Raw genomic sequence first — 57,671 nt, forward strand, 5'->3', positions numbered from 1 at the left:
AGATAATTGGTTTCTTAGAAGAAATTATCTTCTAAGAAAGAGAATGTTTATACAGCGCCTTTTGGAGCTGTAAATGCTGTTATTTTAGGCGGTAATCCCTTATATTTTTCTATATTTACTAAGCCTGTATGAGAAATGTTTCCGTTTGCTAATTCAGAAGTTGGCATATCAATAGTTAAGACATTTACATTTCCGTATTTGCACATTCCTTCATCATTTGGATCATACCAGCCACCTTCGCATAATTTTACAACATTTGGCATAATATCTTTAGTTACCACAGCACCTGCGAGAACTTGACCTCTTTTATTGAAAACTCTTACAATATCACCATTTTTGATTCCAAGTTTTTTAGCATCAATAGGATTGATTAAGATAGGTTCTCTATCATTTACTGCATATTTTTCACGCAATGAGGTATGGCACATTTGAGAGTGAAGCCTATCTGTTGGATGATTAGTTAGTAGATGAAAAGGTGTTTCCTTAGTAGCATTTCCTAGCCATTCTATCGGCTCCATCCACATTGGATGTGCTTTGCAGTCTTTATAGTTATACTTTTCGATAGTTTTTGAGTAAATTTCTATCAAGCCTGATTCAGTGCCTAGAGCATTTAAGATAGGATCTTCAATAAATTCAGAAAATCTCACCCATTCCATGCTTTCTATGGTTGGAGAAAAAGTTATAGGCTCATTTTTGGCCCAAAATTCTTCAAAACTTGGCATTTTTGGCTCAAATACATCCCCATAAGCTTGAGTTTGTTTTAAAGCGCTATTGTAGTATTCTTTAATAAAATCTTTTGCTTTATTACCATTTTCGGTATAAGCATTAAATACATCATCTCCATACACTTTACAAATATCAGCAAAAATTTCATAGTCATCTTTGCTCTCGCCTATTGGTAATACTGCTTGCTTCATTGGAGCTATATTCATATTAGAATAATCTCCACTCATGGTAATATCATCTCGTTCATAAGAACTTGTGGTAGGCATTACAATATCTGCCATTTTGGCAGTTGGAGTCCAATAAATTTCATTTACAACTATAGTTCTTGGTTTTTGCCATGCTTTGATGTTAGTGTTTGTATTTTGATGATGTACTATAGGATTTCCACCTGCCCAATAAATAAAGTCAATATCAGGATAGGTTATTTTAGAACCATTATTGTCTATAACTTTCCCAGGATTTAATAAAGCATCAGCTATTCTAGCTACAGGAAAAGAATAACTAGCAGTATTTTGTAGCCATTCAGCACCACCTTGAGATTCTCCATTTTTTGGCATACCTTTAAATTTACCATTTTCCCAAATTCCCACAGCTCCTGCTGTAATACCTCCTATAACACCACCTTTGCATGATGGAACACCGCCATTACTATAGTGATAACTTAAGCCAAAGCCACCTCCTTTAGTACCAATTTGTCCGATCATTGAAGCTAGGGTTATTAACATCCAATGAGGTTGCTCGCCATGATGAGCTCTTTGCATACCCCAACCACTCATGATCATAGTAGGGTTATCATAAAAGCTTTCAGCTAGTGTTTTGATGATTTTTTCATCAATTCCACAAATTTTACTTGCCCATTTTGTATCTTTTTTAATGCCATCATTCTTGCCATCTAAATAAGCTTTGAACTTATCAAATCCACTTGTATAATTTTCTAAAAATTCATAATTGACTTTATTTTTTTCGATCAAATGACTAGCCATGCCTATCATCATAGCAACATCTGTATTTGGTTTTGGAGAGATCCATTGTGCATTTAAAAATTTAGCAGTTTCGGTTTTTATAGGATCTATACAGATAACCTTGATTTTACTATTTTTTAATTTTTCAAAGTAAGCAAGACCTCTTTGATCGTTTGAAGTCCAAGCTATTCTTAAAGTAGCGATAGGATTAGCACCCCAAATAACTACTATTTTAGAATGTTCTAAAATGTTTTCCCATGAAGTTTGCTGTTCATATACTTCAATAGAGCCTACAACATAAGGCATTATTATTTGAGAAGCTCCGGTTGAGTAATCTCCGGTAGTCCCTACAAAACCACCTGTGACATTTAAAAATCTATGGAGCAATATTCTACAATTTTGCATATTTCCACTAGATTTCCATCCGTAGCTTCCACCAAATATAGCTTGAGTTCCTTTTTGCTCTCTTGTTTTTTTAAGTTCTTTTGCTATAAGTTTTATAGCCTCATCATAACTTACACGCACAAATTCATCTTTTCCTCTAAGTTCAGGTTTTGGACTGTCGGGATTTTCAAGATAGCTTTTTCTAACATAAGGATATTTCACGCGTGATTTGTAGATCATATCTGCTGTATAGTGTTGTAAAGGATTGTCAATTTGTGTTACTTTTTCCCATGGCTCACTTTTAATTACCACACCATCTTTAATGGTAAGTTTTAAAATTCCCCAATGTGCTGCTGTTATCACACTTCCATTTTTTACTAAACCAGAATTTATTTGAGAAACTTCTATATTTTTACTCATGGCTAAACTAGGAGCTAAAGGCAACACGCTTAACCCTGCTCCGATTTTTAAAAATTTTCTTCTATCAAGTCCCATTTTATTTTACCTCCTTAAAATCTTTTGCATTTTTTTGCAAATACTGTATCACTAGCCAATGATCTTTCTTATCAATTCCTGTTCTATTTACCATTGATCTAAAAGTAGCAGGCCAGCCATTAGCACTAAATTCACTTTCTTTATGAACGCTATGACAAATTCCGCAATTATTCATATAAAGTTCTTTAGCTTTTATAAACATTTCTTTGTTGCTTTTTGCAAAATCTTTCTTGTCAGTCCAAACTTCTATGGTAGCTTTATCCCATTTTCCATTTTTGCTTTTAGTATAAGTTTTAAAATCAAGTTTTGTATTTTTAGAAAATGCAGCAACTATAATTCTTTGACTATTGTTGTAATAAAGCACAGAAGGCGAAGCAGGATTAACATAGCCTGTGATCTTGACTAAAACTTTATTTCCATCAGCTTTTAATACTTCAAAAGGATTTGTGGGTAGCAATCTACCAACAGCTTTTGTGTCATTTTTGCTTAAGTAAAGTGAGCTTACTTCACTTGTAAAAAATTCATTTTTAGCGCAAACAAAAGAAACAAGCGCTAAACAGAAAACTAAAATTTTTCCCATTTTGCCTCCTTGATATTTTTAATATAAACTTATTGTATAACTTTAGTATTAAAATTTTCTTAGTATAAAAATATAAAAAATGCAATAATAAATATTATCTAATAATTTTTTATTAATTTTTAATTTATTTGTTTTTATGTTTTCATAAAGTCTTTTCAATCCTTTAAAGTAAATTTTAGTAAAATATAAAATATTCTTTATAAAGGTTAAAAATGCACTTTACTTTGCTAAATGAAAAAGATTTTTTCAACCCCTACTACCGCAAAAAGCAAATTACACAAAATGAATTTGACACTTTTAGCAAGGCTTTAATACAGTATTTAGAAAGGCTTGAAAGCTCACAAAGTGAAAATGAAGATTATCTTGTAGCTAACACACTTAGTCCATTTTTAACCACTCTAAATTTCAAAACCCACATCAAAACCAAGCAAAAAGGCAAAAGCGAGATTGATTTAGCCATTGCTAAAGATGAGCTTAGCAAAGACTTAGAAGTTCTCATCGAAGCTAAAAAGCCCAACTCAAAAGAATTCATCACCCACGCAAAGCCAAATTCCAAAGCCTTGCATGAAGCCATTTTGTATTATTTTAGAAACAGAGAGCATAGCTTTAGTTTGAAATTTATCATCATCACAGACTTTTATAAATTCTACATTTTCAAAGCTAGTGAATTTGAAGAGCTTTTTTATAAAAACACAAGCTTTAAAAAGCTTTTTGAAGAATTTCAAAGCCCAAATTCACTTTTTAAAGGCAACACTGATGAATTTTACAAAGAAGCAAGCAAACTTATAGAAAATTCCAAAGAAAGCTTAAAAGGCTTTTTCATCGATTTAGCCTTTTTAAAAGACAAGCAAAAGTCAAATTTCAAAAATCTAGCAAGCATTTTTAAAACCTTTCATAGAGACTTTTTGCTAAATGAATTTAGCCCAAATGACGCAAACTCACTAAACAACGCATTCTATAAAGAGCTTTTATACATCCTAGGTTTAAGCGAGAGCAAACAGCTTTCTAAATTCATCATCACACAAAGTGAGCAAAGCAAACAAGCCCAAGGCACACTTTATCATCTCATAGCGAGCAAGCTTCCAAAGCATGACTTTGAAGAGGTGCTAAAATTCATCATACTTTGGCTAAACCGCATTTTATTTTTAAAGCTTATTGAGTCTAATTTAGTTAGATTTAACGATGATAAAACCCTTAAATTTCTAAACTATGAAAAAATTCCAAATTTTACTACCCTTTCACACCTTTTCTTTGATATCTTAGCTAAAGAAAAGCACACAAGGACGCAGAGTAAATTTAGCTATTTGCCTTATTTAAATTCATCACTTTTTGAAAAACAAGCCATCGAAAAAACCACACTAGAAATCGCCACTTTGGAAAATGATGCTTCGCTAGAGTATCACCCACACACGCAGTTAAAAGATGACAAGGGAAAAAGTAAAAAAGGCAAAGTAGGTTTGCTAGAGTATTTGTTTGAGTTTTTAGACAGCTTTGATTTTGGAGCAGATGAGCAAAGCGAAGAACTCATCAAACAAAAAGAACTCATCAACTCAAGCGTTTTAGGAAATGTCTTTGAAAAACTAAATGGCTATAAAGAAGGTAGTTTTTATACCCCAAGTTTTATCACTTCATATATGTGTAAAGCAAGCATAGAAAAAGTCGTGCTAGATAAGTTTAACCATACTTTTAAGCTAAATGCCACCAAGCTAAACGAGCTAAGAACCCAGCTACGCCAAGAAAAAATTTCTCAAGAGCAAAAACTAGTCTTGCTAAAGTCCATACGCATTTGCGATCCTGCGGTGGGAAGTGGGCATTTTTTAGTTTCAGCTTTAAATGCCATGCTTATGGTGCATTATGAGCTTGGTTTGTTTGAAGAGGACTTTTACCTAAGCGTGCAAAATGATGAAATTTTAGTGCAAAATCACAAAGGCCAGTTTTTAGAGTATAAACGCCCTGATTTTGACAAAGACAAAACCCACCTTTGTCAAAAAGAACTTTTCGAGCGTAAAAAAGACATCATAGAAAACAACCTTTTTGGAGTAGATATCAACCCAAACTCATGTGAGATCACTAAACTAAGGCTTTGGATAGAGCTTTTAAAACACAGCTTTTATGAAAGCTTTGATGATACAAACTATCATGATCTTAAAACCCTACCAAATATCGATATCAACATAAAATGTGGGAATTCGCTTATAAGTTATTTTGAAATTCACAAAAGCCTTTCTCACTACCCAAACATCAAAGAACGCATGGATAAATACAAACGCATAGTCAAAGACTACAAAGAAGGCTTTTACACCGATAAAACTCTCATTGCTAAAGAGATCAAAAACCTCAAAGAATCTTTTAAAAATTTCTGTTTAAAAGACAAATTTGCCAAAGAGATCAAGCAACTTACCAACGGTGCTAATGAATACTCTAAAAAATACGGCGATTTTTTAGCACAAGATGAAAAAGATGAGAATTTTAGAGCATTTTTCTCTAAAAATATGTTTGAATTTGACTTTGATGAAAGTGCTGCCAAGAAAGAATTTAAAAAGCTTAAAAAGCTTTATGAGAGTATATTTGACTTAGAAAGTGCAAATCCTTTTGAATGGCGTTTTGAATTTAGTGAAGTGCTTGATGAGGGCGGGAGCTTTCAAGGGTTTGATCTCATCATTGGTAACCCACCTTACATCAGACAAGAAGACATCAAAGAGTTAAAGCCAAATTTAGCCAAAAATTATAAAGTCTATAAAGGCACAAGCGACATTTATACTTACTTTTATGAGCTTGGGTTTAATGTGCTAAAGCAAAATGGTGTTTTGTCTTTCATCACTTCAAACAAATACACAAGAGCAGGTTATGGAGAAGCTTTAAGAGGGTTTTTACTCAAAAATACCACACTTTTAGAATACATCGACCTAAATGGTATAAAAGTCTTTGATAGTGCTACGGTAGATACTTCTATACTAAGCTTTGAAAAAGCAAAAACTAAAGATAATAGCTTTAAGTACCTAGCCCCAAACACCGAGCTTTTAAAAGAAAATGACTTTAATATAGAAAGCATTTTAAATTTTAACAAAATCGCACAAAATTCTTTAAGCAAAGAAAGCTTTACTTTTAACGATGAGGGCACAAACGCGCTAAAAGCAAAGATAGAAAAGCACGGCACTCCACTTAAAGACTGGCATGGGCTTAATATAAACTATGGTATAAAAACGGGCTATAATGAAGCCTTTATCATCACTACTGAAAAAAGAGATGAAATTCTAGCTAAATGCAAAGATGAAGCCGAAAAAGAACGCACCGCCAAACTCATACGCAAAATGCTACGCGGTAGAGATATAAAAAGATATAGTTATGAGTGGGCAGGGCTTTGGGTGATCAACACTCACAATGGCTATAAAAGCAAAAGTGGAGAAAAGATAGAAGCGATAAACATAGATGAGTACCCTAGCTTAAAACAGCATTTAAAGCCGTATTATAAAACTTTAGAAAAAAGAACTGACAAAGGAAAAACACCTTATAACCTTAGAAATTGTGCTTATTTGGAAGAATTTGAAAAAGAAAAGATAGTGTATAGTGAAATAGTAAGAAAACCACAATTTTATTTAGATACAAAGTCAAATTTTTACGCAGAAGCAACAAGTTTTATTTTAACAGGGGAAAATCTAAAATATCTCATTGCTTTTTTAAACAACGATTTTGTGGCTTTTATGTTTAAAATGTTTTATGCCGGTGGAAACTTAGGTGAAAATGGATTTAGATACAAAAAAGCATTTTTAGAAAGACTTCCTATACCAAAAATAAATTCTAAAAATGAAAAACTAGCAAACGAGCTTATAAGCTTAGTCGATGAGATTTTAGTTTTAAAAGAACAAGACAAAAAAGCAGACACCAAAACTCAAGAAGATAAAATAAACTCTATCGTTTATAAACTTTACAACCTAAACGAAGAAGAAATAAAAATCATTGAAGGAAAATAATGGAAAAAATAAATATTAAATTATTAAAAAATGAGATTGCATATGGAAAAAGATGAAAAACGTCGTAAAGAAATAGAAGATATTCTAGAAAAAGATGATGAAGAATTGGCTAAATTGTATATGAAAAAATATTACAAGACAATAAGAGAAAAGAGAGAAGAAATAGCTAATGCTTTAAAAATAAAAGTGGATGATGTTGTTTATGATAAGTCTGAAAAATTTATATCAGGAAATAGAAATAAATTTGAAATTTATCATAAAACAATAAAACATTTTGATATTTATTCTTTAAATGAGTATGAAATAGATTTTTATCATTGTAATATTGAGTTTATCCTTTCAAAAGGACCTTCAGTATATGCAGAAAATATCAATTTCAAAAAATTGTATTTTATAAATTGTAAAATAAGTATTAATATCGTTGATGATTTTTGTTGTGAAAATATACATTTTTTAAATTGTGATATTTATTCTTTAAGTTTCAATAAAGTTATTGTAAAAGGAAATATTAAATTTTCAAATTCTAAATTTGTAAACAAATCCGTTTTTAATAGTTGTATTTTTCAAGATAGTATTTATTTTAATAACTCTCATTTTAAAGATTATGTTGATTTGCACGCGTGTAAATTTGAAAATTCAGTTTGTTTTTATGGAGTAACATTTGAAAAAACTCCAAATTTTAGTGCTTGTTATTTTAAAGAGCAAAAAGCTGTAAATTTAACAAATGTCAATATAGATAATTTAGATTTTGAATCAGTTGAAAAATACATAGAAGATAATTATCAAGATGAGACTTATAAAAACGAAATTGAAAATATACACAGTGAAGAAAAAGAAAAAATAAATCTGATTAATAATAAACATCAATTAAGATGTACTAAAAATTTAAAAGATTCTTTCAGAGTTATAAAAGATGTTTTGATAAGCCAAAATAATATTTTAGAGGCTCAAGAATGGCATAAGCTAGAACTTTATGCAAAAGAAAAAGAGCTGGAGATAAATTTAGAAAAATACGAAAAAATAATGTTTAGCCCTAGAAAAATAAAATATAAATATTTAAATAAAAAGAATATTACTTGTGTTAATTTTATTAATGGAATGGAGTGGTGTGTTAAGAATTTTTTTGATAGTCTCTTTACTCCAATTGAATATTTTATAAATATTTTTGGTGCCATATTATATTATTTTATCATGGGGGGTAATCCATTTTTTTCCATTAATTTTAAAGCTTGTCAAAATATTATTTTTGATTATATGTTTTTATGGAAAATTTGAAAACAAATATAATTTTAGAATATTTTCAAATAAACAAGTCAGTAATATTATAGTTAAAGATATAAAACGAAAGTTATATGATTATACAATATGGACAAATTGTGTCTTATTGATTGTTTATAGAGCAACAAGTGATCATCATACAAATTTTTTAAAAATCTTTAATTTTACCATTGGTATGATAACTTTATATTGTAGTTTTGTTTTTGTGGCAAATAAACTTCCTTTGGTTTTTTCTTTAGTAGAGAAATATAATAACTATTTTATTATTGTGCCTCTTGTAATAATGTTTTTTTTATTAATAGTAAATTTTTATATCAAAAAAATAAAACAACGACGTTTTATAGGGCTTTTTTTTATGTTTGTTGGTATTTCTATAATGTTTGTATTGTTTTTTCCGGGATATTTTTTTAATGCCATAGAGTTGGTTTTGTATGTAGTATTATTGTGGATTTTTACTATATTGTTTAATTCTAGTAGAGAAATTATCATATTTTCTCTTCGCTTGTATATATATTTAGGATTAATATATTGTCTAGTTATGGCTTCACAATTTATTAACCCTTTTATAGGTGTTTTTTCATCAGAAAAACTTCATGAAAGTAAAATTGAAAAAGCCATTCAAGATTTAAATTCTAGTTCTATTTTAAATCTTGCAAAAATTTCTCATAAAGATTTTAACCTATCTTGGCATTATCAAGACATTTCTTTTGTAGAACTAGATGCGGCTAAGAAGTTGATCATGGAAAATAAAGAAAATATCTTAGATTTAAAAGAACAAAATTTAACCATAGCAACAGAATTTTTAGGTAAAAAATATACCGAAATTTCTAAAGCTATAAAGCAAGATAAAATCACGTCAAATGTCATAAAATCCACTAGTGTTTTATATAGTATTATACTTTTACTCTGTATATTCTCACTCCAAAAAACCGCACGCAAAAACTCCATAGTACCAAGCTAAAAGCAAAATCATGCTTTTAGCTTTAAAGTGTGATGAAAAATTTGATTTAAAAATACTTTTGATATAAATATTTTTATTATATTTATATTTTGTTTCAAATATAAACAATACTTTATATTTTATTTGTAAAGTGTAAATTTTTGTTTTTATTAAAAGAGAATTTTTATACGAAATGTTACTCTTATACTCATATAGTTAATTTTTTCTAACAAAAATACACAAAAATAAAAATATTTGTTAAGCTAGATATTGGAAATTTTTATCAAAAGGAAAAATATGTGGCAACAAATATATAATCCATTTGACAACATACTTTTAAGTGCTTTGGTGGCTTTTTTGCCTATTTTGTGCTTTTTGCTTTCTCTTGTAGTTTTCAAACTCAAAGGCTATCAAGCAGGCTTTTTAACTCTTATTTTATCAAGTGTTGTGGCATTGTTTGCTTATGATATGCCGTTTTCTTTATTAGGTGCTAGCTTTATACAAGGTTTTGCAAATGGTATTTGGCCTATAGCTTGGATCATCATCGCGGCCATATTTTTATATAAACTTTCTATCAAATCAGGCTCGTTTGAAGTGATAAAACAAAGTGTTATGAGTATCACTCCAGATCATAGAATTCAAGTGATTTTGATTGGATTTTGTTTTGGTTCTTTTTTGGAAGGTGCTATAGGTTTTGGAGGGCCAGTGGCTATTACCGCTGCATTACTTGTAGGACTTGGGCTTAGACCATTATACGCCGCAGGACTTTGCCTCATAGCCAATACCGCTCCGGTAGCTTTTGGAGCAGTTGGAATTCCTATTATAGCGATGAGTAATCTAGCAGGTATAGAACAGCACAGTGTTTCAGCTATGGTGGGTAGGATGCTTGTGCCTCTTAGCTTGACTATACCATTTTTTATAGTATTTTTAATGGATGGTTTAAAAGGGGTTAAAGAAACCTTTCCTGCTATTTTTGTCGCAGCCGTTTCTTTTACTGCTACACAATTTTGGAGTTCAAATCATTTAGGTGCAGAACTTCCAGATATTATTTCAGCGGTTGTTTCTTTGTCTGTTACTACGATATTTTTAAAATTTTGGAAGCCAAAAAATATTTTTAGATTAGATGATGTAAAAGACTTTGAAAACTCACAAAAGCTAGAATTTAAAAAAGTATTTTTAGCTTGGATTCCTTTTATACTTTTGATTATTTGTATTATTATATGGACGCAACCTTGGTTTAAGGCTTTATTTGCTAAAGATGGAATATTAAATTTTATGCAATTTACTTTGAAATTTAATGAAGCCTTAGGAGCTATCATAAGTCCTGATATAGTTAATCCACAAATCACAAAAACAATGATTCCATCACATACTATAGATTTAGTAGCACAAGCAGGAACTGCTATTTTAGTGGCTGCTTTAATGAGCATTGTTGTGTTGAAAATAAAAATCAACGAAGCTACCGAGTGTTTTTGGGAAACTTTAAAAGAAATGGCCACTCCATGCTTAACTATAGGCTTAGTAGTTGCTTTTGCCTTTATAGCTAAAAATAGCGGTATGAGTACTACTTTAGGACTTGCTTTTTCAAATACAGGCGATGCTTATGCATTTTTTTCTCCCATCATAGGATGGATAGGTGTGTTTTTAACAGGTTCTGATACTAGTTCAAATTTGCTTTTTGGGACATTACAGCAAGTTAGTGCTCAAAAATTAGGAATTTCAGAAACTTTATTTTTAGCAGCAAATTCTGTTGGTGGAGTTGTGGGTAAAATGATATCTCCTCAAAGTATAGCGGTAGCTTGCGCAGCAGTTGGACTTGTAGGAAAAGAATCTGAATTGTTTAGATTTACTTTAAAATACTCAATAGGTTTTATAATTCTAATAGGAATTTGGACTTTTATTATAGCATTTTTCTTTCACGGGATCATCCCTGAAGCAGTGCTTTTAAAATAAGGATTGATGATGAAAAAAGTGTATTTATTTGCTACTTGTTTGGGTAGTGCGATAATGCAAGAAAGTGTTTTAAACGCGGTTAGACTTTTAAGAAGAGAGGGAGTTGAGGTTATATTTAAAAAGCAGCAAACTTGTTGCTCTCAACCCTCATTTAATTCAGGGTATTTTAAAGAAAGTAAAAATATAGCTTTGCATAATATAAAACTTTTTACTCAAAATTATCCTATAGTAGTGCCAAGCGGTTCTTGTGCGGGGATGATGAGTCATGATTATTTAGAGCTTTTCAAAGATGATGAGCATTTTAACTTGGTAAAGGAATTTAGCTCTAGAGTGATTGATCTTAGTCAGTATTTAGATGAGGTTTTAAAGGTTGATTATGAAGACAAAGGCGAACCTATAAAAGTGACTTGGCACTCTAATTGCCATGCATTAAGAATTCAAAAAAGCATACAAGCGAGCAAAAATCTGCTAAAAAAACTCAAAAATGTGGAATTAATTCCTCTAGAATTTGAAGAAGAATGCTGTGGTTTTGGAGGAACTTTTTCTGTGAAAGAGCCTCAAATTTCAAACTCTATGGCACAAGAAAAAATCAAAGATATCCAAAATACAGGCGTAAAATATGTATTAAGTTCTGATGGTGGGTGTTTGATGAATATTGCAGGCACGATGAGTAAAATGGGGCTTGATATAAAAGGAATTCATTTGTATGATTTTTTAAACAAGCGTCTTGAAGGAGTTGCGATATGAAAATGACACATGAACAAATTGTGGATGTGAAAATTCATGATAAGCAAATGCGAGAGAATTTAAGATCTGCCATGCATACTTTGCAAAAAAATCGTTTAAAAGTTATAGATGAGAAATTTAATGATTGGCAAGGACTAAGATCTAAAGCTAAGCAAGCTAAAAACAATGCTTTATCAACTTTACACGATAGGCTTTTAGAATTTGAACAAAATGCCACTAAAAATGGCATAAATGTCCATTGGGCGAGTTCTGATGAGGATGCCTGTGAGATTATATATGAATTAATGGTAGAAAAAAACATCGGTAAAATTCTAAAAGGTAAATCTATGGCTAGTGAGGAAATAGGTTTAAACCACTACCTAGAATCCAAAGGCTTAAAAGCCATAGAAACAGATTTAGGCGAACTTATATTGCAGTTAAATGATGAAACTCCCGTGCATATTGTAGTTCCAGCGGTGCATAAGAACCGCTATGAAATCGGTAAAATTTTTCAAGAAAAATTAGGCTCTAATTTAGAAAGTGAGCCAGAAAAGCTAAATTCTATTGCAAGAAAGCATTTAAGAGATGAATTTGAAGGGCTTAAAATGGGACTTAGCGGAGTAAATTTTGCTATGTCTAAAGAAGGCGCTTTTTGGCTTATAGAAAATGAGGGAAATGGTAGGATGTGCACCACAGCAAGTGATATACATGTAGCACTTTGTGGTATAGAAAAAGTTATGGAAAGCTTTGAAGATGCTGCCACTATGGTGTCTTTACTTACTCCATCAGCTACGGGTCAATTTATACCAACTTATAACAATATCATTACAGGACCTAGAAAAAATGGAGATTTAGATGGCCCAAAAGAAGTGCATATTATTCTTTTTGATCATAATAGAAGCAAAATGCTAAATGATGAAGATTATTATGAAGCTTTGCGTTGTATAAGATGTGGGGCTTGTATGAATTTTTGTCCTGTGTATGATAAAATAGGCGGCCATACTTATCAAAGTGTATATCCAGGGCCGATCGGAGAAGTCATAAGTCCTAATCTTTTTGGTATGCAAGAAAATGGTGATATTCTTACTTTTTGCTCGCTTTGTGGAAGATGTTCTGAAGTTTGTCCGGTAAGAATTCCTCTTGCGGATTTAATACGCAAATTAAGAGCAGCAAAAGTAGGTCAAGGAAGTTTTGATAATATCGCTCCAAATACTGCTGAAGCTATGGCATTTAAGATTTTTGAAAAAGTAGCTACAAGTCCTATTATTTGGAAAAATACTTTAGCAAATTTACATAATTTTAATTGGCTTTTGCAAAAAGGAAAAAATTCTTTACCAGTAGTTAAAAAATGGAGTGCTTATAAGGAATTTCCACAAATAAAACTTGATCTTTATAAAGAACTTGAAAATATGCAAGGAGTAAAGTGTGAGTAGAATAAATGAAATTTCTTCACAAAGCAAAAAAGCTATTTTGGATAAGATTAAAAATACACATTTATCTTTTGAAAAAATTCCGACTATAGATCCTATAGAGCATATCAAAACAAGTGATGATATGTATAGTGAGTTAAAAGAAAAAATGAGTGCAAATAAATACATAGTAGAAGAAAGCTCGTTAGAAAAATTAGAAGAAAAAATCAATCAAATTGTTAAAAGTTATGGCTATAAAAGTCTTATTTATCCTGATAATTTAAATTTAGATATAAATAAAATTGAAGCCGAAAAAAAGACTTGTTTTAATCAAGAGATTGAAAAAATACGAAAAGAAGTTTTTCATAGTGATTTTTCTATCATCCAAGCAAGAGTTGGAGTAAGCTCACATGGAGTTGCTTTAGTTTTGTCTGATAAAACTCAACCAAGAATGCTTTCTTTGGCTCCTATGCTTTGTATTGTCTTATTAAAAAAAGAAAATATTGTAAAAAGCATTAGCCAAGCATTGAATTTAGTAAAAGAAGAAAATGAAATTTTACCTAGCAATATTTTGTTTATAGCAGGGCCATCAAGAACTGCAGATATTGAACTTATCACTGTTTTTGGAGTTCATGGATCTCAAAAGGTTCATATTATACTTTATTGATTTATTTAGAATTTGCACTTAGTGTAAATTCTAAAATCACCTTCAAATCAAAAATTAACTTCTTGGTTTTTAAAACATTAATTAAATTATATTTTTATCAACCTTTGCTATTTTATTGATTTTAGTTATATTTAAGATATTTTTTGACATAGTAAAAAAGGTATTAACTTAAATTTTAAAACTATAAAAAGGAAAATCATGTTAAAAACAAGTTTTAAAAAGGCAGTATTTTTACCAAGTATTAGTATTATAGTTGTTTTAAGCCTTAGTTGTATTTTCTTGCCTAAACTTACAAATGATTTTATCAATCATATAAAAAGTGGAATTTTTGCAAATTTTTCATGGTTTTATATATTAAGTGTGAGCTTTTTTGTGTGTTTTATGCTCGCACTTGCACTTTCAAAATTTGGCGATATTAAACTCGGCGATGATGATGAAAAACCTCATTTTAAATTTACTTCTTGGCTTGCTATGCTTTTTGCTACGGGTATGGGCGTGGGGCTTATGTATTTTGGTGTGGCTGAACCTCTCATACATAAAAAAGCCTTGCAAACAAGCGATGAAGAAGCTATGCTACATACTATCTTTCACTGGGGAATTCACCCATGGGCTATTTATGGGGTGTGTGCTTTGGCTATGGCGTATTTTGGTTTTAGATATAAAATGCCTCTTAGTTTGCGTAGTGCTTTTTACCCTTTGCTTAAAGATAAAATTTATGGTTTTTGGGGAAATTTGGTTGATATGCTTGCTTTAATTGTCACGGTTTTTGGCATTAGCACTACACTTGGTTATAGTGCATCTCAACTAAATGCGGGCTTTTCAAATTTGGGTATTTTAAACGGACAAAGCTTTTTAGAACAAAGCGTGATTATAATCATCATTATTTCTTTAGCCACACTCTCATCGATTAGTGGCTTAACAAAGGGTTTAAAAATTTTAAGTGAAGCAAATTTAGTTTTTGCAGTGTGTTTAATGCTTTTTGTGCTTTTTTCAACAAATACCATCCAAATTCTTTCGCAATTTAGCTCTAATATTGGAAATTATTTGCAAAATTTAATTTCTTTGAGCTTTAAGACTTATTATTATGAAAAAGAACATATAGAATGGTTTAATAATTGGACTATTTATTATTGGGCTTGGTGGCTTAGTTGGGCACCTTTTGTGGGCTTTTTCATTGCTAAGATTTCTCGTGGTAGAACGATAAGGGAATTTATTTTTGGCGTGCTTGTAGTGCCTACTAGTTTTAATATACTTTGGTTTAGCATTTTTGGCAATAGTGCTTTAAATTTCAATGATATTTTAAGTCCTTTTACTTCAGCACCTGAAAGTTTGCTTTTTTATTTTTTACAAAATTTTTCTTTTTCTTATTTTAGTTCTTTGCTTGCGCTTTTGGTTTTAGCTTTGTTTTTCATCACTTCAGCAGATAGTGGGATATTTGTGTTAAATTCTTTAAGTAGTGGTGGCGCTCATGAGCCATACAAATGGCAAAATATCCTTTGGGGTTCTTTGCTTGCGCTTTTAGCTACTTCTTTGCTGTATTCAGGTGGCTTGGGGGCGATTTTAAGTATCACTATGATAGTGGCTTTACCTTTTGCATTTTTGCTTTGTTTGATGTGTTTTTCATTGCTTAAAGGCTTAATTGTAGATGTGAATTATTCTTTAACTAAGCTTAGTCAAAGTAGTGTGTATTTTACAGGAGAATTTTGGCAAGAAAGACTTGCTAGAATTTTAAAACAAAGCAAAGAACAAGACATACAAAATTTCTTAAATACCAAAGTTAAAAATGCTATGGAATCACTCAGCCAAAGTCTAAAAAACTACGGCTTGAAAACACAGATCGTTCAAGAAAAATCAAGTATAAGTTTGATTATAAAAAAAGAATTTGCAAAAGATTTTATCTATGGAGTGCAAGTAGTAAAAAAACAAGCAAGCCAAAGCATAATCGATGATAAATTTATGCCAACTTATTCTAAAGAATTTATCTTTGAGCCACAAACTTTCTTTGCTGATTCGCGTAATGGTTATAATATAGAGTATTTAAACGAGCAAGAAATCATCGTAGATATACTAAAGCAGTATGAGAGGTATTTGCAACTTTTATTTGATGATAAAAATGAAATTTTTACCAAAGCTTATGATTAAAAAGCGTTATAATTACACTTTATTCTTATAAGAAAGGCCTTTTATGTTGAGATTTTTTTTAATGTTTTTTTGTGCTTTAAATCTTTTTGCTATTACGCCAAAAGATACGATCGTTATAGCAGTGGAAAATGAGCCAGAGCGTATAAATCCGCTTTTTAGTGAAGATCATGATGTGGCAATTGCTCTTGTGTTTTCAGGACTTACACGCTTTGATGAAAATATGAATCTAGCGCCTGATCTTGCTAGATCTTGGAAAGTTAGTAAAGATGGGCTTGTTTATGAATTTACTTTAAGAGATGATATATTGTGGCATGATGGGACTAAATTTAGTGCCAAAGATGTGGAATTTAGTATAAATGCTTTAAAAGATGAGAAGTTAAATTCACCCTCAAAGGTAAATTTTGACGCAGTTAAAGAAGTAAAAATTATTGATGATTATCATTTGATTATCACACTTTCAAAGCCTTTTCCTGCATTTTTAGATGCTTTGAGTGTGGGAATTTTACCAAAACATTTACTTCAAAAAGAAAATTTAAATACTACTAAATTTAATCAAATGCCTATAGGAACAGGACCATATAAGCTAAAACAATGGAAAAAAGGTCAATACATGATCTTAGAAGCAAATGAAAATTATCATTTAGCTAAGGTAAAAACACCAAAACTCATACTAAAACATATTAAAGATCCAAGTATTAGTACTATTGAGCTTAAAAATGGTTCTATTGATGTAGCTTTAGTTGATTTTGCTCTAGCTTCAAATTTTGCAAATGATAAAAACTTTAAAATGCTTATAGAACCTTCAGCTGATTATCGTGCTTTGATGTTTAATTTTAATCATGAGTTTTTAAAAGATCAAAATGTGCGTTTAGCACTAAATTATGCTATCGATAAGAAAGCTATTGTGGATTCTCTTTTGCATTCTTTTGGAAAAGTAGCAAATCATCCTTTGGAAAAATCATGGGCAAATCCTAAAGAATTTGCAACTTATACTTATGATGTAAAAAAAGCAAATGAGCTTTTAGCAAAAGCAGGCTTTGTGAAAAACAAAAATGGAATTTTAGAAAAAAATGGCAAAGAATTTAGCTTTGAAATGTATGCTATGAGTGAAGATCCACTAAGAATAGCTTTGGTAAATATCTTACAAAGTGAGTTTTTAAAGCTTGGTATTAAGGCAAAGGCAGTTGCTAAGCCGAGTGGAAGTTTTGACTATACTAAGATTGACAGCTTTTTGGTAGGTTGGGGTAGTCCTTATGATCCTGATTTTCATATTTTTAGAGTTTTTGAAAGCTCTCAAGATAGTGCTTTAAACTCTAGTGGATGGAATTTTGGTCATTATCAAAATGCTAAAGTTGATGAAGCTTTGATAAAAGCTAGAAATTCACTTGATGTAAATGAAAGAAAAAAATACTATAAAGAATTTATTGACGCTTTATATAAAGATCCTGCATTTTTATTTATAGCTTATATTGATTATCCTTTAGTTTTTGCTAAAAATATCCAAGGTATAAAACCTCATATTTTAGGTCATCATGGGGTAGGTTTTACTTGGAATGCTTATGAGTGGAGCAAAAATTAGTGCTAAAACTCATTTTTAAACGCCTTTTATGGGCGTTTTTTTTGATGATTTTTGCAAGTTTTTTATGTTTTGTGATGATTTATCATGCTAAAGGAAGTGTGGTTTTTGCTAGTGTGCCTCAAGGAACTAGCCTTAAAATAAAAGAAGAAATCGAGCATAATTTAAATTTAGACAAGCCTTTATTAGAGCAGTATGAAAATTGGCTTTTTAATGCCATGAAAGGCGACTTTTCCTACTCTTTAATCAGCGGAGAAAAGGTTAGTGAAATTTTAAAAGAAAAACTTCCCTATACCATCATACTAGGAAGTTTGGCTTTTTTTATACTTTTTGTGTTATCTTTGGTTTTAGCACTTTTTTGCGTTCTTTATAAAGATAGTTTTTTGGATAAAATTATTACCTTTTCAACGATGAGTTTTTTTGCATTGCCTACTTTTTCTTTATCGCTAATGCTTATTTTAGTTTTTGCTGTATTTTTTAAGCTTTTTCCAAGTTCGGCTATTGCTGATATTGGCTTTGAAGATGATGTATTTAATCGTTTGTGGCATTTGTTTTTACCAGTATGTGCTTTAGTGCTTTCACATTTAGCTGTTTGTGTGCGTTTTATAAGGACAAGTTTGATTGATAGTTTAAATCAGGGCTTTATAGAAAGTGCTTTTGCAAGAGGGCTTAGTAAAAAAAGAATTTATTTGCATTTTGTATTAAAAGATGCTTTTGCTTCTATACTCGCGTATTTTGGTGCTTCCTTTGTGAGTTTTTTAATGGGAACTTATATAGTAGAAAGTGTGTTTTCTTATGAGGGTGTTGGAAATTTAGTGATTAAAAGTATATTGTTTAAAGACTATCCTGTGGTGCTAGCTGTGGTAATTTTTAGCATTTTAGTGGTAGTGCTTGTAAATTTGATCGTAGAGATAATTTGCAAGATGATTAATCCAAGGTTTGCCAATGCGTAAGTTTTATGTGATGATGATTTTACTAAGTTTCATTTTAGCACTTTTTGTACCTTTAATAAGTTCTTATGATCCTAATTTAGTGGATTTAAGCAAGGCTAAAATAGCCCCAAATTTAAGTCATATTTTTGGCACAGATTTACTTGGTAGAGATGTTTTTACGCGTATTTTATATGCCTTGCGTATTTCTTTATTTGTAGGGGTAATGGCGGCATTTTTTAGCGTGCTTTTTGCTTGTGTTTATGTGTTTTTAACAAGATTTTTTGCTTATGCCTTTTTTGCTAGAGTGCTTGATATGCTTTTGGCTTTACCTTCTTTACTTGTGATTATGTTTTTTCAAAGTTTTTTGGCGGGATCTTTGTGGAGTATGATTTTTATCATCGCTTTGGGGCATTTTGCTTTTGTGGCAAAAGTACTTGATACTCAGCTTAATAAATTTCAAAAACTTGAGTTTTATCAAAATGCTATTATTCTAGGCTCTAGTAAGATGAAAGCTTTATTTAGTGAGCTTTTACCTGCTTGTTGGAATTTGCTTTTTGTGCTTTTTGTTTTAAATATTGCTCATGCTATTACAAGTGAAGCTACTTTAAGCTTTTTTGGCTTGGGCGTAGAGCTTTGGACTCCAAGTTTAGGAAATATGTTAAATGAAGCAAGTAAGGCTGTGTTTTTGGGATTTTGGTGGATGATAGTTTTTCCAGTAGCCTTTATACTTATGCTTATCCTACCTTTGCTTGCTTTGGGTAATGACTTACAAGAAGAGATTAAAGCATGATAGAAATTGCAAATTTAAATCTTAGCTTTAAAGATAAGATCTTATTAAAAGATATAAATCTTAATTTAGAAGATGGTAAAGCTTTGGCTATCATGGGTAAAAGTGGAGCGGGAAAAAGCTTGCTTTTAAAAAGCATGATTAAGCTTTTTGATAAACACTATAAGCTTAATGCACAAAAATTTAGGATAGATCAAAAAGATATTTTAATTTTAAAAGAAAAAGAGCTAAATATTTTAAGAACTAAGGTAAATTTACTTTTTCAAGATGTTTATGGGAGTTTTTATCCTCTTGTTGATATAGGGAGTTATTTTAATATAGCTTTAAAAACTCATACTAATTTAAGCACAAAAGAGATTAAAGAAAAGGCCTTTTATTATTTTGAGTGTTTAGGGCTTAAAAATCATGATCTTTTATGGCATTCTTTTATATATCAGCTAAGTGGTGGTATGGCAAGACGCATTCAAATAGCTCTAGCTTTACTAAGCGAGGCTAAGTATTTATTGTGTGATGAGATTACAAGCTCACTTGATAGAGCTAATGAAGAAAAAATCATCGCTATTTTAAAAGAGTTAAAAACACAATTTAAAAATCTCATTTTCATTACTCATGATATAAATTTAGCTAAAGAGCTTTGTGATGAGGTGGCTATCATAGAAGATAAAACTTTGATTTATCAAATGCCCGTGAAAGAGTTTTTAAGCAATCCAAAAGGTGTTTTTGCTAAAGAACTGTTAAATTATTTTGAGAATGAGAATGTTTTTAGAAGTTAAAAATTTAAGCAAATCTTATAAATTTAAAAAACATTGGTATTTAAAGGAAGAGGAAATTTTTGTTTTTAAAGATGTGAGTTTTTCTCTAAATCAAAATGAAAATTTATTGCTTTGTGGGGAAAGTGGTAGTGGTAAAAGCACTTTAGCTAAAATTCTTTGTATGCTTGAATGTGCAAATACTGGAGAAGTTTTGTTTGAAAATGAAAATATATTAAATTTAGATTTTAACGCTCAAAGAAAATTACGCCAAAAAATTCAATATATTTTCCAAGATCAAAAGCTAGCTTTAAATCCTTACAAAAATACCAAAAGACTTTTGATTGATGTGTATGAAAATTTTAAACTTAAGCCCGATTTTGGAGAGCTTTTTAAACTTTTTGATGCTTTTGAGCTTGAAAAAGATATTTTAAATTTAAAACCTTCTAAATTAAGTGGCGGTCAAAGCCAAAGATTAGGTTTGATTAGAGCTTTGCTTTTAAAACCAAAATTGCTTATTTTAGATGAAATCACAGCAGCACTTGATATACCAACTACTTGTAAAATTCTAAATTATTTATATGCTTTTCAAAAAAAATACGATATTACTTATATTTTTATTTCTCATCAGGAAAAAATCTTACAAGATATTTGTCATAAAAAAATGTATTTATAAAAAGATAAAAACTGTTTCATTTTGAAATACATAAAAATTTATTTTTTTGATAATAAGTTTTTATATAGCTAAATTGAAGTAAAATAAATTTAATTATGCTTAAATAAAAGGTTTATTATGACGCACGCAACTATAGAGCATCAATACTTTGGCATCTTTGCAATGCTTGTTATTGCAAGTGTTATATTTTTTACTTTGGTGTATATTTCTTCTAAAATAGGCTCTAAGCTAGCCTCTCATAATAGAAAAAAACTTGGACTAGGAATTTATGAGTGTGGGCCTATGGCTTCTAAACAAGCAAATAAAATCAATTCTCAATTTTTTGTTTTTGCATTGATTTTTATTTTGCTTGATATTGAAGTGGTGTTTTTATTTCCTTGGGCGGTGATTTTTAAAGATTTAACCGCAGAACTTTCAAAATATGGCTTATCTTTATTTGCCTTAGTGGAAGTGTTTGTTTTTATTTTATTACTTGCAGTAGGCTTTTTATATGCTTATAAAAAAGGAGCATTTGCATGGCAGAGTATCAAAAAATGAGTAATGCGCCAGTTGTTTTAACTACGGTTGATAAGTTAGTGCAATGGGGTAGAAGTAATTCTTTATGGGCACTATCTTATGGACTTGCCTGTTGTGCTATTGAAATGATGGCAGCAGGTGGTGCAAGATATGATTTTGATAGATTTGGAACAATTTTTAGAGCAAGTCCAAGACAATCTGAAGTAATGATTATAGCGGGTACTTTAAGTAAAAAACATGCTGAATTTACAAGAAGACTTTATGATCAAATGCCTGATCCTAAATGGGTTATTTCTATGGGTTCTTGTGCAAATACCGGCGGTATGTTTAATACCTATTCTACTGTCCAAGGAGTGGATAGGATTATTCCTGTTGATATTTATGTGCCAGGTTGTGCTCCGCGTCCTGAAACTTTTCAATTTGCTTTGATGATTTTGCAAAAAAGAATTCGTAAAGAAAAAGCAAGCAGAAAAATAGCTCCAAAAAGGCTTATATGATGAGAAAATATAGCGATAAGAAAAATGCTCAGCTAAAAAATTATTATGAGGATAGATTTTACCATGCACCTGCAACTAAAAAACTAAGCACAGAGGGTAGTGTTTTTGAGAGTGATCATCAAATTTTAAGCCAAGAATTTGAGTTAAAAAATTCTTTTATAGAGCTTGATTTTTGGGTGATTGAGATAAACAAAGATGATAATGTTGCTATTATTGATAAGCTTAAGAATTTAGGTTATAGCTGTTTTACTGATGCAAGTGCGATTGATTTTGTCGCTCAAAAACAGGGTTTTGAAGTATATTATCAGCTTTTAAATATGGAGAAAAATTTAAGAGTGAGAATAAAAACTTTCGTTGGTTTAAAAGAAAGGCTTCAAAGTGTTATGAGTGTTTTTAAGGGTGCTAATTGGTGTGAGAGAGAAATATATGATATGTTTGGAATTTTCATCATCAATCATCCAAATTTAAAAAGACTTTTAATGCCTGATGATTGGTATGGACATCCTTTTTTAAAAAGCTATCCTTTGCATGGTGATGAATTTGCTAAGTGGTATGAGATAGATAAAATTTTTGGAAAAGAATACCGCGAGGTTGTAGGTGAGGAAAATAGAGATCCAGGTTTTGTAGATGAAAAAGACACGCTAAACTTTAGTAGAATTTATCATGAGGTTGGTAAAGGCGAAGCTCCAAGAGAGGATAAATACCTACAAGAATATCAAGAAGAAGGTGGCGTGCCTTTTGTGAAAAAAGCCAAAAGAACGCAAGTAAAAATTTTAGATAAGAGAAGATAAAATGCAAATTTCTACTAAATTAAAACCTTATTATGAAAATATAAGCTTTGAGCGTGAAGATGGCACCATGATAGTAAATCTTGGCCCTCAACATCCAAGTGCTCATGGAAATTTACGCCTTATTTTAGAGCTTGATGGAGAAGAAATCACCAAGGCTGCTCCTTGTATAGGTTATATGCATCGTGGTATGGAAAAAATGGCTGAAAATATGATCTATCAAGAGTTTATCCCAACTACTGATAGAATGGATTATATCGCAGCTAGTGCAAATAATTATGCCTATGTAGCTGCTGTGGAAAAACTTTGTGGTTTGGAAATTCCACGCAGAGCAAGTGTGATAAGGATGATTTTACTTGAGTTAAACCGTATTGCTTCGCATTTGTTATGGCTTGCTACACATGCGCTTGATATTGGTGCGATGACAGTATTTTTATACTGCTTTAGAGAGCGTGAGTATGTGCTTGATCTAATAGAAAAATATTGCGGGGCAAGACTTACGCATTCATCTATGAGAATAGGCGGGGTAATGCTTGATTTACCTGAAGGTTTTTTAGATGAACTTTTGGTATTTTGTAATAAATTTCCAAATGATATAAAAGATTATGAAGCTTTGCTTGATGATAATAGAATTTGGCGCGCAAGAACTGAAAATGTAGGAGTTGTAAGCAAAGAACAAGCGCTAAGTTGGGGTTGTAGTGGGGTTATGCTAAGAGGAAGTGGTATTGCTTATGATGTTAGAAAAGAAGAGCCTTATTTGCTTTATGATGAGGTAGATTTTGGCGTGCCTGTGGCCAAAATGGGTGATTCTTATGCAAGATATAAGGTTTATATGCAAGAATTTAGAGAAAGTTTAAAAATTTTAGTTCAATGTGCTAAGCTTTATCAAGATACTCCGCCTGAAATTTTATGCAATCATCCTGAGTATGTAAGTGCTTCAAAAGAGCAAATCATGACGCAAAATTATTCTCTTATGCAACATTTTGTCCTAGTAACCCAAGGTTTAAAACCACCAAAAGGAGAGGCGTATGTGCCAACTGAAAGTCCAAAAGGCGAACTTGGATTTTTTATCCACTCAGATGGTAGCGGTAAGCCATATAGATTAAGAGCTAGAACCCCAAGCTTTTTTCATTGTGCATTTTTAGAAGAAATGCTTGTTGGATCATATTTGGCTGATGCAGTGGCAATTTTAGGAAGTATTAATATAGTTTTAGGCGAGATAGACCGATGAGACGCGTGGATTTAAGAAAAAGTCAAGATTTGTTTAAAGACTTAGAACAAATTATTAAAAATGCTTATATGGGTGAAGTTTTAGTAGTTTTATTTGAAATAGGAGATTTTTCTAATGTAGAAAAAAGTTTTGCCTTCATAAAAGAGCAAAATTGTGAACTTTTAAATTCTTTAAAATTTAATCAAGTAGATTGGACTATAGTTTTTAAAAAGGTAGGACAATGAAATTAGCAAAATATCAAGAAGGCTTAAATGCTTTGTGTTTTGTGGATTTGCTTTCTTTAAAAAATCCTTCACTTTGCGCTAAGCTTAACAAAAGTAAAAATTATAATATTTCTTGTTTAGAGGATAAAAATTTAAAAGCAAACTTTTATAAATGTGAGATTGCAAGTGTGCCTTTCGTGCTTGCTTTGCTTTGTAAGATGAGCTTGGAGACTGAATTTGACGAATTTGATGAGGGGTATTTAAGTGCTGAATCTTGCTTTGGTGAAGAAGAAGCTTTAGAGATTTTAGAGTTTTTAAAAGAAGCAAAATGTATTATTTTTGATGAAAATTTATATCAACATAAAGATTTTGAAAATATTAAGTATTTTTTAGAAAAACTTTGTCATAAATTTAATCTTTTGCTAATTTGCTCTAATGAAAATGAAGAAAATTTATCAATACAAAATTCTTTTAGTGAGCTTTTAGAACTTGATAATTTTGATGGAACTATTATCATGCAAGCACCTTTGGGAGACAAAAATTTGCATTGCTCTTCTTCCTTTGCTTTAATTGCTAAGGTTAAGGATGAGGATAAAATTAATTTAAAAATAAACACTCAAGAATTTACAACTATAGTAAAAATCAATCATGACTTGAAAGGCACGGTGGCTTTGTTTGATTATGAAAGCGCTGATTTTGCTTTTTCAAAAGCTCAAGTTAAGGTTATAAAATGAAAGTTATCATTAATGGTATAGAATGTGAGGCAAATGAGGGTGAGTATATCTTAAATGTCGCAAGAAAAAATGATATTTTCATTCCTGCAATTTGTTATTTAAATGGTTGTTCTCCAACACTTGCTTGTCGTATGTGTATGGTAGAAGCTGATGGTAAAAAGGTTTATTCTTGCAATACTAAAGTTAAAGAAGGTATGGTAGTAGAAAGTGATTTATCAAATTTATGGGATGAGCGTAATGCTATCATGCAAGCATATTGCATCAACCACCCTTTACAATGTGGGGTATGTGATAAATCCGGTGAGTGTGAGCTTCAAAACTTTACACACAAAGCAAGAGTAAATGTGCAAAATTATTGGATTAAAGATACCCATAAAGAGCATAAAAAATGGGGCGAGATTAATTATGATCCAGCTTTATGTATAGTGTGTGAAAGATGTATTACAGTTTGTAAAGATAAAATAGGAGAAAGCGCTTTAAAAACTACTCCAAGAGGAGCAAATACACCCGATGCAAGCTTTAAAGAAAGTATGAGTAAAGATGCGCTAGCTATTTGGACTAAATTTCAAAAGAGTTTAATTGCGCCAAGTGGTGGCGATATGCTTGATTGTTCTTTTTGCGGAGAATGTACAAGTGTATGTCCAACGGGAGCTTTGGTGGGTTCGGCTTTTCAATATACATCTAATGCTTGGGAGTTAAAGAAAATTCCAGCTAGTAATCCACATTCAAGTGATTGTGAGTTGATGTATTATGATATTAAACAAACTAGTATTAATAATCAAAAAGAAAAAATTTATAGAGTGAGCAATGATTTTGCTTTTGCTACGCTAAATAAAGCCGCAAGATATGGTTTTAATACCCAAAATGAAGTTCAAGGTAAAGATGAAAAAGCCTTTGAAAAATTAGTAAATATGATAAAAAATAATGAAATAAAAAATATTTTATTTAATAGTTTTATTACTAATGAAGAAGCTTTAATCTTGCAAAATTTAAGTAAAAAATTTAATCTTAATCTTATAAATCATGAAGCTAAAAAATTCCAAGATTTCCTAGCTTGTTTTTATCAAAATGCAAATGCAATGTATAATGCAAATACAGACGATATCACTCAAAGTGATTTTTTAATCATCGTAGGTTCATTTTTACGCTATGATGCGCCAACGCTAGGATATAAAGTTAATAACGCTTTGGTAATGAATAAAGGTGCAGGGCTATATTTTCACCCTATAAAAGATAAAGGTGTGGATAAATATTCTAAAAATTTCTTGCAGATTAATCATGATATTAAAGATAATGAAAGTATTTTATTATTTATCTTGCAAAAATTTGCCAAAGAGCTTCCGCAGGATTTTAAAAACACATTAGAAAATGCGTATTATCAAGATACAAAAGAAATAGAAGAAACTATCAATGAAGAAGTTACTGAAAAGATAGAAAAGCAAAATGAAAACGGCGAAACTATTATAGAAGAAGTTAAAAAACTTGTGCCTAAAAAAATTAAAAAAAGCATAGAGGTGCAAAGATCAAATTATGCGAAAAATCTTGGCATAGATGAGGATATTTTAGAAACTTTACTCGTAAAAAAGCAAAAATTTACACTTATTATAGGAAGTGATTTTTACTATGATGAGCAAAGTGCCAAGCTAGCAAAACTTTGTGCTTTGGTGCAAAAATATACTGAATTTAAAGTCTTTTTAAATCCAACTTGCACTAATACCTTAGGCGTGAGTTTAATTTGTGATTTAAGTCAAGATTTTCAAGTAGGAAAAACATTAGGTTATAACGAAAAAGGCGATTTTACTTTTTCTTATGATGGGCATTTTGATCTTGCAAGTTCTAGTTTAAATCAACAAGAAGGTAGCTTTGTAAATTATGATAAAAGATTAGTTCCTACAAATGCGGCTTTAGAATTTAAAGGTTATTTTTTAAATGATTTGGCAAATGCCTTAGGTTTTGATGAAGAATTTACGATCAACTATACTAAATTTTTACCACAAAATAAAGGCTTTAGGGTAATTGACTTTGATGAGTTAGAAAATTATTATGATAATGGTGGGGTAAATCATAGAGGTTATGAGCTTGATTTTTCCCATTTTGAGTTTGAAAAAACATTAAGCATTCAAGAAGTTAAAGAGCAAAATGAAGGAAATTTAACTTTATATCATGCAAATAGCATTCATCAGTTTTCAAAACTTAGTAATAGAGCTTTTAATGAGGTTGGAGCTTTATTTTTATCGTCTGATTTAATGCAAAAATTTGATTTAAACCAAGATGATAGTGTTATTTTAAAAAATGAAAAAACTCAAATTGCTATAAGTGTAAAATGTGATGAATCTTTAGAAAATGGTGCGTATTTAGGGGATTATGATAGTAAGATTGATTATAAATCTTTATTTGATAATACTCGATATGTAAAAGTTTGGCTTGAAAAAGCAGGAGCTAAAATATGAGTGATATTACTTTTTTTATTATAGAAACAATTATAAAATGCGTGCTTGTTATAGCTATTTTTGCTACTTTAGCAGGCTTGGCAACTTATCTTGAAAGAAAGGCTTTGGCTTTATTTCATCGTCGTTTAGGGCCTGATATGGTAGGTCCTTTTGGATTGCTTCAGGTAGTTGCTGATATGATTAAACTTTTTACTAAAGAGGATATAGTGCCAACTTATGCTCAAAAAGTGTTATTTTTAATTGCTCCATTGATTGCAGCAATTTGTGCTTTTGTAGCAATTGCAGCTATACCTATTTTTCCTGAATTTACTTTATTTGGTAGAGTGATTCGTCCTATTATCGCTGATATTAATGTGGCCTTGCTTTTTGTTGTAGGTATGGGTGGAGTTAGTTTTTATGCGATTTTTTTAGGAGGTTTAGCAAGTAATAATAAATGGTCGCTGCTAGGCGGGGCAAGAGGGCTTGTTTCTATTATCTCTTATGAGAGCGTTGCAGGACTTTCTTTGGTGTGTGTTGTAATGCTTGTTGGATCTTTGTCTTTAGTAGATATTAATAACTATCAAAGTGATGGCATACTTTCTTGGCTTATTTTTAAACAACCTTTAGCTTTTATTTTATTTGTGATAGCTATTTTTATAGAAACTAATAGAACTCCACTTTGTTTAAGTGAAAACGAAACTGAACTTGTTTCAGGTTATGGCACTGAATATAGCGGACTTAGATGGGGTATGTTTTTTATCGGAGAATATACAGCCATGATTACCGGAGCGATTATGATATCGCTTTTATTTTTGGGTGGATTTAATGATTTTTGGATTATACCAGGGGCTATTATGATGCTTTTGAAAGTGTCTTTTGTGTTCTTTTGGTATTTTTGGGCTAGAGGTGCTTTTCCGCAACTGCGTCCTGATCAAGTAATGAGAATGTGTTATTTGATTTTAATACCTTTAGCGGTTTTAAATTTATTAATTAGTGCTTTAGTACTTGTGATATAGGAAAAAACAATGAAAAAAGGTTATTTTAAAGTAGATTTTGAGCGTAAAAATCCTCAAAATACTTATGAAAAATTCATACAAGTAATCAAGCGTTCTTTAAATACAGAGCTTTTTGTAGGTTTATTTGTCGTATTAAGAGAAATGTTTAAAAAAAACAATAGCGCAACGATTAAATATCCTATGGAAAAAGTTGCTTTAGATGATAGATATCGTGCAGTTCATCGTTTGATGCGTTTTATTGAAAGTGAAAATGAATGTTGTATTGGTTGTGGCTTGTGTGAAAAAATTTGCATTAGTAATTGTATAAGAATGGAAACGAGTTTAAGCGAAGATGGACGCAAAAAGGTCGAAAATTATAGTATTAATTTAGGGCGTTGTATTTATTGTGGATTTTGTGCTGATGTTTGTCCTGAACTTGCCATTGTGCATGGTAAAGAATATGAAAATGCCGCAGAGCAAAGATCTTATTTTGGTCAAAAGGAAGATTTTTTAACTCCTATCGATGAGCTTAAAAATCAAGTGGTGTTTGAAGGAAGTGGTAGTTTAAGAAAAGATGCTGATGATTTAGTAAAGAAAACTCCAAATTATTATGAGACAGATTTGCAAAGACAGCAAGATGCTCCAAAGGAAGAAAATGTTTGAAACGATAGCTTTTTGTTTATTAAGTGTTTTGGTGTTGGGATTTTTTTTAATTAGTGTTTTAAGCACTAGCGTGCTTTATGCTATCAGTTCTTTGGCTGTGGCTATGGTTTTTTTAAGTGGATTTTATTTTTTACTTAATGCTGAATTTATTGGAGCAATTCAAATAATTGTTTACAGTGGAGCTATTTTAGGTCTTTATAGTTTTGCTATGATGTTTTTTGATGCTTCTATAAAAGTAAAAGAAAGTTTAAAAGGTAAAAGAATCTTCATTTTTGCTGTGATTTTTAGTGCTGTTTTATTAGTTAGTATTATTATGGGATATGAGTTTGGTTTAAATGAAACTAGTGAAGTTTATAGTCTTGATTCTACTCAGCAAATAGGCTTTGCTCTATTTACAAAATATATGCTTGCTTTTGAATTTATGGCAATTTTACTTTTAATAGCTTTAATTTGTGCTATAGCACTTACTCAAAAAAATGTAAAAAAGGACGAACAATGATGTTAGAAAAATACTACATTGTGGCTATTTTGATGTTTATCATTGGTCTAATAGGTATCATAAAACGCCAAAATTTAATTATGCTTTTTATTTCAAGTGAAATTCTATTAAATGCTGCTAATTTGGCTTTAGTTACAGCAGGAGCTTCTCATAAAGACATAGAAGGTCAAATTTTTGCTTTATTTGTAATGGGAGTTGCAGCTTGTGAAGTAGCTGTTGGGATAGCGCTTTGTGTTTTATGGTATAGAAAAACAGGAACATTAGAGCTTAGCTCTTTAGCTGAAAAAGGAGAGATAAAATGCAAAATTTAGCTTTAATTGCACTTTTTTCTCCTTTGGCTTCAGCTGTTATTTTAGGTATTTTTGCTTTTAGTGCTAAGAAAATTATTTTAGGTTATTTAGCTTCTTTATTTATAGCTTTTTCAGCTTTTGCTTCAATTGTTTTATTAAATAATGGAGTACATTTTAATTTTGAACTTGGTACTTGGATATCTTTAGTAGATGTTAGTTTTGGTTTTAAAATAGACTCTATTACTTTGATTATGATGAATGTGGTAAGTATAGTAGCGACTTTTGTGCATTTATATAGTATATTTTATATGGAGCATGATGAAGGGTTTAATCGCTATTTTAGCTATTTGGGACTTTTTGTTTTTTCTATGATGTTTTTGATTATGAGTGATAATTTCTTAGGACTTTTCATAGGTTGGGAAGGTGTTGGACTTTGCTCATGGCTTTTGATAGGTTTTTGGTATCATAATAAAAAATACACTTTTGCTGCTAATGAAGCATTTATCATGAATAGAATTGCAGATTTGGCTTTGCTTTTAGGAATTTTCTTAATTTATATAGAATTTAACTCTTTAAAATATGATGAATTTTTTACCCTTTTATCTTTAGGGCATGAAAATGATGTGATTTTGATTTTAATAGCACTTTTACTTTTTGTAGGTGCTATGGGTAAATCAGCACAATTTCCTTTCCATACTTGGCTTGCTGATGCTATGGCAGGACCTACGCCAGTTTCAGCTCTAATCCATGCTGCTACTATGGTTACTGCGGGAGTTTATTTGGTAATTCGCGCAGGGGAGCTTTATTTACAAGTTCCTGAAGTAGGGTATTTTATCGCTATACTTGGAGCTTTTGTAGCGCTTTTTGCTGCTTCTATGGCTATGGTAGCTAAAGATTTAAAAAGAATTATTGCATATTCGACGCTTTCTCAACTTGGGTATATGTTTGTAGCAGCAGGTCTTGGAGCTTATGCAATAGCTTTATTTCATCTTGCAACTCATGCATTTTTTAAATCTTTATTATTCTTAGGTGCGGGTAATGTTATGCATGCTATGAATGATAAGCTTGACATTAGTAAAATGGGTGGACTTTATAAAAGTATGCGTTTTAGTGCTATTTTAATGCTTATAGGTTCTTTAGCTTTAGCAGGAATTTATCCTTTTGCAGGATTTTTCTCTAAAGATTTAATTTTAGGATTTTCTTTTATAAGCCATCATCATGGAATTTTTTTAGTACTTTTAATAGCAGCTTTTATGACAGCTTTTTATAGCTTTAGACTTTTAATGCTTGTATTTTTTACTCCAAAAAGACATGAAGAACATCCCCATGAAGCTAGTAAAATAGCTTTGCTTGCGATGAGTCCTTTGGCTTTGCTTGCTATTATAGCAGGATTTTTTGAGCATAGCTTTATGGATTTTGTAAGTAAAAATTTAGCTTTTATTGATGGTCAAAATTCTTTAGTTATGATACTTGCAAGTGTTTCTGCGGTACTTGGAGTGCTTTTAGCTATCATAGCTTATTGGAAAAATTGGTTTAAACCATCACTTTCTAAAACAAGTATTTACAAACTTTTGTTTAATGAATACTACATACCAAAATTTTATCATCAATTTATTGTTAGTAAGTATGCTTTATTTTGTGAATTTTTAAGAAAAGCTGATAAAGAAATTTTAGATGCTTTGGTAGATAGTATTGCATTTTTCCTTAAAACATTTGCTAGGGTTCTTAGTATGGGTAAGGATTATTCTTTGGCTTTAAGGATTGTAGTTTTGGCTTTTGTGTGTTTATTTTGTTTAGCTTTGGCGGTGTAATATGCTCGGTTTATTAATGTTATTTCCATTTTTTGCGGCTTTTATAGCTTTATTTTTACAAAAAGAAGATAGCAAGTCCTTTGCTGTTTTAGTTAGTTTTTTGATTTTAGTTTTTAATGTTTTTTTGTTATTTAACTACGATGGTGGCATGGCTTATGAATTTAGTTTAAATTCTTTGATAGTTAATTTTCACATAGGTGTAGATGCTATAGCGCTTTATTTAATATTACTTTGTTCTGTTATGATTTTTTTATCTTTTATATGTTTGGATATTCAAGATAAAAGTGTTGTAATAAGTATATTTTTATTACAATTTTGCATTGTAGGACTTTTTGCTTCATTGGATGCTTTATTGTTTTATGTATTTTGGGAGTTTTCTCTTATACCGCTTATTTATTTAATAGGTAGATATTCAGATAATTATAAGGCAGGGATTAAATTTTTCATTTATGCATTTTGCGGTTCTATGCTTATGCTTTTAGCTATTATTTATGTGGGATTTTTGTATTATCAAAGTTTTGGATATTGGAGTTTTGATTTGTTAGCTTGGTATAAGAGTGAATTTTTTATACCTGAGAATGCACAAAATCTAATATTTGTAGGATTTTTTATTGCTTTTGCGATTAAAAGTCCTTTGTTTCCTTTTCATACTTGGGCTCCAAAGGTTTATGCCAAAAGTCCGACTTTAGTATCTGTAATGCTTGTAAGCTTTAAAATGGCACCTTTTGGGTTTTTAAGATTTATTTTGCCTTTAGCGCCTGATACTTTGAATCATTATTATTCTTTACTTGCTATTTTATGTATAGTTGGAATTTTATATGCAGCCTTAATTGCTTTTAAAGCCAAGGATTTAAAAGAATTAATTGCTTATAGCTCAATTTCGCATTTGGGTGTGGTAATTTTAGGTATCGTAACTTTTACTTATAATGGGGTTAGTGGTTCTGTATTTTATATGTTTGCACATGGTATAGTAACAGGTGGCTTATTTTTAGCCGCTTATATGCTTTACAAAAGATATCATACTTTTGATTTAGACTTTTATAAAAATTTAGCTAAAACAGCCCCATTATTTAGCTTTTTCTTTGCAGTATTGTTGTTTTCATCTATTTCATTGCCTTTGACTATTTCCTTTGTAGGTGAGTTTTTGATCTTGCAAGGTGTGGCAAGTGTAAATTTATGGTATGCATTATTTGCGGGCGGTGTAATCGTTTTAGGAGCTATTTATATGCTAAATATTTATAGAAATATGTTTTTTACTACTTGCGAAGAAGAAGTGTGCAGTAAATTTACGCTTAAAAAAGGTGAAATTTTTGTTTTAAGTATTTTAAGTGCATTAGTGATTTATTTAGGGGTAGCTCCAAGTGCTATGCTAGATCAAATTGCTTCTAATGTAAATAGTATTCTTGAAGTTATGCAAACAAGAAATATCGCTATAGAAAATCAAAAAATCATAGATAGTATAAGAGGTTTTTAATGAGTGGTTTTAGTTTAGAAAAATTAAATTTTGTATTATTATTTCCTGTGTTGTCATTGCTTTTTTGGGCTATTGCATTACTTTTATTGAGTGCATTTAAAAAACTTTCTAGAAATTTTTATATAGGAGCAAGTGTTATAGCTTTGCTTAGCACTTTGTGTTTTTTATTGCTTTATAATGGTTTTGTTTTAGATAATTCTCATGCTTTTTTTGGTTTATTTGTAAGCGATAATTATGCAATTTTTGCGCAAATAATTATTTTGTTTTTTTCTATACTTTATTTGCTTATAGACAAAGATGAACAAAGAGCAGAATTTTTTTCTTTATTTTTGTTTATGGTTGCTTCCTTAATATTAATGGTTTCAAGTACTAATTTGATTGTGATTTTCCTAGCTTTAGAAGGATCTTCTTTAGCTCTTTATACATTAATAGCATTAAGAGGAACTCATAATGCTATTAGTTCTAGCATAAAATATTTTGCCTTAGCTGCAGTAGGGGCTGGATTTTTTGTTTTTGCTTGTGCTTTTGTGTATTTAAAAACAAAGTCTTTGGATTTGGATAATTTATTGCATTCTGAATATATTTCAGATCCTGTATTATTATGTGCTGGAGTGATGTTTTTGGTTATTGTTGGAGTAAAACTTTCTATCGCTCCTTTTCATTTTTGGCTAAAAGATGTATATTGTGGAGTTCATACAAATTTTATAGCTTTCATATCTATTGTTCCAAAAATTGCTATGATAATAGTAGTTTTAAGAATTTTTTCTGCTTTAGGCGGTGGAGTAAAATTTGAATACATAGTCGCATCGTTAGCAATTTTTTCTATGCTTGCTGTAAGCATAGTGGCTTTAATTCAAAAAGATGCAAAAAAAATGCTTGCATATAGCTCTATTACTCATTCTTCTTTTATATTGGCTGTTATTGTTTCTAGTATGAGTGTGAGTTCTCAAGGAGATGGAACTTCTTACCTGCTTTCAATTTTTGCCTTGTTCGTTTATTGGGTTTCTTTTGCTTTTGCAAACTATGGAATTTTTTTAATCTTAAGTTTATTTCAAAAAAGCTCATTTGAAAGTTTTTCTGGCTTATTTGATCAAAGACCCGTATTATCTATAATATTAGCTATGTTTATTTTATGTATAGCAGGAATTCCACCTTTTGGGATTTTTTGGGGTAAAATTTTAATTTTAGCTTCTATTTTAAATTCAGGCTATTATGTACTTATATTTGCTATAGCTTTAAGTTCTATGATCATGCTTTATGCTTATTTGAAAATTTTAATTTATATCTTTTTTAAAAAAAATCAATCTATAAAGAGTATAAATTTAGATATTAGGCAAAAGATTATTTTAAGTTTATGTTTTATTGGAAGCTTATCATGTGCGTTTTTGCTTTTGTGAAATAATATTGCTATAATCACGCTCATGATAAGGATTTTATTTTTATTATTATTAAGCATAAATTATATATTTTCTTTTGAAGTTATTGTTAATAAAGGGGAAGAACAAAATCGTCCCTTTACACTTTTGCATTTAAAAGATAATAAAGATTTTACTTGCAAGAGTATTTTTGAATTTGAAAAAACTCATTTTGAGTGTAATGTTTTGGGCGTTAGTAATATGCAATTTCAAAATAAAGAATTTGATGATTTTACAATTTATTTTGAAAAACACCAAACTTTTTTGACAATTAAAATATATCCTAAAATTTTAGCTAAAATGTTTAATTATTCTCAAGATATTTTTAATGCTAAAGAAATTCAAAGTCAAAATGGAGATACTTCTAAACATTTTGTGTTTATTTTTACTAAGGATTTAAGGTATTATAAACCTAGCGATGGACTTGATTTTGATATTTATTTTGATGATGCATTAATGCCTTATATTGGAGCATTGGATTTAAATTCTAATCCTATGGAAACTTCAAAAAGTGCAGATTTTAATGCATATTTTAATATCAAACAAGAATATGAAGCCAAAAAATACGATCAAGTTTTACGAGATGCTGTTAATGCTATTAAGCGTTATCAAGGTAGTGTATTTATGAATGAATTTGAGCTTTATAAATTAAGAGCGCAAAATAAGCTTTATACCTATGAGCTTGATAAAGATCAACAAATTTTAGAGCAAATGCTAGATGATGCTAAAAGATGGGTGAGAACTTATATTAATGATAAAGATTATACGGAAGTAATGTATATCATGATGAGAGTTTATATGGGCTTATCTCAAAGGTCTAATGTTGATTATATTATTGATACTTTAAGTACTGAGCATAAAGACGATAAATATACTATAATAGCTTTACTTGATTATGCAGATTATTTATATCATTTGGGTAAAAAAAATATAGCAAATAATATTTATCAAGATGTATATTATTCTACTCCGAATGCAGATTTAGCTAGTAGAGCTGCTTTATTTTTGTCTAAAAATTATTTAGAAGCGCAAAATACAAAAGAAGCCAAGGAGTTAGCAAGTAAAATTTTAGAGTCAAATCCTGAATTTTTTATGAGTGATTTAGAAAATTCTTTATCCTTAGCTAAGGCTTTTAGTAATCATAGAATTTATGATTTAAGTTCTAAAATTTATGAGTATATTTTTACGCATTTGACTAAAGTCGATAAGGAATATGAAAGAGTATTAAAAGATCTTTCTTTGGCTTTGTTAAATGCAAATGAACATACTAAAGCTCAAAAGTATTTAGATCTTTACACAGAAGATTTTCCTTTGGGTGAATATGTGAGTTTAATAAAAGAAGCTCAAGATAAAAATTTCTTATATTTAAAAGACAATAATGCAAGTTTTTTACATCAAAGATATGAAGAGATCATGCAAAAGTATGCTGGAGAAATTTCTAGTATGGCTTTATTTGATAATGTGAGATTATATTTTCAAGAAAAAAATTATGAAAAAGTTGTAAGTTATCAAAAAGACATAGAAAAATATTCCAACAAAGAAATCAAAAATCTTTTAGAACAAGCTGCTATTTTAGTTTTAGAACAAAATTTAAAAAATGATGAGTGCTTAGCTGCTGTTAAAATATATGATGATTTTAAGGTCTATGATGTGGGAAATAAAATACAAAATAAAAAACAAATGCTTGAATGCTTTAAGCGTACTACTCGTATAGAAGAAGCTAAAAAATATATAGTTGAAAATGAAAATGATGATATTATTTTTTATAAACTCCAAAGTGCAGATTTAGCGCTTAAAGATAAGCGTTATCGTTTTGTTGTAAAAACAATTAATGATATTTTAAATACAAGAACTATTATTAGCGATGATGAAAAATTTGAAGCAAATTATATTAAATTTTTTGCTGAACTTAAATTGCAAGATTATAATGCTATGATAAGAACTTTGCAAAAACTAGAGCAATTTCCTATGAATTATCGTATGGTGGAATTATATTATGAGTTTTTGCGTTATTGTGAAAAAAATAATTTTCTAACAAGTATTTTAACTTATGCTCCAAAGGCTATTGATTATCAAAATTTAAAAGGAGTAAATCTTTTTAGTCCGGATTTAGAATTTATCTATATCAAAGCTTTAAAACAAAACAATCAAGCTCAACAAGCCTTAACTTTGTTTAAAGATTTGCTTGCTAATCCTTTAAAAGATGATGAGCGCGCAAGAGCTTTTTATATGCAAAGTAATATTTATGAAGATTTAAAAGATATGCAAAATCAAAAGCAAAGTTTGCAAAATTGTATAGATATTAACACAACAAGCAATTGGCAAAATTTATGTAAAGATAAATTAAATGTCTTAAACACTCAGCCTTGATGTTTTTTTAAAATATAAGCTTTTAAATTTTCATAAGCGTTTTGAAAATCTAAAATTTCTTTGTTGAATTTTTTATTAAAAGTTCTTTGTCTTTTGGCAAGTTGTCTTGTGTGAATGATGATGAGTTCTTCAAGCTCGTTTAAATTTATTTTTTTATCTAAAAAATCTTTACATTCTTTTAAGCCTATGGAATTTAGTGCTTTTAAATGATGATCATAGTTACTATATAGCATTTTAGCTTCATCTATTAAACCCTCATCAAGCATATTTTTAGTGCGTTTAATAATGCGTTTTTCCAAAAGATCTTTTTGCCAAGAAATTTCAAAAATATCAAGTTTTTTAATTAAAGCTTCTTGTTTTGTTTCTTTTAAAACTTCGCTTGGGATTTTATTAGTTTGCTCATAAATTCCAAGCCATTTTTTTAAGCGATAGGTGTCGTTTTTTTCTATTTTGGCATGTGGATCAATTTTTATCATTAAATGATAAATTTCATCATTACCTAGCGTGCTTTGACTTTCTTTGAAATTTTCACTCAAGCCATCCATTAAAGCTTTTAAATAAAAACTAGTTCCACCTGTGATGATAAGCATTTGATTGTTTTTTTGAGCAAAGGCTTTTGCTTTTTTGTATTCTTCAAAAAACAAAGCGATGTTAAAATGCTCATTGACATTTAATAAATTTATGCCAAAATAATCAAGCTCATCTAAGGTTTTTTGCTCTGTTTTGGCTGAAGCGATGTTGATTTGTTTATACACGCAAAGACTATCAAGGCTTAAAATACTTGCATTAAATTCATAAGCTAGTTTGTTAGCAAGTTCTGTTTTGCCACTTGCAGTAGTTCCAATGAGTGCAAATTCAAAAAACATCGTAAAAATATCCTAAATTTAAAATTATTTTAGTAAAATCATAACAAAAATATATTATAAAGAGAAAAAATGCCTTTATTAAAAGAAAAATTAAAAGATATTTTGGACTTGATTGTTTTTAAGCATTCTATTTTTGCTTTACCATTTTTGTTTGTTTCGATGATTGTAGCTTCTGTTATTTTAAATGATAGCACTTGGTTTGGTTTTAAAGCTTTGTTTTTGGGTGTTATTTGCGCGGTAAGTGCAAGAAATTTTGCAATGGCAATCAATCGTTTGATGGATGAGGACATTGATAGAGACAATCCAAGATGTGCAAATAGACCTAATATCGATGGTCGTATAGGTAAAACTAGCATTTTACTTTTTATTATTTTAAATGCTATTATTTTTGTTTTGGCAAGTTATTTTATCAACAAACTAGCCTTTGCTCTTTCTTTGCCGGTATTGTTTATTTTAGCTATTTATTCAGCCTTTAAAAGATTTTCATCCCTAGCGCATTTAGTATTAGGATTTTGCTTAGGACTTGCTCCTATTGCAGGCAGTATTGTGGTTTTGGCAAGTATTGAAATTTATAGTGTTATTTTGTGTTTGGGTGTTACTTTTTGGACAGCTGGTTTTGATTTACTTTATGCTTTACAAGATATGGAGTATGATAAAAAGACAGGCTTGCACTCTATACCTGCTAAATTTGGGCTTGAAGCAACCTTGTTCATCTCAGCATTTTGTCATGTTTTAGCAGTGCTTTTTTGGTTTTTATTTGTTTGGGTAGCTCCAACAGGAAATATTGCATTTTTAGGTGTGATTGTTAGTGCTGTTATTTTATTTTTTGAGCACCGCATTGTTAGAAAGAATTTTGCAAAAATTGACAAAGCATTTTTTACTTTAAATGGGTATTTAAGTATAGTGTTTTTTATTTTTATATGGGTTGATCTTTTATGGAGATGAAATTTTTTAAAAGTTCTTTGGAATTAGAATTTGAAGAGAGCACAGAAAGATATGAAGAGTTTTTGCAAGAATATGTTTCAAGTAATAATTATGTCAATTTAAGCAAATGGAAAAAGCTTGCTTCAAGGGTAGAATTTAGCGATGGCGAGCAGTTGATTTTTGATTTGCTTATGGATTTAAAGCAAGAATTGTATTTGATAAAAAATGATATTAATAAAACAAAATTATTTGTTAATTTAAAATATAAATCTTTTGTGATTGGGGTAAATTTTACACATATTCAATTTAAAGATAGGTGTTTAATGCAAGATGAAGATTATTATGCTAGATTTAATTTAAATGGTCAAAAAATTAGTATTTTTTTTAAAGCATTAAATGAGAATGAAGCAAAAATCACGCAAATAAAAGCAGAAGATGAGCTCGTGTATGATAATTTTGTAGCAAATATGCAAAGAGCAATGATTAAAATTTTAAAGGAGCAAGAAAATGGATAGTGATTTATTATTGTGGCTAGTTGTAGCTTTATTAATTTTTGCTATGTTTGCTTATATGATGATTAAAGAAAAAGAAAGTATTGTTAAGATTAATGAGCTTGGTAAAATGATAGAAGATTTAAATAAACAATATCATTATTTAAAAAAAGAAAGTTTAGATGAGCAAGAGCAAGAAAAAGAAGAAATAGACACTGAAGCCATAAGAGAAGAATTAAAAGAAGAACTTTTGCAGGTGCTAGAACAAAAAATCAATCAAAATATTATTCCTATTTTAAGTGCTTTAAAAGAAGTAGAGGAAGTAATTGAAGAATTTCAAAGTGAGCAAAAAAATCGTTTATTAAATTTAGAACAAAAAACCCAAAGTATTACAAAATTAAGCCCAAGCTATGATAATGAAGAGCAAAAAGTCATAGAACTTTTTAATCAAAAAAAATCCATAGAGCAAATTGCAAAAGATTTGCGTATAGGTATGGGCAGGGTTGAGCTTATTTTAAAATTTAATAAATTATTATAAAGGCCTTTGATGTTAGTAGATAGCTATGGAAGAGTGGTCGATTATTTAAGAATTTCAGTAACACAAAGATGTAATTTTCGTTGCCTTTATTGTATGCCAAAAACTCCATTTGAATGGAGTGCTAAGGAAAATCTTTTATCATTTGAAGAGCTTTTTATGTTTGTTAAAGTTTGTATTGATGAAGGAGTTAAGAAAATTCGTATTACAGGCGGTGAGCCTTTAGTAAGAAAAGATTTGCATAAATTTATTGCTATGATTAGTGAGTATAAGCAAGATATAGATCTAGCGCTTACTACTAATGCTTCTTTATTAAAACAACAAGCAAAGGATTTAAAACAAGCGGGCTTAAAAAGAATTAACATCTCTTTGGATACTTTAAAAGAAGAAGTGGCCTTTAAATTAGCTCAAAAAAACATACTCAAAGATGTGTTAAATGGTATTAATGAGGCTTTAGAATTAGGTTTTAATATTAAATTTAACACCGTAGCTCTTAAAGGGATTAATGATAGTGAATTTATCGATCTTTTAGAATTTGCCAAAGCACGCAAAAGCCAAATTCGCTTTATAGAATTTATGGAAAATTATCATGCTTATGGAGATTTAAAAGGCTTAAAATCAACAGAAATTTTAAATATCATTGCTCAAAAGTATTCTTTTAAACAAGGACAAAAAAGTCCAAATGCACCTGCGACTATTTATGAACTTGAAGATGGGTATGAGTTTGGCATTATTGATCCACATAGCCATGATTTTTGTGATAGTTGTAACCGTATAAGGCTTTCAGCCGAAGGGCTTTTAATACCTTGTTTATATTATGATGAGGCTTTAAGTATTAAAAAAGCTATACGCAATAAAGACATAGCAAGTGCTTGTGAAGTTTTAAAAACCGTGATAAAAAATAAATCAGAAAAAAATAGATGGGCAGAAAATGATGCCAATCAAAGTTCTACAAGAGCCTTTTATCAAACAGGTGGATAATGGAAGTTGTTGAAACTTTTTTAAGCTTGCAAGGTGAGGGAAAATATAGTGGAAATTTGGCTATATTTGTAAGATTTGCCGGGTGTAATTTTAACTGCGCAGGCTTTGGAGTAAAAAAAGAAAAAGATTCTAAAATACTTTTGGGCTGTGATACTATAAGAGCTGTTTTTACTAAAGAATTTAAAACTTGTTATAAAACATATACTTCAACAAAGCTTTTTGATGAGGTTTTGAAGCTAGCAAATTCACGCAAAGTTATAGTTGTAATTACGGGTGGTGAGCCTTTGTTAAATTATCAAAATAAAGATTTTTTGTGTTTTATTAATTTACTTTTAGAAAATGATTTTATGGTGCATTTTGAAACAAATGCAAGTATTGAAATTGATTTTGAAAAATATCCTTTGTATAAAAAATGTTATTTTGCTTTAGGAGTAAAGCTTAGCAATAGTGGTGTAAAAAAAGAAAAAAGAATTAATGAAAAAGCTTTGAAAGCTTTTAAAAATTATGCTAAGGAAAGTTTTTATAAATTTGTTTTGGATAAGGATTTTTTACAAGAAAATAAAGCCTTAAAAGAAATCAATGAAATTTTACAAGTTTGTAAAAATGATGTTTTTTGTATGCCTATGGGGTCAAATGAAGAAGAAATTTCCAAAAACGCCTTAAGTGTTGCTGAATTTTGTATAAAAAATGGATATAATTACTCCGATAGATTGCATATTAGAATTTGGGGAGATAAAGAAGGCGTATGATTATTAGAAAAATATTTGAATTTGAAAATGCTCATATTGTTAGATTTTGTAGCTCCAAGCGATGTAAAACAAGCATACATGGCCACTCTTATAAGGTAGAAATTTTACTTGAGAGTAAATACCTTGATAATGCTGGAATGGTGTATGATTTTGGTTTGTTAAAAGATGAGATAAAACAAATTATTGATAGTTTTGATCATGCTATTACGCTTTTTAAAGATGATGATAAAGCTTATTTAGAAGATATGAAAAAGCACTCGCAAAGATGGGTGAGTTTACCTGTGAATGTAAGTGCGGAAAATTTTGTACGCATATTTTTTGTACTGATTGATACTTTGCTTTTAAAGACTAAGATGGTCAATGGTGAGCAAGGTGTTAGTTTAAAAAGCATTATTGTGCATGAAACAAGAACAGGTTATGCACAAGGTTTTAGAGAAGATGCTTATAGTGAATTTTTACCAAAGATTGATTTGGCAGATATTGACTTTTCACAAGCTATAAGAGATGAATGGAAAGACAAAGATTTTTTTGAAAAACTTCAAGATGTAAATTTTGTTTTTATCAATCAAAAGGAGGTGTAATGAAAAAGATTTTATTGATTGTGCCAATATTGCTTTTTATGGCTTGTTCAAATCAAGAGAATAAAAATATAAAAAAAGAAATACAAACCGAGCAAGTTCAGATTGAACAAAGTGATTCTAATGTCATTATAGATGATGAAACACTTCCTATACCTGTTGATGATGATATACAAGATGAAAATAATACACAAGGACAATAATGGATCAAAGTTATGAATTTTTTTTAGCATTGCATGTGTATAGTTTATATACAAATGGTTTTTTAATGTTGTTTTATTTGTATTTGACTCAAAGTAACTTCTCACAAGAATTTATCTTTATAAAAAGAATTCGTCTATTTTTGCCAATTTATTATTTGTTTTTAGCAATTACACTTTTTACTGGAAGTTTGTTATGGGCTTTAAAGCATTTTGAATTTAATTTCTATGTGCTTTCTATGTGCTTTTGTTGGATTTTGATTTTTGCTTTGGCTATTTATCAATTTGTTTTATTTAAAAAAGCAAGATTGTTTAAACGCTATGCTAAATTTAGATTTTTAAGTTTTTTTATTTTGTGTTTAGGTATATTCTTACTTTTTGTACCTTATTTACTTAAGAGGTTTTATTTTTAATGCAATTTTTATATCACCCACAAAGTGGTACTGCAAGTTTAGAGCTAGAAAATGAAGCCTTTTTGCACTTAAAGGCTCGAAGAATTAAAGTGAGTGATAAAATTATATTAAAGAATTTGAAAGATTTTTATACTTACACTTATGAATGCATAGAGCTTTCTAGACGCTCTTGCGTATTAAATTTACTTGACAAAAAAGAAGAAAAACAAGAATTAAAAACATATATACATTTAGCTTTGGCGGTGATTGATCCAAAGGTTATAGAAAAAACTTTACCTTTTTTAAATGAACTTGGAGTAGCAAAACTTTCTTTTGTGTATATGGAATACTCGCAAAAAAATTTTAAATTAGATTTTAAAAGAATGGAAAAAATTCTTATAGAATCATCCCAGCAATGCGGTCGTGCTTCTTTAATGGAACTTGAAAGTTTTGATGACTTTAAAAAATTTCAGCAAGCTTATGAAAATATTGTTTTGATAGATTTTGAAGGTAAAGATTTGATGAATTTTGATCCCGATAGATATGTATTTTTGGTTGGGGCTGAAGGCGGATTTTCGCAAAAAGAAAGAGAAATAAATATAAAAAGAGCAAAATTACAAGCCAACTATATACTTAAAGCACAAACAGCACTTATAGGGGTTGCTTCAAAATTTATAATTTAAAAGCATGCTTAAATTTAGCTATTTTTTATATAAAAATCTATATAATTACGCCTTAATGTTTTGAAAAAGGATAAACAATGAAGAAAGAAATTCACCCAGAATATGTAGAGTGTAAAGTTAGTTGTGCTTGTGGAAATTCTTTTACTACTAAGTCAAATAAATCAGAAATTAAAGTTGATATTTGTTCAAGCTGCCACCCATTCTTTACAGGTAGTGAAAAAATCGTAGATGCTGCGGGTCGTGTAGAGAAATTTAAGAAAAAATACGCAATGCAATAATGTTATATTTTATTCCTACGCCCATAGGAAATTTAAACGATATTTCTTTTCATTCTTTAGAAATTTTACAAAAATGCAAGCTCTTTTTATGTGAAGATACAAGAGTTTGCAAATCTTTAATTCATCTTCTTAATGAAAAATTTAATTTAGAAATAAAGCCTGATAAATATATAGCTTTACATACTCATAATGAAAAAGATTTTTTAGCAAAAATAGATGAGGATTTTTTTAAACAAGATATTGCATATTTAAGTGATGCAGGTATGCCAGGTATTAGCGATCCGGGGCAATTTTTAATCGAATATGCTATTAAAAACAATATTGACTATGAAGTCTTAACAGGATCAAATGCTGCTTTGCTTGCATTGGTTTCAAGTGCATTTTGTAAAAAAGAATTTATTTTTATGGGTTTTTTGGCCAATAAAAATCCTCAAAGACAAAAAGATATTGAAAATTTAATGCTTAATCCTTATCCTAGTATAGTTTATGAAGCACCCACTAGAATACTTAATTTAGTAGAAGAAATTAGTAAAATTGATCCTTTAAGAGAAATTTTTATCATAAAAGAAGCAACAAAGAAATTTGAAACTAAATTTAGAGCAGAAGCTTTAGAGGTTTTGGAAAAATTAAAAACAATGGATTTACGCGGTGAATGGTGTGCAGTGGTAAATGCTAAAGAAAAGCAATTTCATCAAAATACCTTGTGTGAGCAAGATGTTTATGAGCTTGATTTATCTTTAAAGGCAAAGGCAAAACTTCTTTCGAAAATCAATGCAAAATCTCCAAAAGAAAATTATCAAAAACTGCTTTTAAGTTGAATTTGGTTATTATTTAAAAATGATAGTTTATGGTAAGCAAGTGTTTTTTTATATCTTAGAAAAGCATGAAGAAAAAATTAAAGAAATTTATTTAGCGAAAGAATGTGAAAAAGCTGATTTTTCAAAAATAACAAGGGCATCAAAAAAAATTAAAAAACTCGATTTTAAAGCCGCACAAAGCTTGGCAAGAGGTGGAAATCATCAAGGTTTTTTAATGGAAATTGATGAATTTGAATTTAGCTCTTTTGAGAGTTTAAAAGAAAAAGATTTTATAGTTATTTTATATAATATTAGCGATGTTGGAAATATAGGTGCTATCGTGCGTAGTGCTTATGCTTTAGGTGCTGATGGGGTTATTTTGGTAGCTAAAAGCGTGGCTATGGATGGAGTTATTCGTGCAAGTAGTGGAGCAGCTTTAGATATGAAAATAGTCTTAAATGATGATATTTTAAGCATGATAAATGAGTTAAAACAAAAAGGTTTTTATATCTATGCTAGTGCAAGCGGAGGTAGTGATATACATACTATCAAGGCTAAAGATAAAAAAGTTTTGATTATGGGAAGTGAAGGTTTTGGTATAGCGCCAAAGGTGCTTAAAAAATGCGATGAGTGCGTAGGTATAAAAATGCACAATGATTTTGATAGTTTAAATGTTAGTGCAGCATTTGCAATACTTTGCGATAGGATGAAAAATGGATAGTTGGAAAAAATTAGAAGATTTAAATTTGTTAGAAGTTCAAAAAAGAACACAAATAGAAATAGCTTGTCTTGAATATATCATTAAGAAAGATTTTAAGTCTTTATCCCGCTTTAATGTAAATGGCTTTATTAAAATTTTACAAAGAGAGTATGAGCTTGACTTTTCTAATTTTTTAGAAGAATATCATGCCTATTTAGAAGAAAATGGTATTGAGAAAAAAAATCATGTGCATATTTCACCTAGAATGAACTCATATACCAAAGAAAGCTCAAGTGTATGGTATATTGTGATTATAGTAGTAGTACTTTTGATAGTAGCTTTGGCCTGGGGTGTTTCAAGATTTTTTCAAAGTTCTACTTTAGATGAAAATACTACCAATGTATTAAATCAAGAGCAGGTTGTTTTAGAAGAAAAAGTTGATGAAAATGAAACACCAGTTCTTAATTTTTTTGCTGATGATGCTATGGAAAATAATGAAACAAACGCGACTATTTTAGAACCAATAAGCGAGAACAATAATACAGAAAAAACATTAGAAGATAATGCTAGCTCAAATATGCCTGAAGAAAATATCATTTTACTCAATGAAAGCATTATAAAACCAAGTGCAGAGCTTTGGCTTGGTATGGTGGATTTAAAAACTTTTAGAAAGAGCTCTTTAACTATTAAAAATGATTATGTTTTACCTTTGGATAAAGATATGTTAATTACCACAGGCCACGCTGCTTTTAGCTTAAACGATGAAAATAATAATACTTTAGAGTTTAAAAACGGTGTGTCTAAATTTTTAATGATTAAAGATGGTAAAATCAAACAAATTACAAAAGCTGAATTTATCAAAGAAAATAGAGGAAAATTATGGTAAGAATTTTTATATTTTCCATTTTTTTTACTCTTAACGCTTTTGCACTAAGTGCTTTAGAAGTTGCAAAACATATTGTTAATGATAATTCTAAAGATGCAAAATTAGAGCTCTTGTTTGCAAGGAATGATTATAAAGATGAACGCGGAAATGTAGATATTTACACTATTTCTCAAATTTTAAAAACTAATTCTTTGGCAAATTTTATATTAAATGAGCCAAAAACTCTAACTTTTAGTTTTAAAGCTCAAGCTGATTCTGTTTTATTTTTTAAAACTATTAATGATACTTTAAACGAATTAGGCTATGTGTATTTTATACCAACTGAATTAACTTTAAGGGAAAATTATATTACCTATAAGTTAGCTGTAGATTCTCAATATATGCTTGATCCAGGAGTTTTCTATAAAGCCTTGTTATCAAGCTCTGTTTTTATTAAAGATATTTCTAAAATTTCAGAATTAAATTATGAGTATGAGCTAGATTTTTCAAAAGCAAAACCTAAAGTTAATACTCAAATTCCACTAAATACCATCACTCAATTAAATAAGCCTTTAAGGGAATATATTGTTGATTTACAAGGAGCAAAAAGCATAGAGCTTAGTGCGCACAATCTTGATTCTTGGTTTTGTAAAATTCAATTTTTAGATAAAAATTTAAATTTTATTCAAGGTATAGAAAACACACACAAACAAAATGAAATTAATATAAATATCCCATTGGGTGCAAAATATGCTATCATTGGCGATATGTTTAGCCTTGATAACATAAAAAGGGGTTTAAAGATTTACTTAAGACGCTAAAAAGGATGGAAAATGTTTGAAGAAATTCATTTTAATACCATAGAAAGACTTCCAAATTATGTTTTTGCTGAAGTTAATGCGATTAAAATGGCAGCAAGAAGAGCAGGGGAGGATATAATAGATTTTTCTATGGGAAATCCTGATGGTAAAACTCCTCAACACATTATAGATAAACTTTGCGAAAGTGCAAATAAAGAAAAAACTTCTGGTTATTCTGCTTCGAGTGGAATTTATAAACTAAGACTTGCAATTTGTAATTGGTATAAAAGAAAATACGATGTTGATTTAGATCCTGAAAGTGAAGTAGTTGCAACGATGGGCTCTAAAGAAGGCTTTGTAAATTTAGCAAGAGCCGTTATTAACCCAGGAGATGTAGCTATTGTACCTACACCCGCTTACCCTATACACACTCAAGCTTTTATCATAGCAGGTGGTAATGTAGCAACTATGAATTTTGATTTTAATGAAAATTATGAATTAAATGAAAATACTTTTTTTGAAAATTTACAAAAAACACTACATGAAAGTATTCCGCGTCCAAAATATGTAGTAGTAAATTTTCCGCACAATCCTACAACAGTCACTGTGGAAAGAAGTTTTTATGAGAGATTAGTTGCAATGGCAAAAAAAGAAAGATTTTATATTATTTCTGATATTGCTTATGCAGATTTGACTTTTGGTTCTTATAAAACCCCTTCTATTTTTGAAGTAGAAGGTGCTAAAGATGTAGCGGTAGAAACTTATACACTTTCAAAGTCTTACAATATGGCAGGTTGGCGTGTAGGTTTTGTAGTGGGTAATAAACGCTTAATTGCGGCTTTGAAAAAAATCAAGTCTTGGTTTGATTATGGTATGTATACTCCTATACAAGTTGCTGCTACTATAGCTTTAGATGGAGATCAAACTTGTGTTGAAGAGATTAAGACAACTTATGCAAAAAGATTAGAAGTCTTGCTTGATTCATTTTTTCAGGCAGGATGGGAGCTGAAAAAACCTAATGCAAGTATGTTTGTTTGGGCAAAACTCCCTCAAGGTAAAGCTCACCTTGGAAGTATGGAATTTTCTAAACAGCTTTTGCAAAAAGCAAATGTAGCGGTAAGTCCTGGAGTTGGTTTTGGTGAAGCGGGTAATGAGTATGTTAGAATAGCTTTAATAGAAAATGAAAACCGCATTCGTCAAGCAGCAAGAAATATAAAAAAATATTTAAGAGAATAAAATGAAAATCGCAATTTTGGGATATGGTACGGTAGGAAGTGCTGTTGTAGAAACTTTGCTAAAAAATCAAGATTTAATCAAAGCAAGATGTGATGAAGAAATTATTCCAGTAATTGCTTTGGCAAGAAATCCAAAACCAAATGCATTAATTCCTGTGGTAAATGATATTGATGAGGTTTTAGAGCGTGAAGATATTGATGTATTTGTGGAGTTAATGGGTGGTATTGATTTACCCTTTGAGATAATTTCAAAAATTTTAAAAAGAAAAAAAGCAGTGGTAACTGCTAATAAAGCTTTGCTTGCTTATCATCGTTATGAGCTTGAAAAATTAGCACAAGATACAGCTTTTGGTTATGAGGCGAGTGTGGCGGGTGGAATTCCTATTATTAAAATTTTAAAAGAGGGCTTGAGTGCTAATAATATTGTTTCTATTAAAGGCATTTTAAATGGCACAAGCAATTATATTTTAAGTAAAATGACCGAAGATAATACCAAATTCCAAGAGGTGTTAAAAAAAGCACAAGATTTAGGATATGCTGAAGCTAATCCCACTTTTGATATAGAGGGTTTTGATGCAGCACATAAACTTTTGATTTTAGCAAATATTGCCTATGGATTAAGAGTAAAACCTGAAGATATTTTGATTGAGGGTATTAGCAAAGTAAGTAATGAGGATATTTATTTTGCAAAAGAATTTGAATATACCATAAAACACTTGGGTATTGCTAAGATTAAAGATGAAAAAATAGAATTAAGAGTTCATCCTACCATGCTTAGCAAAGATAAAATACTAGCAAAAGTTGATGGGGTAATGAATGCTATTAGTATTGATGGAGATGTATTGGGTGAAAGTTTATATTATGGCCCAGGAGCAGGTGGCAGGGCAACTGCAAGTGCTGTTATAGCTGATTTAATCGATATAGCAAGAAAAGAAAAAAATAGTGCTATTTTTGGGTATTTAAATGATACTTCTTATAAACTTTTAAGTAAAGATGAAATTTATACAAGATATTACTTAAGATTAAAGGTATTAGATAAAATAGGAGTTTTATCAAAAATCACACAATTAATGAGCGAACATCAAATTTCAATCGATACTTTCTTGCAAAAACCTAAAAAAGAAAAGCAAGATTATAGTACTTTATTTTTCATCACTCATCAAACTTATGAAAAAAATATACAAATTTTAACTCAAAAGCTTAGAGAACAAGAATTTGTAAAAGATGATGTTTTTATGATGAGAATAGAAGAGTAATGGCATTATTTGAATATCTTTTTGGTAAAAAAGGAGAAGAGTTAGCGTGTGAATTTTTAAAAACACAAGGATTTGAAATTTTAAAAAGGAATTTTTATTCTAAATTTGGAGAAATTGATATTATTGCTAAAAAAGATAAAATTTTACATTTTATTGAAGTTAAAAGCACGCAAGGTGATTATGAGGTAGAATATAGATTAGATAATAAAAAATATAATAAAATTATTAAGACTATAGAATATTACTTTATGAAACATAAAAATGATGAAAATTATCAACTAGATTTACTTTGCGTATATAAAGATGATATAAAACTTTTAGAGAACATTAGTTATTAAGGGAATGTTTATTCTATTTTAATAGAATTTGAAAAAACAAAGGAGAAAAAATGGGAAAATATATTGATTTAACTACAGAAAATTTTGCACAAGCAAAAGAAGGTGTAGCTTTAGTAGATTTTTGGGCTCCATGGTGCGGACCTTGCAGAATGCTTGCACCGGTAATTGATGAGCTTGCAAATGATTTTGATGGTAAAGCTAAAATTTGTAAAGTAAATACAGATGAGCAAGGTGATTTGGCTGCACAATTTGGTGTAAGATCTATCCCAACTATCATTTTCTTTAAAGATGGTGAAGTGGTTGATCAACTAGTTGGTGCTCAATCAAAACAAGCTTTAGCAGATAAACTAAACTCACTTTTATAATCTTAAGCCACTTTTTGTGGCTTTTCTTCATATTTTTTACTATTTAATAATTTTTATTATTTATAATTAAAGAAAAATTTGTATAATACTTATAAATAAAACTATAAGGAAAATATCATGTTAGATTTAGCTATTATAGGTGGTGGACCTGCAGGTTTGAGCGCAGGTTTATATGCTACAAGAGGTGGATTAAAAAATGTTGTAATGTTTGAAAAAGGTATGCCTGGTGGGCAGATTACTTCGAGTTCAGAGATAGAAAATTATCCTGGAGTTGCTCAAGTTTTAGATGGAATTTCTTTTATGGCTCCTTGGAATGAACAATGTATGCGTTTTGGTTTAAAACATGAGATGGTAGGTGTTGAGCAAATTAGTAAAAATTCTGATGGAAGTTTTAATATAAAATTGGAAGGCGGTAAAAACGAACAAGCAAAAGCAGTTATTGTTTGCACAGGCTCTACTCCGCGTCGTGCTGGTTTTAAAGGCGAGGATGAATTTTTTGGTAAAGGTGTGAGTACTTGTGCAACTTGCGATGGCTTTTTTTATAAAAATAAAGAAGTGGCTGTTTTAGGTGGGGGAGATACTGCTTTAGAAGAAGCTTTGTATCTAGCTAATATTTGTTCAAAAGTGTATTTAATCCACAGAAGAGATGAGTTTAGAGCAGCACCTTCAACAGTTGAAAAAGTAAAAAATAATGACAAAATAGAATTAATCACAAATGCGGTTGTTGATGAGGTTTGCGGTAATAATATGGGTGTTAATAAAATTAAAATAGCATTTAATGATGGTTCTAAAAGAGAGCTTGATGTGCCTGGAATCTTTACCTTTGTTGGATTAAATGTAAGAAATGAAATTTTAAAACAAGATAATGGTGAATTTTTATGTGCTATGGAAGAAGGTGGTCAAGTTAGTGTTGATCTTAAAATGCAAACTAACATAGCAGGGTTATTTGCAGCAGGTGATTTAAGAAAAGATGCTCCAAAACAAGTAATATGTGCAGCAGGCGATGGAGCGGTTGCAGCGCTTAGCGCTTTAGCTTATATTGAAAATTTACACTAGAATTTCTAGTGTAAATTGATTAACTTCCAATAACTCCGCCATCAATTTTACTTATTGCTATTATACTTGATCTTGGTGTTTTGCCATAAGGAAATTGACTGCCTTTTAATTTCTCTCCTGGATGTTGAATTCCAACAAACATAGTTTTATAATCTTGACTAAAAGCAATTCCTGTTATTTCGCAAGCTATTGGTCCTGTTAAAAATCTTTTTATTTCCCCTGTTTTTGGATTAGCTGCTAACATACAATTATTTCCCATGCCTTCAAATTCTTCTTGATTAGAATAGTTTCCATCAGTTTGTATCCAAAGGCGACCATCTCTATCAAAACTTAATCCATCGGGGGAATTAAATTTATTATTACTTGTAATGTTGTTTGAGCCTTTATTTAAACTTGTTTGATTATCAGGGTTTCCTGCAAGTGCAAAAATTTCCCAAGTAAATTCATCATCTTTATGAGAATTTTTATGCTCCCATTTAATTATTTGTCCGTAAATATTTTTTGTTCTTGGGTTTGCTGGATTTGGGTTATTATTTTTTTTATTGTTTGTTAAGGTAGCAAATACTTCTTTTGAGCCACTTTCTTTATGGCTTGCTATCCATTCACATCTATCCATAGGAGTTGCATTTACAATAGTTCCAGCAATTCTAGCATTGATTAACACATCTGCTTGAGAGTTAAAACCATTTTCTTTATTAAGGTTATTTTTACCATATTCTAACTCAATCCATTTTCCACTCCCTCTAAAATCTCCTATTTTTCCATTAAATTGTGCTACATATAAGGTTCCTTCATCTAAAATTTTGCTAGTATCTAGACTTTTTTTATATTTATGTTTGCTTATAAATTTATAAATAAATTCATTGGCTTCATCATCTCCCATATAAATTACAACGGTTCCATCATCTTCTACAATTAATTCTGCATTTTCGTGTTTAAATCTTCCAAGAGTTGTTCTTTTTATAGGTATGCTGTTTGGATCAAATGGATCAATTTCTACAACCCATCCAAATTTATTTGCCTCGTTTGGATTTTTACTTAAATCAAATCTTTCATCAAATTTTTCCCACCCATATTGACTTTGAGCTTTAAATCCAAATCTAAGTTGCTCTTTTGAAAATTTAATTTTTTCATCTAAACTTCCAAAAAAATCATTTATATTTTCTTCGCAAGTAAGATAAGTCCCCCAAGGTGTTTTTCCATTGGCGCAATTATTTAAAGTTCCATATATAAAATTTTCATTTTGAAGTACTTGTTGTTTTGCTGGACCACTAATGCTCATTTTTGTATTTGCATCGATTCTGCGGTTGTATTTAGAATCAAGCACCACAGACCATTGATCTTTTTCTTTTTTTATTTCAAAAATACTCACTCCTAAATTTGCTTGTTCATATAAAATATCTTCTAAGCTAAGATTTTTACCTTGATGTTTAAACATAATTTCAGGATTTATATATTCATTATTAATAGCTAGTATAGCCCTATCTTTTGAAAGAGGAAAAAAACTCATACCATCGTTATTGTCCCCAAAAGTTAATTTAGCATTTTCCACAGCTTTTTTATCGATATTTTTTTCTTCATCATAAATAGATGCTTTGCTAAAAAGAGGATCGCCCCATGAGATTAAAATATCTGCTTTGTAGCCATCTGGTACGATAACTTTATCTTCTGTGCTAGCAGGTATTTCTTTAAAATTTAGCAAATCCTTATCTTTTAATAAACTCGCATTTAAATTTGAGCTAGCAAAAAATGCTACCATAGAACCCAAAGCTGAGCCTTTCAAAAATGTTCTTCTTTTCATAAAACTCCTTTTAAAAATGTGTTATAAATTTAAAGTTTTTTGGAAACTTTTTGGAAACTTTTGCTCATGGTATGTAATATTGTATTAATTAACTTAGTGATACAATTTCTCACTGCAAATATAAAGGATAAATTTATGATATGTATAGGAATTCATGGGAGCAATGGTCGCATGGGTAAACAAATTGAAAATTGTTTACAAGATCAAAAAGATGTTAAAGCAAGTGCATTTTTTTATCAAGGATCAAGCTATGAAGAATTTTTTAACAAATGCGATGTAATAATTGATTTTTCTTCCCCGAAAGGTTGTGAGGATTTGTTGTTATACGCAAGAAGCAATCCTAAACCTTTAGTGATAGGTACTACAGGATTAGATGCTAAGCAAAATGAGTTAATGCAAAGTGCAAGCATTACTATGCCAATTCTTTATGCTACCAATATGTCTTTGGGTGTAGCTATTTTAAAAAAACTTTCATGTTTAGCAAGTGAAGCTTTAAGGGATTTTGATATAGAAATACTTGAAATGCACCACAATAAGAAAAAAGACGCTCCAAGTGGTACAGCTATGACTTTAGCACAAAATGTCGCTAAGGCTAGGAATTTAGATTTGGAAAAGGTTAGAGTAAGTGGCAGAGATGGGATTATTGGTCAAAGAAGTAAAGATGAAATCGCAGTGATGAGCTTAAGAGGTGGTGATATAGTGGGTTCTCATAGAGTTGGATTTTATAATGATGGTGAATTTATAGAATTAAATCATAGTGCTACTTCAAGAGCTACTTTTGCTATGGGGGCTATTAGATGTGCTAAATGGCTGGTTTCTCAAGAAAATGGCTTATATGATATAGACGATTGTTTAGGAATTTAAATGTGTGCGGTAGTTGGAGTAATTAATTCAAAAAATGCAAGCACGGTAGCTTATTATGCTTTATTTGCTATGCAACATCGTGGCCAAGAAGCAAGTGGAATTAGTGTAAGTGATGGTTTAAATATCAAAACTCATAAAGCTAAAGGTGAAGTAGGACAAATTTTTAATACTCAAATTTTAGCAGATTTAAAAGGTAGTATAGCTGTAGGCCATAATCGTTATTCTACCGCCGGAAATTCTTCTTTGCATGATGCACAGCCTGTTGCAGCTACTTGTTCTTTGGGTGATATTTCTTTAGTGCATAATGGAAATTTGATTAATAAAGAAGAAGTTAGAAAAGAGTTAATTGATAATGGAGCTATTTTTCATTCTAATATGGACACAGAAAATGTTGTACATTTAATAGCAAAAAGCAAAAAAGAAACTTTAAAAGATAGGTTTATAGAAAGCCTAATGCAAAGTAAGGGTGCATATTGCTTTATGTTGGCCAGTAAAAATCAACTTTTTGTGGTAAGAGATCCTTATGGGGTTAGACCTTTATCTTTGGGAAAATTAAAAGATGGTGGATATATTGTAGCGAGTGAAACTTGTGCTTTTGATTTGATAGAAGCTGAATTTATCCGCGATATAAAGCCCGGTGAAATGCTAGTTTTTACTCAAGGTAGTGATGAGTTTGAAAGCATTCAAGTTTTTGATAAAACAGATCCAAGAATTTGTGCATTTGAGTATATTTATTTTGCTAGACCTGATAGTATTATAGAAGGTAAAAGTGTATATGAAGTGCGTAAAAAAATGGGTGAAGCCTTGGCTAAAAAATTTAAAGAAAAAGTAGATTTTGTAGTGCCTGTTCCTGATAGTGGAGTAAGTGCTGCTATAGGTTTTGCGCAATATTTAAAAATTCCACTTGAAATGGCCATAGTTAGAAATCACTATGTCGGAAGAACTTTCATAGAACCAACTCAAGAAATGAGAAATTTAAAAGTAAAACTGAAATTAAATCCTATGAAGAAAGTTTTAGAAGGCAAAGATATAGTGGTGATTGATGATAGTGTAGTAAGAGGAACAACTTCTAAAAAAATCATCACACTTTTAAGACAAGCAGGTGCTAGAAAAATTCATTTGGCTATAGCTTGTCCAGAAATCAAATTTCCTGATATTTATGGTATAGACACTCCAACTTTTGAAGAGTTAATTTCAGCTAATAAGAGTATTGAAGAGGTTAGAGAATATACAGGTGCAGATAGTTTGACTTTTTTAGATATTAATGAGCTAGTTTCAAGCATAGGCAATGAAAGAAAATATTCTTTGATTAGTTTTGATGGGGATTATTTTATTAAATAATCCTTATCTGCATTTTAATTGTTTAAAAATTTTATAACTTTGAAAATGAGGTGGCAATCCCACTTCAAAAGAAAAGTCTTTGTAGGTATGACCTGATAATTGATTTGCAATGTTAATATTATACGAAACATCTCTTTGTTGTTGATTTGCTTTTTTTATGCTATCAAAATTTTGTTGATTAAAAATTTCTCCACTGATTTCATGCTTTTTATTATTATCAATAATTCTAAGTTCTAAAAAGCATTCTGAAATTTTAAAATTAGTATCGTTGGTTACTCTACCTTTTATAATAATACTTTCTGTAGCTAAGCGTCTGTAGGTTGAAAAATTACTCAAACTAGCTTTTTTTGTGTATTGATCTATAGTTAATAATAAAGAAATAGTTAAGATTGAGGCTAATATAAAACTTATTATGCAAAAAATTATCATATATTTTTTGTTTTGTATTTTTAAATAGAATAAAATCCAAGTAAGGAAAGTTGAAGCTAGCATAATAAAAATGATGAGAATATGAAAAAAAGTAAAATATCCCATTAAAAACACTTTGAATTAATTTTAATATCAAAATCTTGACCTTCATTAAAATCGGAAAATTTGGTTTTTAGATTAATAGTTTGGTCGGGACTTATTGTTTTTTCGATAGTGGTAGATTTACTTCTTAATGGTTTTAATAAATGTATTAAATTTTTAAAAGTATTATTTTCATCGCTTTTTCTAAATACTTCTACTTTTATTTTGCAAAATTTAAAACTTTTTTTAGAAGTATTTGTCAAGCTATAATCAACACTTAAAGAATTATCATATACAAAAAATTGAGCATTATCTAAGCTAGCTATTCTAGATCTAACTTTAGTATCAATTAAAAAATATCCCAAATACGCAATACTAAGTGAACATAAAATTCCTAAAAAAATTATAATAAAAGCAAAAGTAGGTTTGTTTCTAACAATCAAAGCAATAAATAAAGTGATAATGAAAAAGAATACAACTAAAGCCATTAACAAAAAATCGATCAAGTGCAAATGAGCTGTATAAAAGATCATTTGCTCTCGGATATGTTGAACATTCATTATCACTTCTTTATTTTTTAATTTGCTACTGAACTTGTTCTTTTATTATCTTTGCTATCAACCCAAATATTTGGCACAGCTCCGCCTGGTGTTAAGAAAATTTTAGCATCTTTATTGACTTTAAGTGCTTCATTAAATTGCTTTTGGGTTTCAATTTGTTTTAAATCAAGTAAAGGATTATTTAAACTTTTTGCTATTTCTCTATTTGAATATGCTTGTGCATCAGCTTCAATTTTTACCGCACTTGCTCTACCTTTAGCACTAATAATAGTTGCATTTGCCTCCCCTTCAGCTAAAGCCGCTTTTTTAAGTGCTTCTTGGTTAGCTCTTTCAACTTCATATTTAGTTCTTTCAGCTTCTTGTTTAGCAATTTGTACTCTTTCGATTTGTTCTTTTACTTTTATAGGTAAGATAATTTCTCTAAGCTGAACTGCTTGAAGCTCTGCTGGCTCATTTGGTTGGCTTTCAATAGTTTTTCTAATACCCTGATCAATTTGCACCGCTATAGTATTACGATTTGTTGGAAGCTCTTCTGCAGTGTATTGACCTACAACATTTCTTACAACATCTCTTACTACTGGATCTATGATTTTATTTTCCCAATTAAGCCCCCATGTTGCGATAGTTTGAGGAACTTGTAAAGGATTTAATCTGTATTGAACGGTTACATCAATAGATACAGGCAAGCCTCTTGAATCAAGCACTGAAATACTATTTTTATTAACAACACCTGATCCTATTTGTAAATTTTCATTTATTCCTTCGATTGAAGCATAGTTGATTTGTCTTACTCTGGTATCTACGATAGTGATTTTTTGCAGTATAGGCATAAAAAAATGAAGTCCTGGTTCAAGTGGGGTAGGGCTGTATTTACCTGTAGTGGATTTGATCCCCATTTCCCCTGAATTTACTATTGCAAAAGGTTTAAAAAGTGCAAAAACTAAAATAATTGCAATTGCACTATAAATTAATGGGGAAAATTTCCCAAAACCTTTGAAATTAAATTCTGGTGTTTTGAAGTTTAAATTTTGCTTATTGTTGTTTTGATTGTTTTTTTTATTAAAATAATCATTCAAATCAGCTGGCATTTAGTTCCTTTGTTAAATATAAGTTAGCATAGAAGCGTATTTTTCATTGCGTCCATAAACTATATCAAAATACGCATTTTGAAGCTTTGTCGTTAGCTCACCTCTTTTTCCATCTCCTATAATTCTTGCATCAATATTATTTATCGGAGTTATTTCTGCTGCAGTTCCTGTGAAAAATGCTTCATCAGCTACATAAACTTCATCTCTTGAAATTCTTTGACGCACTACACTTATGCCCAAATCATGTGCAATTTTTAAAACAGTATCTTGAGTGATACTTTTTAATGAAAAATCATTTGGCGGTGTGATTAGCTTATTATCTTTAATCATAAAAAAACACTCACCTGTTCCTTCTGCTACAAAACCTTCTTCATCGAGCATTAAGGCTTCCTCATATCCTGCTTCTATAGCTTCATATTTAGCCATTTGAGAATTTAAATAATTTGCACTTGCTTTTGCTTTACCTAAGCTAGATTTTACACTATTTCTAGCAAAAGAAGAAATTTTAACCTTAATACCTTTTTCTAAGCCTTCTTCACCTAAATAAGCA

Annotated in this window: 56 protein-coding genes and 1 pseudogene (1 of these 57 running past the window's edge); 49 read left to right on the top strand and 8 right to left on the bottom strand. The window is 30.0% G+C overall.

Going from position 1 to position 57,671, the window contains the following annotated elements; all coding sequences use genetic code 11:
- Positions 1 to 47: 47 nt before the first annotated feature.
- Together L8V85_RS05165 and L8V85_RS05170 are read right to left on the bottom strand one after the other, a co-directional pair.
- Positions 48 to 2,567 (bottom strand): molybdopterin guanine dinucleotide-containing S/N-oxide reductase, encoded by a 2,520-nt coding sequence (locus tag L8V85_RS05165; RefSeq protein ID WP_263737606.1) that lies wholly within the window; start codon positions 2,565 to 2,567, stop codon positions 48 to 50.
- A gap of 1 nt (position 2,568) precedes the next feature.
- Positions 2,569 to 3,147: a cytochrome C gene (locus L8V85_RS05170; protein WP_263681110.1), complete on the bottom strand. Its 579-nt coding sequence runs from the start codon at positions 3,145 to 3,147 to the stop codon at positions 2,569 to 2,571.
- Between the two features lie 212 nt (positions 3,148 to 3,359).
- On the opposite strand from L8V85_RS05170, the gene L8V85_RS05175 reads away from it, so the two are divergent.
- The 28 genes and pseudogenes from L8V85_RS05175 to L8V85_RS05310 all read left to right on the top strand — a co-directional run bounded on the left by L8V85_RS05175 (position 3,360) and on the right by L8V85_RS05310 (position 36,868).
- The gene (locus tag L8V85_RS05175) at positions 3,360 to 7,118 is read left to right on the top strand and encodes an Eco57I restriction-modification methylase domain-containing protein (protein ID WP_263737607.1); all 3,759 of its coding nucleotides are present in this window, start codon (positions 3,360 to 3,362) and stop codon (positions 7,116 to 7,118) included.
- Positions 7,119 to 7,160: 42 nt separating this feature from the next.
- On the top strand, positions 7,161 to 8,393 hold the full coding sequence (locus L8V85_RS05180; protein ID WP_263737608.1) for a pentapeptide repeat-containing protein: 1,233 nt from the start codon (positions 7,161 to 7,163) through the stop codon (positions 8,391 to 8,393).
- Between the two features lie 88 nt (positions 8,394 to 8,481).
- Positions 8,482 to 9,357 (top strand): annotated as a pseudogene (locus L8V85_RS08420) (hypothetical protein); the annotation flags it as partial.
- Between the two features lie 276 nt (positions 9,358 to 9,633).
- The gene (locus L8V85_RS05190) at positions 9,634 to 11,289 is read left to right on the top strand and encodes an L-lactate permease (protein ID WP_412175248.1); all 1,656 of its coding nucleotides are present in this window, start codon (positions 9,634 to 9,636) and stop codon (positions 11,287 to 11,289) included.
- Positions 11,290 to 11,295: 6 nt separating this feature from the next.
- A complete protein-coding gene (locus tag L8V85_RS05195; RefSeq protein ID WP_263681107.1) occupies positions 11,296 to 12,036 on the top strand; it encodes a (Fe-S)-binding protein in 741 nt (246 codons plus the stop codon).
- The gene (locus L8V85_RS05200; RefSeq protein ID WP_263660437.1) at positions 12,033 to 13,448 is read left to right on the top strand and encodes a LutB/LldF family L-lactate oxidation iron-sulfur protein; all 1,416 of its coding nucleotides are present in this window, start codon (positions 12,033 to 12,035) and stop codon (positions 13,446 to 13,448) included. The genes L8V85_RS05195 and L8V85_RS05200 overlap by 4 nt, the downstream gene beginning before the upstream one ends.
- Entirely contained in the window at positions 13,441 to 14,091 is a 651-nt protein-coding gene (locus L8V85_RS05205; RefSeq protein ID WP_263660438.1) for a LutC/YkgG family protein, read from the top strand. The genes L8V85_RS05200 and L8V85_RS05205 overlap by 8 nt, the downstream gene beginning before the upstream one ends.
- Positions 14,092 to 14,289: 198 nt before the next feature.
- Positions 14,290 to 16,233, top strand: coding sequence for a BCCT family transporter (locus L8V85_RS05210; RefSeq protein WP_263681105.1), 1,944 nt, complete (start codon positions 14,290 to 14,292; stop codon positions 16,231 to 16,233).
- Between the two features lie 43 nt (positions 16,234 to 16,276).
- Complete coding sequence (locus L8V85_RS05215; protein WP_263681104.1) at positions 16,277 to 17,812, top strand: ABC transporter substrate-binding protein; 1,536 nt, start codon at positions 16,277 to 16,279, stop codon at positions 17,810 to 17,812.
- 11 nt (positions 17,813 to 17,823) lie between these two features.
- A complete protein-coding gene (locus L8V85_RS05220) occupies positions 17,824 to 18,762 on the top strand; it encodes an ABC transporter permease (protein ID WP_318529732.1) in 939 nt (312 codons plus the stop codon).
- Positions 18,755 to 19,531: an ABC transporter permease gene (locus L8V85_RS05225; RefSeq protein WP_263660441.1), complete on the top strand. Its 777-nt coding sequence runs from the start codon at positions 18,755 to 18,757 to the stop codon at positions 19,529 to 19,531. The genes L8V85_RS05220 and L8V85_RS05225 overlap by 8 nt, the downstream gene beginning before the upstream one ends.
- Positions 19,528 to 20,301 carry an ATP-binding cassette domain-containing protein gene (locus tag L8V85_RS05230; RefSeq protein ID WP_263681101.1) on the top strand — a complete coding sequence of 258 codons (774 nt, stop codon included), beginning with the start codon at positions 19,528 to 19,530 and terminating at the stop codon, positions 20,299 to 20,301. The genes L8V85_RS05225 and L8V85_RS05230 overlap by 4 nt, the downstream gene beginning before the upstream one ends.
- Positions 20,285 to 20,953, top strand: coding sequence for an ATP-binding cassette domain-containing protein (locus tag L8V85_RS05235; RefSeq protein WP_133319469.1), 669 nt, complete (start codon positions 20,285 to 20,287; stop codon positions 20,951 to 20,953). Before L8V85_RS05230 ends, L8V85_RS05235 begins: the two co-directional genes overlap by 17 nt.
- A 117-nt stretch (positions 20,954 to 21,070) precedes the next feature.
- A complete protein-coding gene (locus L8V85_RS05240; protein WP_220566531.1) occupies positions 21,071 to 21,490 on the top strand; it encodes an NAD(P)H-quinone oxidoreductase subunit 3 in 420 nt (139 codons plus the stop codon).
- Positions 21,469 to 21,966 carry a NuoB/complex I 20 kDa subunit family protein gene (locus L8V85_RS05245; protein WP_039619352.1) on the top strand — a complete coding sequence of 166 codons (498 nt, stop codon included), beginning with the start codon at positions 21,469 to 21,471 and terminating at the stop codon, positions 21,964 to 21,966. The genes L8V85_RS05240 and L8V85_RS05245 overlap by 22 nt, the downstream gene beginning before the upstream one ends.
- A complete protein-coding gene (locus L8V85_RS05250) occupies positions 21,966 to 22,757 on the top strand; it encodes an NADH-quinone oxidoreductase subunit C (RefSeq protein WP_263671201.1) in 792 nt (263 codons plus the stop codon). Before L8V85_RS05245 ends, L8V85_RS05250 begins: the two co-directional genes overlap by 1 nt.
- A gap of 1 nt (position 22,758) precedes the next feature.
- A complete protein-coding gene (gene nuoD, locus L8V85_RS05255; RefSeq protein WP_263671202.1) occupies positions 22,759 to 23,985 on the top strand; it encodes an NADH dehydrogenase (quinone) subunit D in 1,227 nt (408 codons plus the stop codon).
- Positions 23,982 to 24,209, top strand: coding sequence for an NADH-ubiquinone oxidoreductase subunit E family protein (locus tag L8V85_RS05260; protein WP_263661961.1), 228 nt, complete (start codon positions 23,982 to 23,984; stop codon positions 24,207 to 24,209). The genes nuoD and L8V85_RS05260 overlap by 4 nt, the downstream gene beginning before the upstream one ends.
- Positions 24,206 to 24,922, top strand: coding sequence for a hypothetical protein (locus tag L8V85_RS05265; RefSeq protein ID WP_133319474.1), 717 nt, complete (start codon positions 24,206 to 24,208; stop codon positions 24,920 to 24,922). The genes L8V85_RS05260 and L8V85_RS05265 overlap by 4 nt, the downstream gene beginning before the upstream one ends.
- Positions 24,919 to 27,372: an NADH-quinone oxidoreductase subunit G gene (locus L8V85_RS05270; RefSeq protein WP_263737611.1), complete on the top strand. Its 2,454-nt coding sequence runs from the start codon at positions 24,919 to 24,921 to the stop codon at positions 27,370 to 27,372. The genes L8V85_RS05265 and L8V85_RS05270 overlap by 4 nt, the downstream gene beginning before the upstream one ends.
- Positions 27,369 to 28,367, top strand: a complete 999-nt coding sequence (gene nuoH, locus L8V85_RS05275) for an NADH-quinone oxidoreductase subunit NuoH (protein ID WP_263737612.1) — start codon at positions 27,369 to 27,371, stop codon at positions 28,365 to 28,367. Before L8V85_RS05270 ends, nuoH begins: the two co-directional genes overlap by 4 nt.
- Before the next feature lie 9 nt (positions 28,368 to 28,376).
- Positions 28,377 to 29,009 carry an NADH-quinone oxidoreductase subunit NuoI gene (gene nuoI / locus L8V85_RS05280; RefSeq protein ID WP_263670047.1) on the top strand — a complete coding sequence of 211 codons (633 nt, stop codon included), beginning with the start codon at positions 28,377 to 28,379 and terminating at the stop codon, positions 29,007 to 29,009.
- A complete protein-coding gene (locus L8V85_RS05285) occupies positions 29,002 to 29,508 on the top strand; it encodes an NADH-quinone oxidoreductase subunit J (RefSeq protein WP_263662753.1) in 507 nt (168 codons plus the stop codon). The genes nuoI and L8V85_RS05285 overlap by 8 nt, the downstream gene beginning before the upstream one ends.
- The gene (nuoK, locus tag L8V85_RS05290; RefSeq protein ID WP_087699810.1) at positions 29,508 to 29,819 is read left to right on the top strand and encodes an NADH-quinone oxidoreductase subunit NuoK; all 312 of its coding nucleotides are present in this window, start codon (positions 29,508 to 29,510) and stop codon (positions 29,817 to 29,819) included. The genes L8V85_RS05285 and nuoK overlap by 1 nt, the downstream gene beginning before the upstream one ends.
- Complete coding sequence (gene nuoL, locus L8V85_RS05295; RefSeq protein ID WP_263660449.1) at positions 29,807 to 31,609, top strand: NADH-quinone oxidoreductase subunit L; 1,803 nt, start codon at positions 29,807 to 29,809, stop codon at positions 31,607 to 31,609. The genes nuoK and nuoL overlap by 13 nt, the downstream gene beginning before the upstream one ends.
- A 1-nt stretch (position 31,610) precedes the next feature.
- Entirely contained in the window at positions 31,611 to 33,083 is a 1,473-nt protein-coding gene (locus tag L8V85_RS05300; protein ID WP_263737613.1) for a complex I subunit 4 family protein, read from the top strand.
- Entirely contained in the window at positions 33,083 to 34,480 is a 1,398-nt protein-coding gene (locus tag L8V85_RS05305; protein WP_263737614.1) for an NADH-quinone oxidoreductase subunit N, read from the top strand. The genes L8V85_RS05300 and L8V85_RS05305 overlap by 1 nt, the downstream gene beginning before the upstream one ends.
- Before the next feature lie 24 nt (positions 34,481 to 34,504).
- Complete coding sequence (locus tag L8V85_RS05310; protein WP_263664553.1) at positions 34,505 to 36,868, top strand: tetratricopeptide repeat protein; 2,364 nt, start codon at positions 34,505 to 34,507, stop codon at positions 36,866 to 36,868.
- Here the strand turns inward: L8V85_RS05310 and miaA are convergent.
- Positions 36,859 to 37,734: a tRNA (adenosine(37)-N6)-dimethylallyltransferase MiaA gene (miaA, locus tag L8V85_RS05315; protein ID WP_263666593.1), complete on the bottom strand. Its 876-nt coding sequence runs from the start codon at positions 37,732 to 37,734 to the stop codon at positions 36,859 to 36,861. The genes L8V85_RS05310 and miaA overlap by 10 nt on opposite strands.
- A gap of 69 nt (positions 37,735 to 37,803) precedes the next feature.
- Between miaA and mqnP the strand changes: the two genes are divergently transcribed.
- The 19 genes from mqnP (at position 37,804) to trxB (ending at position 50,957) form a co-directional block, all read left to right on the top strand.
- Complete coding sequence (gene mqnP / locus L8V85_RS05320) at positions 37,804 to 38,679, top strand: menaquinone biosynthesis prenyltransferase MqnP (RefSeq protein WP_263737615.1); 876 nt, start codon at positions 37,804 to 37,806, stop codon at positions 38,677 to 38,679.
- Entirely contained in the window at positions 38,676 to 39,173 is a 498-nt protein-coding gene (locus L8V85_RS05325; protein WP_263671208.1) for a hypothetical protein, read from the top strand. Before mqnP ends, L8V85_RS05325 begins: the two co-directional genes overlap by 4 nt.
- A complete protein-coding gene (locus L8V85_RS05330; RefSeq protein WP_133319486.1) occupies positions 39,166 to 39,687 on the top strand; it encodes a DUF6115 domain-containing protein in 522 nt (173 codons plus the stop codon). The genes L8V85_RS05325 and L8V85_RS05330 overlap by 8 nt, the downstream gene beginning before the upstream one ends.
- A 9-nt stretch (positions 39,688 to 39,696) precedes the next feature.
- Positions 39,697 to 40,665 (top strand): GTP 3',8-cyclase MoaA, encoded by a 969-nt coding sequence (gene moaA / locus L8V85_RS05335; RefSeq protein WP_263737616.1) that lies wholly within the window; start codon positions 39,697 to 39,699, stop codon positions 40,663 to 40,665.
- On the top strand, positions 40,665 to 41,414 hold the full coding sequence (locus L8V85_RS05340) for a 7-carboxy-7-deazaguanine synthase QueE (protein ID WP_263665503.1): 750 nt from the start codon (positions 40,665 to 40,667) through the stop codon (positions 41,412 to 41,414). The genes moaA and L8V85_RS05340 overlap by 1 nt, the downstream gene beginning before the upstream one ends.
- On the top strand, positions 41,411 to 41,995 hold the full coding sequence (locus L8V85_RS05345; protein ID WP_263664558.1) for a 6-pyruvoyl trahydropterin synthase family protein: 585 nt from the start codon (positions 41,411 to 41,413) through the stop codon (positions 41,993 to 41,995). The genes L8V85_RS05340 and L8V85_RS05345 overlap by 4 nt, the downstream gene beginning before the upstream one ends.
- On the top strand, positions 41,995 to 42,195 hold the full coding sequence (locus L8V85_RS05350) for a cytochrome C (RefSeq protein WP_133319490.1): 201 nt from the start codon (positions 41,995 to 41,997) through the stop codon (positions 42,193 to 42,195). The genes L8V85_RS05345 and L8V85_RS05350 overlap by 1 nt, the downstream gene beginning before the upstream one ends.
- Positions 42,195 to 42,605, top strand: coding sequence for a hypothetical protein (locus L8V85_RS05355; RefSeq protein WP_263737617.1), 411 nt, complete (start codon positions 42,195 to 42,197; stop codon positions 42,603 to 42,605). The genes L8V85_RS05350 and L8V85_RS05355 overlap by 1 nt, the downstream gene beginning before the upstream one ends.
- Positions 42,605 to 43,267: a 16S rRNA (uracil(1498)-N(3))-methyltransferase gene (locus L8V85_RS05360; protein ID WP_263662759.1), complete on the top strand. Its 663-nt coding sequence runs from the start codon at positions 42,605 to 42,607 to the stop codon at positions 43,265 to 43,267. Before L8V85_RS05355 ends, L8V85_RS05360 begins: the two co-directional genes overlap by 1 nt.
- A gap of 77 nt (positions 43,268 to 43,344) precedes the next feature.
- Positions 43,345 to 43,545 (top strand): 50S ribosomal protein L31, encoded by a 201-nt coding sequence (gene rpmE, locus L8V85_RS05365; protein ID WP_039664588.1) that lies wholly within the window; start codon positions 43,345 to 43,347, stop codon positions 43,543 to 43,545.
- Positions 43,545 to 44,363, top strand: a complete 819-nt coding sequence (rsmI, locus tag L8V85_RS05370) for a 16S rRNA (cytidine(1402)-2'-O)-methyltransferase (protein ID WP_263665502.1) — start codon at positions 43,545 to 43,547, stop codon at positions 44,361 to 44,363. The genes rpmE and rsmI overlap by 1 nt, the downstream gene beginning before the upstream one ends.
- Positions 44,364 to 44,382: 19 nt before the next feature.
- Positions 44,383 to 45,063 carry a 23S rRNA (guanosine(2251)-2'-O)-methyltransferase RlmB gene (rlmB, locus tag L8V85_RS05375; protein WP_133319494.1) on the top strand — a complete coding sequence of 227 codons (681 nt, stop codon included), beginning with the start codon at positions 44,383 to 44,385 and terminating at the stop codon, positions 45,061 to 45,063.
- A complete protein-coding gene (locus L8V85_RS05380; RefSeq protein ID WP_263671210.1) occupies positions 45,056 to 45,928 on the top strand; it encodes a hypothetical protein in 873 nt (290 codons plus the stop codon). Before rlmB ends, L8V85_RS05380 begins: the two co-directional genes overlap by 8 nt.
- Positions 45,922 to 46,728, top strand: a complete 807-nt coding sequence (locus L8V85_RS05385) for a hypothetical protein (RefSeq protein ID WP_263737618.1) — start codon at positions 45,922 to 45,924, stop codon at positions 46,726 to 46,728. The genes L8V85_RS05380 and L8V85_RS05385 overlap by 7 nt, the downstream gene beginning before the upstream one ends.
- A 12-nt stretch (positions 46,729 to 46,740) precedes the next feature.
- On the top strand, positions 46,741 to 47,943 hold the full coding sequence (locus L8V85_RS05390) for an LL-diaminopimelate aminotransferase (RefSeq protein ID WP_263737619.1): 1,203 nt from the start codon (positions 46,741 to 46,743) through the stop codon (positions 47,941 to 47,943).
- Position 47,944: 1 nt separating this feature from the next.
- Positions 47,945 to 49,198 (top strand): homoserine dehydrogenase, encoded by a 1,254-nt coding sequence (locus L8V85_RS05395; protein ID WP_133319498.1) that lies wholly within the window; start codon positions 47,945 to 47,947, stop codon positions 49,196 to 49,198.
- On the top strand, positions 49,198 to 49,536 hold the full coding sequence (locus L8V85_RS05400; RefSeq protein ID WP_133319499.1) for a YraN family protein: 339 nt from the start codon (positions 49,198 to 49,200) through the stop codon (positions 49,534 to 49,536). Before L8V85_RS05395 ends, L8V85_RS05400 begins: the two co-directional genes overlap by 1 nt.
- 50 nt (positions 49,537 to 49,586) lie before the next feature.
- On the top strand, positions 49,587 to 49,901 hold the full coding sequence (gene trxA, locus L8V85_RS05405; RefSeq protein WP_039619298.1) for a thioredoxin: 315 nt from the start codon (positions 49,587 to 49,589) through the stop codon (positions 49,899 to 49,901).
- A 117-nt stretch (positions 49,902 to 50,018) separates the two neighbouring features.
- Positions 50,019 to 50,957, top strand: coding sequence for a thioredoxin-disulfide reductase (gene trxB / locus L8V85_RS05410; protein WP_263670063.1), 939 nt, complete (start codon positions 50,019 to 50,021; stop codon positions 50,955 to 50,957).
- 19 nt (positions 50,958 to 50,976) lie between these two features.
- On the opposite strand, the gene L8V85_RS05415 is transcribed toward trxB, so the two are convergent.
- A complete protein-coding gene (locus L8V85_RS05415) occupies positions 50,977 to 52,758 on the bottom strand; it encodes a PhoX family protein (protein WP_263737620.1) in 1,782 nt (593 codons plus the stop codon).
- A gap of 135 nt (positions 52,759 to 52,893) precedes the next feature.
- Here L8V85_RS05415 and dapB point away from each other — a divergent pair, with 135 nt between their 5' ends.
- Together dapB and purF are read left to right on the top strand one after the other, a co-directional pair.
- On the top strand, positions 52,894 to 53,622 hold the full coding sequence (gene dapB / locus L8V85_RS05420; protein WP_263661500.1) for a 4-hydroxy-tetrahydrodipicolinate reductase: 729 nt from the start codon (positions 52,894 to 52,896) through the stop codon (positions 53,620 to 53,622).
- Positions 53,623 to 54,963, top strand: a complete 1,341-nt coding sequence (purF, locus tag L8V85_RS05425) for an amidophosphoribosyltransferase (protein WP_133319503.1) — start codon at positions 53,623 to 53,625, stop codon at positions 54,961 to 54,963.
- Positions 54,964 to 54,966: 3 nt separating this feature from the next.
- Here the strand turns inward: purF and L8V85_RS05430 are convergent, their stop codons facing one another.
- The 4 genes in view from L8V85_RS05430 to ilvE are tightly spaced (at most 17 nt apart) and all read right to left on the bottom strand, a layout consistent with a single transcriptional unit that may run on beyond the window.
- The gene (locus L8V85_RS05430; RefSeq protein WP_220566554.1) at positions 54,967 to 55,497 is read right to left on the bottom strand and encodes a DUF2393 family protein; all 531 of its coding nucleotides are present in this window, start codon (positions 55,495 to 55,497) and stop codon (positions 54,967 to 54,969) included.
- Positions 55,497 to 56,033 carry a DUF2393 domain-containing protein gene (locus tag L8V85_RS05435; protein ID WP_263737621.1) on the bottom strand — a complete coding sequence of 179 codons (537 nt, stop codon included), beginning with the start codon at positions 56,031 to 56,033 and terminating at the stop codon, positions 55,497 to 55,499. The genes L8V85_RS05430 and L8V85_RS05435 overlap by 1 nt, the downstream gene beginning before the upstream one ends.
- Before the next feature lie 17 nt (positions 56,034 to 56,050).
- On the bottom strand, positions 56,051 to 57,121 hold the full coding sequence (locus L8V85_RS05440; protein WP_133319506.1) for a prohibitin family protein: 1,071 nt from the start codon (positions 57,119 to 57,121) through the stop codon (positions 56,051 to 56,053).
- 12 nt (positions 57,122 to 57,133) lie between these two features.
- A protein-coding gene (gene ilvE / locus L8V85_RS05445; protein ID WP_133319507.1) for a branched-chain-amino-acid transaminase crosses the window boundary here: on the bottom strand, positions 57,134 to 57,671 show its 3' portion. Its footprint extends 377 nt past the window's final position; 538 of the gene's 915 nt are visible here — the last part of the coding sequence; its start codon lies beyond the right edge, outside the window — the gene reads right to left on this strand; its stop codon occupies positions 57,134 to 57,136.

This window comes from Campylobacter sp. IFREMER_LSEM_CL2090 (assembly GCF_025771865.1).
GTDB classification, from domain to species: Bacteria; Campylobacterota; Campylobacteria; order Campylobacterales; family Campylobacteraceae; genus Campylobacter_D; species Campylobacter_D lari_D.

What these genes read in the sequence shown, in the direction of transcription:
- L8V85_RS05225 (WP_263660441.1), top strand. Translation starts at nt 18,755, where the DNA reads ATGCGTAAGTTTTATGTGATGATGATTTTACTAAGTTTCATTTTAGCA.
- rpmE (WP_039664588.1), top strand. Translation starts at nt 43,345, where the DNA reads ATGAAGAAAGAAATTCACCCAGAATATGTAGAGTGTAAAGTTAGTTGT.
- L8V85_RS05230 (WP_263681101.1), top strand. Translation starts at nt 19,528, where the DNA reads ATGATAGAAATTGCAAATTTAAATCTTAGCTTTAAAGATAAGATCTTA.
- trxB (WP_263670063.1), top strand. Translation starts at nt 50,019, where the DNA reads ATGTTAGATTTAGCTATTATAGGTGGTGGACCTGCAGGTTTGAGCGCA.
- L8V85_RS05340 (WP_263665503.1), top strand. Translation starts at nt 40,665, where the DNA reads ATGGAAGTTGTTGAAACTTTTTTAAGCTTGCAAGGTGAGGGAAAATAT.
- nuoD (WP_263671202.1), top strand. Translation starts at nt 22,759, where the DNA reads ATGCAAATTTCTACTAAATTAAAACCTTATTATGAAAATATAAGCTTT.
- miaA (WP_263666593.1), bottom strand. Translation starts at nt 37,734, where the DNA reads ATGTTTTTTGAATTTGCACTCATTGGAACTACTGCAAGTGGCAAAACA.
- L8V85_RS05300 (WP_263737613.1), top strand. Translation starts at nt 31,611, where the DNA reads ATGCTCGGTTTATTAATGTTATTTCCATTTTTTGCGGCTTTTATAGCT.
- L8V85_RS05380 (WP_263671210.1), top strand. Translation starts at nt 45,056, where the DNA reads ATGGATAGTTGGAAAAAATTAGAAGATTTAAATTTGTTAGAAGTTCAA.
- L8V85_RS05325 (WP_263671208.1), top strand. Translation starts at nt 38,676, where the DNA reads ATGAAATTTTTTAAAAGTTCTTTGGAATTAGAATTTGAAGAGAGCACA.
- L8V85_RS05390 (WP_263737619.1), top strand. Translation starts at nt 46,741, where the DNA reads ATGTTTGAAGAAATTCATTTTAATACCATAGAAAGACTTCCAAATTAT.
- L8V85_RS05305 (WP_263737614.1), top strand. Translation starts at nt 33,083, where the DNA reads ATGAGTGGTTTTAGTTTAGAAAAATTAAATTTTGTATTATTATTTCCT.
- L8V85_RS05170 (WP_263681110.1), bottom strand. Translation starts at nt 3,147, where the DNA reads ATGGGAAAAATTTTAGTTTTCTGTTTAGCGCTTGTTTCTTTTGTTTGC.
- L8V85_RS05175 (WP_263737607.1), top strand. Translation starts at nt 3,360, where the DNA reads ATGCACTTTACTTTGCTAAATGAAAAAGATTTTTTCAACCCCTACTAC.
- L8V85_RS05355 (WP_263737617.1), top strand. Translation starts at nt 42,195, where the DNA reads ATGGATCAAAGTTATGAATTTTTTTTAGCATTGCATGTGTATAGTTTA.
- nuoK (WP_087699810.1), top strand. Translation starts at nt 29,508, where the DNA reads ATGTTAGAAAAATACTACATTGTGGCTATTTTGATGTTTATCATTGGT.
- rsmI (WP_263665502.1), top strand. Translation starts at nt 43,545, where the DNA reads ATGTTATATTTTATTCCTACGCCCATAGGAAATTTAAACGATATTTCT.
- L8V85_RS05200 (WP_263660437.1), top strand. Translation starts at nt 12,033, where the DNA reads ATGAAAATGACACATGAACAAATTGTGGATGTGAAAATTCATGATAAG.
- L8V85_RS05190 (WP_412175248.1), top strand. Translation starts at nt 9,634, where the DNA reads ATGTGGCAACAAATATATAATCCATTTGACAACATACTTTTAAGTGCT.
- nuoL (WP_263660449.1), top strand. Translation starts at nt 29,807, where the DNA reads ATGCAAAATTTAGCTTTAATTGCACTTTTTTCTCCTTTGGCTTCAGCT.
- L8V85_RS05345 (WP_263664558.1), top strand. Translation starts at nt 41,411, where the DNA reads ATGATTATTAGAAAAATATTTGAATTTGAAAATGCTCATATTGTTAGA.
- L8V85_RS05165 (WP_263737606.1), bottom strand. Translation starts at nt 2,567, where the DNA reads ATGGGACTTGATAGAAGAAAATTTTTAAAAATCGGAGCAGGGTTAAGC.
- L8V85_RS05360 (WP_263662759.1), top strand. Translation starts at nt 42,605, where the DNA reads ATGCAATTTTTATATCACCCACAAAGTGGTACTGCAAGTTTAGAGCTA.
- L8V85_RS05440 (WP_133319506.1), bottom strand. Translation starts at nt 57,121, where the DNA reads ATGCCAGCTGATTTGAATGATTATTTTAATAAAAAAAACAATCAAAAC.
- dapB (WP_263661500.1), top strand. Translation starts at nt 52,894, where the DNA reads ATGATATGTATAGGAATTCATGGGAGCAATGGTCGCATGGGTAAACAA.
- L8V85_RS05265 (WP_133319474.1), top strand. Translation starts at nt 24,206, where the DNA reads ATGAAATTAGCAAAATATCAAGAAGGCTTAAATGCTTTGTGTTTTGTG.
- L8V85_RS05210 (WP_263681105.1), top strand. Translation starts at nt 14,290, where the DNA reads ATGTTAAAAACAAGTTTTAAAAAGGCAGTATTTTTACCAAGTATTAGT.
- L8V85_RS05385 (WP_263737618.1), top strand. Translation starts at nt 45,922, where the DNA reads ATGGTAAGAATTTTTATATTTTCCATTTTTTTTACTCTTAACGCTTTT.
- L8V85_RS05430 (WP_220566554.1), bottom strand. Translation starts at nt 55,497, where the DNA reads ATGGGATATTTTACTTTTTTTCATATTCTCATCATTTTTATTATGCTA.
- L8V85_RS05395 (WP_133319498.1), top strand. Translation starts at nt 47,945, where the DNA reads ATGAAAATCGCAATTTTGGGATATGGTACGGTAGGAAGTGCTGTTGTA.
- L8V85_RS05330 (WP_133319486.1), top strand. Translation starts at nt 39,166, where the DNA reads ATGGATAGTGATTTATTATTGTGGCTAGTTGTAGCTTTATTAATTTTT.
- L8V85_RS05435 (WP_263737621.1), bottom strand. Translation starts at nt 56,033, where the DNA reads ATGAATGTTCAACATATCCGAGAGCAAATGATCTTTTATACAGCTCAT.
- L8V85_RS05195 (WP_263681107.1), top strand. Translation starts at nt 11,296, where the DNA reads ATGATGAAAAAAGTGTATTTATTTGCTACTTGTTTGGGTAGTGCGATA.
- L8V85_RS05260 (WP_263661961.1), top strand. Translation starts at nt 23,982, where the DNA reads ATGAGACGCGTGGATTTAAGAAAAAGTCAAGATTTGTTTAAAGACTTA.
- L8V85_RS05215 (WP_263681104.1), top strand. Translation starts at nt 16,277, where the DNA reads ATGTTGAGATTTTTTTTAATGTTTTTTTGTGCTTTAAATCTTTTTGCT.
- L8V85_RS05250 (WP_263671201.1), top strand. Translation starts at nt 21,966, where the DNA reads ATGAGAAAATATAGCGATAAGAAAAATGCTCAGCTAAAAAATTATTAT.
- L8V85_RS05245 (WP_039619352.1), top strand. Translation starts at nt 21,469, where the DNA reads ATGGCAGAGTATCAAAAAATGAGTAATGCGCCAGTTGTTTTAACTACG.
- nuoH (WP_263737612.1), top strand. Translation starts at nt 27,369, where the DNA reads ATGAGTGATATTACTTTTTTTATTATAGAAACAATTATAAAATGCGTG.
- mqnP (WP_263737615.1), top strand. Translation starts at nt 37,804, where the DNA reads ATGCCTTTATTAAAAGAAAAATTAAAAGATATTTTGGACTTGATTGTT.
- moaA (WP_263737616.1), top strand. Translation starts at nt 39,697, where the DNA reads ATGTTAGTAGATAGCTATGGAAGAGTGGTCGATTATTTAAGAATTTCA.
- L8V85_RS05270 (WP_263737611.1), top strand. Translation starts at nt 24,919, where the DNA reads ATGAAAGTTATCATTAATGGTATAGAATGTGAGGCAAATGAGGGTGAG.
- nuoI (WP_263670047.1), top strand. Translation starts at nt 28,377, where the DNA reads ATGAAAAAAGGTTATTTTAAAGTAGATTTTGAGCGTAAAAATCCTCAA.
- L8V85_RS05350 (WP_133319490.1), top strand. Translation starts at nt 41,995, where the DNA reads ATGAAAAAGATTTTATTGATTGTGCCAATATTGCTTTTTATGGCTTGT.
- rlmB (WP_133319494.1), top strand. Translation starts at nt 44,383, where the DNA reads ATGATAGTTTATGGTAAGCAAGTGTTTTTTTATATCTTAGAAAAGCAT.
- L8V85_RS05285 (WP_263662753.1), top strand. Translation starts at nt 29,002, where the DNA reads ATGTTTGAAACGATAGCTTTTTGTTTATTAAGTGTTTTGGTGTTGGGA.
- L8V85_RS05240 (WP_220566531.1), top strand. Translation starts at nt 21,071, where the DNA reads ATGACGCACGCAACTATAGAGCATCAATACTTTGGCATCTTTGCAATG.
- L8V85_RS05235 (WP_133319469.1), top strand. Translation starts at nt 20,285, where the DNA reads ATGTTTTTAGAAGTTAAAAATTTAAGCAAATCTTATAAATTTAAAAAA.
- L8V85_RS05400 (WP_133319499.1), top strand. Translation starts at nt 49,198, where the DNA reads ATGGCATTATTTGAATATCTTTTTGGTAAAAAAGGAGAAGAGTTAGCG.
- L8V85_RS05310 (WP_263664553.1), top strand. Translation starts at nt 34,505, where the DNA reads ATGATAAGGATTTTATTTTTATTATTATTAAGCATAAATTATATATTT.
- L8V85_RS05180 (WP_263737608.1), top strand. Translation starts at nt 7,161, where the DNA reads ATGGAAAAAGATGAAAAACGTCGTAAAGAAATAGAAGATATTCTAGAA.
- purF (WP_133319503.1), top strand. Translation starts at nt 53,623, where the DNA reads ATGTGTGCGGTAGTTGGAGTAATTAATTCAAAAAATGCAAGCACGGTA.
- L8V85_RS05415 (WP_263737620.1), bottom strand. Translation starts at nt 52,758, where the DNA reads ATGAAAAGAAGAACATTTTTGAAAGGCTCAGCTTTGGGTTCTATGGTA.
- trxA (WP_039619298.1), top strand. Translation starts at nt 49,587, where the DNA reads ATGGGAAAATATATTGATTTAACTACAGAAAATTTTGCACAAGCAAAA.